This is a genomic window from Myxococcus sp. CA033 (assembly GCF_013336625.1).
GTDB classification, from domain to species: Bacteria; Myxococcota; Myxococcia; order Myxococcales; family Myxococcaceae; genus Myxococcus; species Myxococcus llanfairpwllgwyngyllgogerychwyrndrobwllllantysiliogogogochensis.
The window spans coordinates 227,842-285,306 of the sequence record NZ_JABUMU010000010.1 but is presented as its reverse complement, the minus strand read 5'-3'; the positions used below and the strand labels follow the sequence as shown (position 1 = coordinate 285,306).

Genomic DNA, 57,465 nt, shown 5'->3' with positions numbered 1-57,465 from the left:
ATTGTTGGCGCACCTGGACGGCCTGGTGGTCGGCGGAGAACCCGTGGCGCGGGAGCTGCTTCTGCCCGCGCTGGATTCAGAGGACCCACCGCGCATCTCCGCGGCGCTCTGGGTGCTGCTCGCCAAATCAGGGCGTATCGAGCTGGCAAACGTGGTGGAACGCCTGCAGACCGCTCCCGAAGGTACTCGTGCCGCCCTCCAGCAGGCGCTGGAGCTTTGCGAGCGGCCAGATGTAGCCGACACCCTGCTGTCGCTCGTGAAGCCCCAGGTGGCCTCCCGCCATTGCTGGGCATTGGAGGTGCTCGGCGCCAGGGGACAGCTTCCGCGTGATCTGGTGGTGGAGTTGCTTGGACACCCGGACGGCCGAGTCGTCGTGGCCGCGCTCCGAACTACGCCCTTCCTGTCCCGGGACGTGGCGTTGCGTGAACTTCCCCGATTGCTGGCGGACTCGCGGCCTGGAGTCAAAGACGCCGCGGTCATCGCGGGGATGATTGCTGGAGTGCCTGCCGCCTGGGAGACCGTTCGTAAGTCCGTGGCGGCCCGCACGAAGTCAGACCCGACGGCGCTCGTACTGCTGGCCCTCGGTGGCAACGGGCGTGACCTGACTCGGCTGCTGGAATGCACCGATGAGGAGTCCATGCGCGAAGACGCCCTCTGGGCGTTGGGTTTCAGTGGTTGGGCGAAGGCCGCCGAGACGTGCCTGGCCTTCATGGAATCGACGGCCCTGGCGTCACTCGCGGGCGAGGCCTTCAGCGCCATCACCGGGCTGAAGTTGGAAGGCGCCTATGTGAAGGCACCTGAGGAAGAAGATTCTCTACCGCCGCTTGAGGAGGACCTCTCGCGAGACTTGGAGCTCCGGCCGGAGCATGCACTACCGAGACCCGCGGGGCAGGCAGTGTCCACGTGGTGGAAGACGGCTCGGACGGGGTTCGCCGCCGACACCCGCTACCTGCGTGGTCGCGAGTTCAGCGTAGACGCACTGCTGGATGAGCTGGAATGGGGTCCCATGCGGCGTCGGCACATGCTCGCGCTGGAGTTCTCCGTCCGAAGTCGGGGTGCCTGGCAGTTCCAGACACGGGCCTTCACGCGGCGGCAGCATGCCGGGCTGGCGCAAGCGCGGGAGTTGAAGGGCCGGCTCCCAGCGATTCCGTTCCCCCGCATGTTGGCGTGGTGAGCTGCGGCACAGGGGCCTGGGGGACAGCCAGCCGACCACACTCGGCACGAGTCGACACTCCGCGCCCCACCTCACGTCCCGGATGCTAGGCTGTGCGTCGCATGGCCAATCAGGATTGGGTGTCGCGCCTGCTCTCCGGGCGCGCGTCGGTGGACAAGGGGCTCAACGTCCACCTCTCCGAGCGTGACGGCGGCAGCCTCCACGACAAGATGCGGCAGGCGTACTGGTGGATCACCAACAACGCCGTCATCTGCCCCTACTACGACATCGAGTTCGGCCACGCCGCCTCGCTCAAGAGCGCCACCGGCGACGAACTCCATCTCCCCGAGGACATGAGCTACAGCTCCTTCGTCCTCATCCCCCTGCTCACCCTCTTCACCTGCCGCCGAGCCCTCCTCATCGGCGGCCCCGGCCGCGGAAAAACCACCTCCGCCATCCTCATGGCCCTGCTGTCCGGCATGTCCCGCGAGGACATCCACCGCTCCATCCAGCGCGGCCACCCCCAGCTCTCCATCGCCGACCTGCTCGGCGCGCCCCTCCCCTCCGACATGCTCAAGGCGGAGGACCTCTCCGCCGTCAAGGTCAGCTGGCGCAAGTGGATCACCCAACGCGTCAAAATCATCGACGAGTACAACCGCATCCCCACCAAGACGCAGTCCGCCCTCCTCTCCCTCCTCGCCGAGGGCTACGCGGAGATGATGGACCAGTACGTCTACACCGGCCGCTCGTCCTGGTTCCTCACCGCCAATGACGACCAGGGCGGCGGCACCTTCCAGGTCATCGACGCCCTCAAGGACCGCATCGACGTCGTCGTCCGCGCCGTCCCCTTCAACTCGAACTTCATCGACACGCTCCTCCAGCGCATCGAAGCCGACAAGTCCCCCGAGGAGATGCTCCCCAAGGACATCGTCTTCACCCCCGGCGAGCTGGAGCGCGCCTACGCCTCCATCCTCGAAGTGGAAGTGCCGCGAAACGTCCTCGAACGCATCGCCTTCTTCCTGGGCCAGCTCGACTTCTGCCGCATGGCCTCGCCCCGCTTCGAGTTCAAACACAAGGACACCCTCAAGCTCGCGGGACAGACGGTCGCCGCCGTGTGCAACGAGCAGTGCCCGCTCGACAAGAAGGTGCACCTCTGCACGCAGACGGAGAACGGCGTCAGCGTGCGCGCCTACCAGACCATCCTCCACTACGCGAAGGCCCTCGCCTTCTTCCGAGGCCACGGCACCGTGGAGCTGGAGGACTTCCGTCAAATCGCCCCGTGGGTGCTGCACGAGAAGCTCGTCCCCAACACCCGCAGCGCCTTCTTCGAGGTGCGCGGCAACAAGATGCTCCTCCAGGACCGCGTCGCCTGGATTCGGAACATGTTCGACATGGCCATGGGCCACTACGACAAGCACGAGCCCATCCGCCGCAAGGTCGGCGTGCTGCGCACCGAGCTGGACAAGGGCCTGTCCGGCATCGACCTGCGCACCACCGAGAAGCGCCTCACCACCGTCACCGCGTTGATGAACGAACTGCTCACCAAGCAGGAGCTGTCCGGCCCCGTCTACGAGGACCTCATCCACCTCAAGTCCATGTACAGCCGCTACCGGAACTACGCGACGTGGCTGAAGGAAAACCCGGGCGGCCAGCCATGAGCGGCTTCGCGGACGAACTGGAAGCCAGCGCCCGTGGCCGCTACGTGCGGTGGGACTCCGAGCTGTGGCGCGCCCTGCTCGAAGGACCCGCACGGAAGCTCGGAGAGTCCCTGTCCCAGACAGGCGCCTCCCCCGCCGACGCAGAGGAACTGCTGCGCGCATATCTGCGCCTGGGCGCCGAGGCCATCGGCCTGGGCTACCTGTACCCGGCGACCGCGGGCCGACAGAACCTCTTCACCCTCGCGTGGACGGACCTGGTCCCCCGCCTGCTCTCGGGTGTCCCCGAGGCCCAACGCGCCGGCGTGCTCGCGCAGCTGTGGAACGTGGGCGAAAACCTGGAGTCCGCTCCACCGTGGGTGCAGCGCATCTTCTATCGCGTGAGCCAGCGGCTCGGCTCGCTCACGGGCATCGAGGAGCGCCTGCGTGAAACCGCCGCGCTCGCCATGGAGCCTCCCGCGATGAAGCTCGGCGACAAGGCCCAGCCCTTCCTCGTGGACCTGTCCCGAGAGGACAGCCGCTTCCTGCCCGGTCCCCTGCACTTCCTGGCGCCCACGGTGCTGTGCGTACACGACCGCCACCGCCACGCCATCGCCGGACGTGAGGCCGCGACACAGGGCCTGCTCCTGTCGGACACACCGATTCCCCTCGGCGCCATGGGTTGTCGCGAGACCCCCGAGGTGACGCTCCAGCAGAGCCCGCACCTGTCCACCGTGGCGTGGAGGGATGCGCGCGTGGACTCCTGGTTCGCCACCGTGACGAATGACTGGCGCGCCGCCGGCACGCTGGACACCTCGCAGCACGTCGTGGTGCTCGTGCCCGTATGAGCACGTCGCGCTTCACGCCAGAGCACATCGCGGGATGCTGGCGGGACGCGCTGGCGCTGTGGGACGTGCAGGTGCGGCTCAGCCCTCCGGAGCCTCACGTCCCCTTCCGTCCGGACGCGGACCACGCGAACGAGCCGCTCGCGTACATCGACCTCACGAAGCGTCAGGTCTTCGTCCACTTCGAGCTGCTGGAGTCCATGGGCGCGGCGGACAGCTTGATGGCGGTGCTCGCGCACGAAATCGGCCACCACGCGCGCTTCCCGCACACGCTGGGCTGGGACGCGGAGCTGCGCGTCATGGAGCAGCGGCTGCTCCCCGGCCTGAAGCAGTCCCTCACCAACCTCTTCTACGACCTCCAGGTGAACGAGTTCGTGGGCCGCACGCACCCGGAGGACCTGTGCCGGGTGTATCGCGGGTTCCAGCGCACGCAGGGCGGCGGCGAAGTCTCGCCGATGTTCTTCTTCTACCTGGCCATCTACGAGGAGCTGTGGGGACGCGAGCCTGGAGACCTGGTGCCTCGCGCTGCGATGGCGCCGATGGAAGAGCAGTTCCCTGGCCTGCGCGCGGAGGCTCGGATGTTCGCGCAGACCTTCTATGCGCTGCCGCACCCGCGCCTCCAGTTCCTCTACTTCTGCGCCACCTTCATCCGCTACCTCGGCAAGCTCGACGAGACGACGTACACCCTGCCGCTGGGTGACGACGTGTCGCTGCCGGACGTGGATGACTGGGACTCCGCGCTCCAGAGTGGTGGCAGGTGGGAAGACGCGCTGGAGGAAGCTCGCGCGAAGGGCTGGCTCGACGAGGCCCACGACACGAAGGCGCCCGACGCGCTGGACCACATCAACCGCGTCACCCAACACCTGCCCGGAACGGGCAGGGGAAAGCTGCGCCGCGCGCTGGTGGCCCGGCACTACCGACGGCTCGTCGACCAGCACCTGCTGAAGCTCCCCTCCGCGCCCTCGAAGCCGGAGCCGTACCTGCGCACCACGCCCGAGGCGTGGGAGTACGGCGATGACCCCTCCGCCATCGACTGGACCTTGACGGTGCTCACCCAGGGGCACCTCGCCGCGGTGTCGCCGCTGCGTCGCGAGCTGGAGGCCGACGTGCCTCCCGCGTCCGAACTCGGTGTGCCCTCCGTGGAGCTGTACCTGGACACCAGCGGCTCCATGCCGAACCCGGATGCACAGCTCAACACGATGACGCTGGCCGCGCAGGTGCTGTCCGCCTCCGCGCTGCGCAAGCAGGCGAAGGTGCGCGGCATCATCTACTCGCACACCGACCCCAAGCTCTCCCCGTGGATGTACGACGAGGAGACGGCGCGCGAGTTCCTGCTGCACTACATCGGTGGGGGGACGATGTTCCCCTTCGACGTGCTGGGCACGCTGTCCAAGGAGCGGCCGGACGCGCTGCGCGTCATCATCTCCGACAGCGACTTCCTGTCGAACGTGGCGACGGACGAGCACATGAAGATGTTGGTGGAGGCGACGCGGCGCTCTCGCCTGCTCGTCGCGCTCCTCGCGCTGCCGGACGAGCACCGGGCGAGGCAGGCGCTGGCGCCCGCGCTGAAGGAGCGCAACTTCCGCCTGGTGGTGGTGAAATGGCTGTCGGACTTCGGCCCCGCCGCCGCGGCCTTGTCCCAGGCTTTGCTGGAGAAGTGATGGCCTTTGACGTCAAGAACATCCAGAAGCAGCTCACCGACGTGCCTCTCGTTTCGCCGTATCCGCACGAGCTCGCGGTGGCCATCATCTGCGACACCTTCCGCCTCGCGGGCGTGCGTCCTCCGTCGCGCGCGGACTGGGAGGACATGGAGCGCAGAGCGAAGACGCCAGCGCTCTGGCGGGAGCAGGTGGTGATGCTCGCGTACGTGCTGACGTCGTCCTCGCTGGGTGCGGACACGGCGGCGATGCTGAGGAAGAACGCGGATGCCGCCACCGTGATGCGGGGGTTCTTCGTGTGGGTGGAGCCCCTGACGGCGGAGATGGTGCGCTCCAACGCCTTCCGTCAGGAGGAGTTCCTGCGCAAGTGGGTGCACGCGGTGGACGGGCAGGTGAAGGACGAGTCATCCCGTGACACCTCCGCGCGGCTGAAGCAGCTCGACTACCGCGCCGCGCTGCAGGAGATGGAGCGGGCGGAGCAGGCCCGCCGCCAGGAAGCGGACAAGCGCGCCAAGGACCTCGCGGATGCGGCCCAGCGCGCCGCCGACGCTCGAGGATGGCGCGAGTGACGTTGGGGCTCCCCTCGGATGCACGCGTGGCTCCCCGCGCGAACATCCGCCGGGACACCGCCACCCAGCGTCCCCATGTCCCGTGGGCGGAGTCCATCGCCCGGGACCTGTCGCGCTTCGCCGTCCTCCCCGACGAGGCAGCGGCCCGCGCGGAGCTGGAGTCGCGACTGGAAGGGCTGCGCGCTGGCCTGCTGGCTTCTCCCTATTACACGCGGCGACTGCGGGACGCGGGGCTTCACCCTGGAGACCTCCGAACGCTCGCGGACCTGAGGCACTTCCCCACGCTGGAACGAGGCACGCTGGCGCGACACTGGGACCAGGTGCCCACACCGCTGTCCCATGAGGACGAGAGCGTGGTGGTGCGAAGCTCCGGCTCCACGGGCGAGCCGGTGAAGGTGGTGAGAGACAGGCGCGACTGCCTGCACATGTGGGCGGTGCTGCGGTTCTGGCTGGAGCGCGCGCGGGCCGTGCCGCCGCCGCGTCCCCGTGTGGTGCTGCTGGATGCCCTGCCGGGTGGACTCGAGTACTCGGTGCGGCTGCCCATCCTCCAGGACGGCGCGCTGCACCGCATCTCCGTGCTGCGAGACAATGCACGCGAGCGTCTGTGCCGCGTGCGTCCCGCCGTCATCTTCTCGGACCCGGAGGGACTGCGTTGGCTCTCCGAGCAGCGCGACCTCCCGGCGCCCACGCTGCTGCTCACCTCCGCGCAGTACCTGCCCCAGGACACCCGGGACGCCCTGGCGCGCTTGGTGCCCGCGCCGCTGCTGAACTACTACGCAACGACGGAGACAGGGCCGCTCGCCTGGGAGTGCCTGGAAGGGCCGGGGCGCTTCCATGTCCTCGCGCCCGACGTGTGGCTGGAGCCAGGACTCGACGAGGTGGTGGTGACGCGGCTGCGTCCCAGCGTGCTGCCGCTCCTGCGCTATCTGCCGGGTGACTCGGGGACGGTGGACAGGGACGCGTGCGCGTGCGGCTTCCACGGCTGGACGCTGGAGCACTTCGGCGGTCGCGGCGCGTGCCACTTCACGACGCCTACGGGCCGGACGGTGGATGCGTGGGCGCTCGCCTGGGTGTTCAAGCACCACGCCCTGCGCGCCTTCCGGCTGACGCAGATGACACCCTCTTCCTTCGAGCTGGAGCTGGCCGGCGCGGACGCCTCCGAGGTAACGCCACTGTGTGAGCGACTCGTCGCCGCCCTGCGCAACCTCGGGTGGAGCGGGTCACCGCGACTGGACGTGCGGCACGTGAGCGCGGAGGACCTGGCCACCGGCACCAAGCCCCTGCCGTTCCGAAGCCGCGTCCGCGTTCCGTAGGGCCGGCTTCACTCGCGCGGCGCGGGCCCTGCCCCCAATGACAGACACCGCGCGACGGCCTGAATCGCGCAGCCGCACCACAGGTCATCCCTCCGGGGCAGACCCGCACGCGTCGTCTCGCACGACTCAGTCATCGCGTAACAGCCACCTCGGCGTGTCGGCACGAGGCCGCTTGGAATTGCGACAACCTGGCCGTCACCACATTCTCCAGGCATGCCCTCCTCGCTCGTTCGTCCCCTCGCCCGTCTCCTCCTCCCGAGCCTGCTGGGTCTGCTGGGCCTGCTCTCCGCGTGCACCAGGGTGTGTTCCCTGCCCGAGCCTGAACCCGTGCGCCACGGCCCGGACATCGATGCCACCGCCGTGCGCCTCATGACCGAGGCGAAGCTGCCCGGGCTCGCGCTGGCCATCATCGAGGAAGGCCAGGTCGTCGCCGTGAAGGCCTACGGCCTGCGCGACGTCGAGCAGGCCGCGCCCCTTCAGACCGACACCGTCATGTACGGCGCATCACTGACCAAGCTCGTCTTCGGCTACCTCGTCATGCAGCTCGTCGACGAGGGCGTGCTGGACCTGGACACGCCCATCGAGCGCTACCTCAAGAAGCCCCTGCCCGAGTTCAAGAAGTACGAGGACCTCGCGGCGGACCCGCGCTGGAAGCAGCTCACGCCGCGCATGCTGCTGAGCCACTCGCCCGGCTTCCCCAACTTCCGTTTCCTCAACCCGGACGGGAAGCTCGACTTCAAGTTCGACCCGGGCGCGCGCTACGCCTACTCCGGCGAGGGCATCAACCTGCTCCAGTTCGTCCTCGAGGACGCGGGCCTCGGACTCGACGCCGGCCAGGAGTTCCAGCGGCGCGTCTTCGACCGCTTCGGCATGCGCCGCACCAGCATGGTCTGGCGCGACGACTTCGCCCCCAACGTCACCACCGGCTACGACGAGCACGGCGTGGCCAAGGCCCACCACCAGCGCGGCAGCGTCCGCGCCGCCGGCTCCATGGACACCACCATCGAGGACTACGCGAAGTTCCTCGCCGGCCTCATGCGCGGAGAAGGCCTCTCCTCCAAGGCGCGCGCGGAGCTGCTCTCCCCGCAGCTCGCCATCCCCTGGGCCCACCAGTTCCCCACCCTCACCGAGGAGAAGGACCCGCGCAACCAAGCCATCGCCCTGTCCGCCGGACTGGGCATGGTGCTCTTCGATGACCGCTCCAGCCCCGCCTTCTTCAAGGGTGGCCACGACGAGCACACCGACAACTTCGTCCTCTGCCTGGAGCGCGGCGCGCGCTGCGTCGTCCTGCTCGCCAACAGCGTGAAGGGCCCCCACGTCTTCCCTCCACTCATCGAAGCCATCCTGGGCCCCACGGACATGCCCTGGCGCTGGGACTACAACCCGTATCCGCCGCCCACCGTGAAGTGACGCACCGGGCCGCGCTCACGCCAGCGCGGCCCCTGTCGAGGCGATGTAACCGTGTGCGCGTGTGCGCCGTAATGAAGCCACACCGCCCACTTGGAGGTACACGCCATGACCCCAAAGCTCTCTTCCGCCAGGCACACGCTTCACCTGCGGCAGGTCCAGAAGCAGCCGGCCACGCAGGAGCCCATCACCCTCCAGGGCGCCACGGGCAACGGTGGCTCCGCACCTCCGGGGAGCTTCATCGGCAATCCCATGCTGATGCGGGACCGCTTCGACATGGGCCCGAGCAACATGGGCGGCCCGAGCATGGGCATCGATGGTCACTGCTGCCCCACCCGAAAGTACAACAAGGGCATGTCCCAGGGCCCCGGCCTCCTGTCCCAGTCGGACTCGTTCAGCATGGGGAGGCCTCAGGACCGAGACTCGATGCGCATGCGTGACATGCTCGAAGCTCCAATGATTTGACGCCAACCCTCACACGGCGCCATTCACAAACAACACACCTGAAAGACTTCATCGTCAGCGTCAGGGAACACCGGGTCGGTGGTGCCCCGTCCCTCTCGGGGGAGCTGTCCACTCAACAAGTCGGAGCAAGAAGTCGCGCGTTGAACCGCCGAGCGTGCTCCTTCAATCACTTGCATCCGAGAAGAAGGCAGACGAGCGCCAAGTAGGACCATCATGCGCGGACCCCGCCTCGCGCCGGGAGCGTTTCGATTCCGGACGCTCGCGGTGCTCCCTCGCCGTGAGGAGGCCCCTCGCCTTGCCCACGCCCGTCTCGCATCTGGAAACCACCCGTCCGTCGGGGAGCACGCGCTCCCTGTCGGCTCCGCTCGAGCAGCGCCTCACGCCGGACCCCCGAAAGGCCTGGAGCTGGCTTCAGAAGTCCCGACTGGGCCGCTATGGCGTCGCCCTGCTCTTCTTCCTCTGCGCGCTGCTGCTCCAGATGGAGCTCGCGTCGCTGATGTCCACCAGCCCCTTCCTTTTCTTCTATGGCGCCGTCATGGTGGCCGGCTGGTGGGGAGGCTGGGGGCCCGCGCTCCTGGTGACGGCGCTGTCGCTGGTGGCCGTGGACCACGAGTTCCTCCCGCCGCGGCTGACACTTCAGATGAGGTCCGCGGATGTGCTGTCCCTGGGCATCTTCGCCCTGCTCGCCATCTTCATCACCAAGCTGAACGTGTCGCTCAGCCGGGCCATGGAGGAGCGTGCGGGGCTGCTGGAGAGCGAGCGCCAGGCCCGCGCCGCGTCCGAGGCCGCGAGGACTCGCCTGCACACCATCTTCATGCAGGCCCCCGCGCAGATTTTCTTCCTGCGCGGCGCCACGCACGACTTCGACTTCTCCAACGCGCGCAACAGCTCGCTCTTGAAGAGCCGGGACACCCTGGGCATGCCCTTCCAGGAGGGCGTGGTGAAGGTGGCGGAGCAGGACGCGCGCGACGTGCTGGACCGCGTCTTCGCCACGGGCGAGCCCTTCGTGGGCAACGCCGTGCCGCTGCGCTTCCTCCAGACGGACGGGATGGAGAAGGAGACCTTTCACAACCTCGTCTACCAGCCCACCCGTGACTCCCAGGGACAGGTGGACGGCATCGCGGGCTTCGGCTTCGACGTGACGGACCTGGTGCATGCACGCCAGCGCGCGGAGGCCCTGGCCATTGAGTTGCGCCAGGCCGAGTTCCGCACCCGCGTCCTCGCCGAGGTGAGCACGGTGCTCGCGTCCTCGCTCGACTACGAGGCGACGATGCGCAACCTGGCCAAGCTCGTGGTGCCCGCGCTCGCGGACTGGTGCTTCGTGGACCTGGCGCAACCCGATGGCAACTTCCGCCGGCTGGAGGTCGCCCACGCACGCCCCGAGGACGCCGCCACCGCCGCGGAGGTCCTCAACTTCCAGCTCATGCCGGAGGGCAACCCGCGCCACCCGCCCACCGCGGCGCTCCTGCGCGGCGAGGCCATCCTCCTGGAGGAGATGACGCCCGCGCACATCAAGCGCAGCGCCCACAACGAGAACCACGCCCGGGTGATGCTGGCCACCGGCCTGCGCTCCTTCATCGCCGTGCCGCTGGTGGTGCGCGGCCACACGCTGGGAGTCTTCAGCTTCTTCACCTCGTTCTCCAACCGCCGCTACACCCAGGCGGACCTCGCCTTCGGGCTGGAGCTGGCGTACCGCGCCGCGCTCTCCATGGAGAACGCGCGCCTGTACCGCGAGGCCCAGGAGGCCATCCGCCTGCGCGACGAGTTCCTCTCCATCGCCAGCCACGAGCTGAAGACGCCCCTCACCCCGCTGAGCCTCAAGCTCCAGGCGCTCGCGCGCGAGCTGGAGCGCCACCCCGACGCCATCCCCTACTCCGTGGTGAAGGGCTACGTGGACACGGGCGCCCGGCAGGTGAAGAAGCTGGCGGAGCTCGTGGGAGATTTGCTCGACGTGTCGCGCATCGCCGCGGGCAGGCTGGCCCTGGAGCTGGAGGACGTGGACCTGGGCGCGCTCATCCGCGAGGTGGTGGTGCGCTACGAGCCGCACGCGACCCGGGCCGGCTCCACGCTGGAGGTGGAGGGAGGTGAGTCGGGCCTCATCGGTCGATGGGACCGGCTCCGACTGGAGCAGGTCGTCACCAACCTCATCGACAACGCGGTGAAGTACGGCTCGGGCAAGCCCATCCAGCTGAGCCTGGAGCAGGGCCCCACCCGTGCGCGCTTGCGGGTGAGGGACCAGGGAATCGGGATTGCGCCCGAGCACCTGCCGCGCCTCTTCGGCCGCTTCGAGCGCGCCGTGTCGGAGCGGCACTATGGCGGCCTGGGCCTGGGCCTCTACATCACCCGGACGCTGGTGGAGGCCATGGGAGGGCGGGTGCGCGTGGAGAGCGAGCAGGGCCGCGGCTCCACCTTCACCGTCGATTTGCCTCGGGAGCGAACGCTTCCAGTTGACGTGTCGGTGGCCCAGCCACAGTAAAGGCTCCGCGCGAAAACGGACGCCATGTCGGCGGCCGGCGAAGGGGCTGTCGACATGGAGACACGGACTCTCGGAAAGCAGGGCCTGAAGGTGTCCGCCTTGGGCCTGGGCTGCATGGGGATGTCGGATTTCTACGCGGGGCGGGATGACGCCGAGTCGGAAGCCACGCTGCTGCACGCGCTGGACAAGGGCATCACCTTCTTCGACACGGCGGACATGTACGGCTCCGGAAGCAACGAGGAGTTGGTGGGCCGGGTGCTCAAGCCCCACCGCGCGAAGGTCGTCCTGGCCACCAAGTTCGGCATCGTCCGGGACCCGAACAACCCGCAGGCGCGCGGCATCAACGGCAGCCCCGAGTACGTGAAGCGCGCGTGCGAGGCCAGCCTGCGCCGGCTGGGCGTGGACGTCATCGACCTGTACTACCTGCACCGGCTGGACGCGTCGACGCCCATCGAGGACACGGTGGGGGCCATGGCGGACCTGGTGCGCGCGGGCAAGGTGCGGCACCTGGGGTTGTCGGAGGTGGACGCGGACACGCTGCGCCGGGCCTCCAAGGTGCACCCCATCGCCGCGCTCCAGAGTGAGTACTCGCTGTGGAGCCGCGAGCCGGAGGACGGGGTGCTCCAGGCCTGCCACGAGCTGGGCATCGGCTTCGTGCCGTACAGCCCGCTGGGGCGCGGCTTCCTGACGGGGCAAATCAAGCGCTACGAGGACCTGGCCGCGGACGACTACCGCCGCCACTCGCCGCGCTTCCAGGGGGAGAACTTCACGCGCAACCTGGAGCTGGTGGTGAAGGTGGAGCGGCTGGCGAAGGACAAGGGCTGCACGCCCGCGCAGCTCGCGCTCGCGTGGGTGATGGCGCGCGGCCAGGACGTGGTCCCCATCCCGGGAACCAAGCGGCGCAAGTACCTGGATGAGAACCTGGGCGCGCTCGACGTGAAGCTCACGGAGAAGGACCTGAAGGACATCGACCTCGTGGCGCCTCCGGGCGTCGCGGTGGGAGACCGCTACCCGGCGTCGATGCAGCGCGCGCTGTCGAAGTCCCGAGAGTAGCCTCGGGGGTCAGCCGTGGGCCCGTGGGAGCTGCGCGTGCGGCTGCCACGGGCCACTGGCGCCCAGGCAGTAGCGACAGGTGGCCAGCGGCGTGTCCCGCTCCAGGTGGCCAAGCATCCGCTCCAGCAGCTCCGGAGCGTCGAGGCGCACACCATCCACCTCGGCCAGCGCGGGCATCTCCGGGTGCGAGGGGCCCAGCACCGTGGCCACGTGAGGCGGACGGGTGCAGGTGTAGAAGTGGCCTCGGTGGACCAGGTGGCAGCGGACCTTGAGCCAGCAGCGCGCGTGGACGTCGCGGACCTCCGCGTCGGTGGCCAGGGGCGCGTCCGGGGTGAGCTGCTGGAAGGCGTCGATGTGCTTCACCGTGAGGAGGACATCGTGTCGCGCGCAGCGCTCGGTGATGCGGGCCAGGGACTTCTCTGGCAGCGGCGCGGAGGAGTAGACGGACAGGGTCATCCGGTCCAGGCGCTCGTAGACGGCGTCGGGCGCGCTCTGGGCGAGGAACCCGTTGGTGGTGACGGAGAGCTGCTCGGAGATGCCTGACGCGCGGACGGCGTCGAGCACGGCGGGGAGGTCCGGGTGGAGGAAGGGCTCGCCGCCGGTGAGCTTGAAGATGTTGGGCTTGAGCACGCGGGCGAGCCGGGTGAGGTCGGCGCCGAGCACGGCGGGCTCCACGGCCCAGGCGGGCAGGTGGGGCGACATGGGGCAACACTGCACGCAGCGCAGGTTGCAGTGGGTGACGACGTGCGTCTCCAGGGACCAGGTGAGGATTCGGCCGTCGTGCAGCTCGTAACGCACGGAGGGACTATAGCGGGGTTGCCGGGTGCCCCCGGGCCTTGCGACAGTCCCCGCGTGTCCGACGCTCCCGGCGACCCGAGCGGCCCGCTCGCCGCCCTGCCCTCCTACCAGCCGACAGCCGGACCCCGGACGGACGCTCCCGTGGAGTCGGTGTGGCGCCTGCTCCCGCTCCTGAGCGGTGAAGTCGTGGGCCTGGAGCCTGCATCCGTCACGGCGTTCCTGCGACACAGCCTGCCGTCGACCTGGAGCCTCTTTCGAGGGGTGAGCCGCGTGGCGCCGCTCCCGCCGCGAATCCGCCGCCAATCCTCACCGCGCTCCCCGGAAGAAGATGACGAGCCACGAGCACGGGCGCTCCTGGCCGCGTGCTCCGACGCTGTCGGTACCCGGGTGGCCTCGGGCGCGCTGGACGTGAGCCTGAGCGGCGGCGTGGACAGCGCCGTGCTGTGCACGCTGGCGGCGCGGCATGCACCGGGCCGGGTTCGCGCGTGGAGCATGGATGTCCACTTCGCCGACGCGGTCGAGCGACACAACGCGAGGACGGTGGCCCGGCTCGCGGGAGTGGAGCAGGTCGACGTTCCGATTCCGGATGCCCTCCTGCCGGACCTGTTCGAGCCCGCCGTCATCGCCAACGAGGGCGCCATCCTCAATGCACGGGCGGTGGCGAGCTTCGCGTTCTACGCGGAGGCGAAGCGGCTCGGAGCCTCGGTGATGCTGAGCGGAGCCGGCGCCGATGAGGTGTTGAGGGGCAATCCCCTGGCGCTCGCTTCGGCGCTCGCGCGCATCGAGGAAGACCGACGACTCGCACGGACGGTCCTACGCGCCGCTGTGGACAACTTGGGGAGGAGTCCAGACGAGGCCCGTGGCGAGCCCTGGTCCCAGGAGGACCGCCCGGAGCTCTCCGACGAGGCCCGTGGCGGGCCCTGGTCTCTCCAAGACACGGAGGCCTCCGCCGCGGTCCGTGGCGGGCCCTTGTCCCAGGAGGACGGCCCGGAGCTCTCCGACGCGGCCCGTGGCGGGCCCTGGTCTCTCCAAGACACGGAGGCCTCCGAGGAGGTCCTCTACGCGGAATGGGTGCTGCGCGAGCTGGTGCTTCCTCCCGAGCTGAGGGGCGCGCGGGCCCACGGACTCACGGTGCACACGCCGTATCTCGACTCCCGGTTCGCGGACGTTGCGCTCTCGCTGCCCGAGTCCTCGCTCGTCCGCGAGGGAGTCGGCAAGTGGCTCTTCCGCCACGCGGTGCGAGGACTGGTCCCCGACGAGGTCCGGCTCGCGCGCAAGACGCCGCGCTATGGGCACACGGCACTCTCAAGCCCCGTGCGTGCCCGGTGGCTGGAGCTGTACCGCGCCTGGCTGTCGGCCTCGCGACTGGAGCCGCTGGAGGTCATCGACCCGAAGGCCGTGCTCACGCTCCTGGAGCGCTACACGCGAATGGAGCCCGAGGAGCCGGAGGCGGATGGCGTGGATCGCCTGTTGATGCGGCTGTGCTCCCTCGCCATGCTCCACGCGCACGCAGCGCACGGCTCCCCATGTCCCGAATCCTGATTGCGACCTCGCCCGAGAAGGGCCACATCAACCCGATGATGGGCGTCGCGCAGTGGCTGCGCCGCCTGGGCCACACCGTGGGCTGGCTCTGCATCCCCGAGCCCGCGTCGCAGCTCGCGAAGCTCGGCGTGGAGGTGCTGCACCTGCCCCACTCGGCGAGGGATGCCCCCACCATCGAAACGGGCGGCGAGGCGCTGGCCCGACTGGTGCGTGACGAGGTGGCCCTGGGGAAGTGGATTCGCGGCCTGTTGCTGGATGCGGTGCCCGCGCTCATCGAGCCCGTGCGCGAGGTGGTGCGTCGCTTCCGTCCGGACGTCATGGCGCTGGATGGGATGCAGTATGCGGCGGTGCTGGCCGCGCATCAGGAGCGGATACCGTGGGCCGGAGTGTCCTCCGCGCTCTCGCTGCTGGAGCCCATGGAGGACTACGGGCTGCGCCGCAACGTGCGAGCCCTGGCGAAGGAGCGCGCGGAGCTGTTCGCACGACATGGCTTCGTGGCGAGCTTCCGCAACTGCGAGGCCCTCTCGCCCCACCTCAACATCCTCTTCGCCACGGAGGCGTTCCTCGGACCGGAGGTGGACCTTCCTCCCGCCGGGCGGCTGGTGGGCCCGTCGATTCCACCCGAGCCTCGGGGAGACGAAGTGGATTTCCCGTGGGAGCGATTGGGTTCGAAGCCCGTGGTGTACGTGTCCTTCGGCAGTCAGATTTCATGGCAGCCCACGCTGTTCCACACCATCGCGGAAGCCGCCGCGTCGCTGGGTGTCACGGTGGTGTTGAGCGCGGGTGAGCTGGCGGACACGGACTTCTCGCGCTCGTTGCCAGGGGACGTGGTGGCGGTGCCCTATACGCCGCAGCGGCAGCTCCTTCCGCGGGCGTCTGTCTTTGTCTCGCATGGAGGCGCCAACTCCGTGATGGAAGCACTGACGGCGGGCGTGCCGCTGCTGCTGTTGCCTGTTTGCAATGACCAGCCCATCCAGGCGCACTTCCTCCGAGCCTCGGGGGCGGGGCTCACGCGGGAACTGGACACGTTGACAGTTGAGGACTGTCGCGCCGCGCTTCGCCATCTCCTGGAGCCGGGAACGCCGTTGCGCGCGAAGGTGGCGGCCATCTCGGAGTCGTATCAATCCCGAGACGGCGCGAAGGATGCGGCGGAGCGAATCGCCGGGCTCGTCGCGTGAGTTCCGCGCCGCGAAGGTGGACGGCCCGTCGTTACCACGCGGAGAGAGTGACACCGCTGGAGGTGTGGAACCTCCCGGTGTTCGGACGCGAGTTGTGGGAGCTGATTGGCGCGCCTCGAGTGGAGGCGGACCGACGCGCGGGGGTGCCCGAGGACCAACTCGCGGAGCAACTGTTTCCAGCGCTCACGAGCGCCCTCGAACAATTGGTGAATCGGCATGCCGTGGACGCGGTGTGGTTGAGCGGAGGACTGGCCTGCCTGGAGGGCTTCGAGGTGGGGGTGGCGAAGGCCACTGCCGCGCTCGGGTGTCCAGTGTATGTCTCGGAGTCGCCGCGCTTCGCGCCCGCGTATGCGGGCTTCGCGCTTGTGGCGGCGCGAACGCCGCTCGTGCTCGACGTGGGCCAGACGAGCATCAAGTGCGCGCGCCCTGGAGTCCAACGTGTCTTCGAGCGGGACCTCCACACGCTGCCCCGCCTCTTCATCGGGATGCCTCGCCCCACGGATGGGCACCACATCGTCGCGGCGGTGCACTTCATCGCCAACGCGCTGCGGGCCTGTACACGAAACCTCGGTCACCTGGCGGTGGAGGGCGTGTGTCTCGCGCTTCCCTGTCCCCTGGATGAGGCTCTCGTTCCGGGAGGCTGCACGTATGGTTGGGAAGGGCATGCATCGCTGGTGACCGACATCCTGGAGGAAGCAGCCCTTCCGGGCGGCGGAGAGGTGCTCGTGCTCAACGACGCGGAGCTCGCGGCCGAGGCGGCGCGAGTGGAGCTCAGACGGCACAGGCATCGTCGCATCCTCTGTCTGACGCTGGGCTTCGGCCCTGGAGGGGCTCTGCTCACGCATTCCATATAACCCAAAGGGTAGGGAGCGCGTCCGGTGACCAAGACATGCTAGCTTTCGCGTCCAATGCGAATCCCTCACGCACTCTGGCTTTCGCTGTTCGCCGTGTCCTGGCTGGGTTGCTCCACTGTCAGCAAGCCGCCCAGTCAACAGGCCTGGGCAGGGGCGGAGCAGGAATGCGACGACCCTGGGGAAGACCAGTGCGTCACCCTCTTCTGCGTGGAAGACCTCTGCGGTTTCTACCCCTGCGAGGACACACCGGCAGAGGTCGAGCTGGCGCGCTTCCCTCCTTCGCGTCCTCCTGCGGCAGCAGCAGCGCCGGGCAGCGGCCCTCGGAGGAATTGGGGTGGCGCGCAGAAATTGCCGCCGGGCTCCGTCATGACGTTCCCCAACTGGAACGGCGCTCCGACTGCAGTCATCCCTCCGTCCCGGCAACTCACGCCGGGGCGATGGGAAAAGCACCACATCTTCCCCCAGTCAAAGGATTTGGCGGAGTGGTTCGCGCGCCAGGAAGTGAAAATCCACGACTACACCATGCTCATTCCGCTTTCCGTTCATCGAAGGATTCATGACGGTTCCCCGCGTGGAGGGGCATGGAACGATGCGTGGCGGGACTACATGATGGCCAAGCCGTTCGCCTCTCCGGCAGAGATTTTCAGGCATGCAGGAGAGCTGATTCATCGCTTCGAGCTCATGGGTGGCCCGATCCAGCCCTACTATTCCCGGCCAGGAGCGTAGGCACGAATGAGTCGTTTCTATTGGGTCAACGAGGACAGGGCCGCCAGAACGAAGCACGGTGGCTACCTCGACGCGGCACACACGTGGGGCCTTCCCGGCATACGGTGTCACGCATGCGGAGCCACCTGGAGTGCCGTGGCACACGACTTTCCCTCGATTGACCTCTCGCTGCTTCCGGAGAGCCATGAGTTCCTCAAACCGAGAGCCGAACCCTTCCCCGAGTTCGTGCGCCTGCGCGAGTTGGTCCAGCCCCTCATGCCGCCCCACGTCGAGCTGCCGCCTGGAACGAGCTTCGGTCCATTGAAGGGAAGCGCCGTTGGGGAGTTCGGGGCCATGGCATGGCTGGGACCCAGACTTCTTCTGCGCCGTGACGCACTGGAGAGTCTGCAAGCAGAAGGAGTGCGCGGCCTGCTGGGCTGTCGCACGGAGCTGCGGTTCCGGAAGAAGAACGCGCCGGAGCTGCTGGAGCTCCAGATTGAGCCGCGAGGGCGCTTTCATCCGGACTGCATTCCCTCGGACACACCTCCGCCGTGCACGACCTGTGGCCGACACGGCTTCGGGCGCCCCGACGAACCCATCCTCGACGCCGCTTCGCTCCCTCAGGAACTCGACCTCTTCCGCGTGGGGAACTTCGCCACGATGCTCATCGGCACCGAGCAGTTCATGGACGCCGTGCATCGACTCGGGCTCGTCGGCATGACCTTCCGCGAGCTGCCGACACGCTGACCCATTCCAGTCCGAACCGCGGCAACGAGGGGCAGTGGCTGAACACGCCGGGCTCCCCCAAGACTGGCGTGTGCACTGCGAGGCCGGACGGGCGGCGCGCGTGAAATTGCGCAAGAAAAGGCCCTCGGGTGTCTCCTCGCCATGAACGGGGAAGGGAAGCATCCGGATGCGCCCTGAGCTGCTGGGCGGAGGACTGTGTCTGCTGGGGGCGCTCCTGGCCTGTGGGCCTGGCGTCGATGAACGGGACTCGCCCGACGGAGACACCTACGAGGAGGAGGGGGTGCTTCGGAAACCCCTGCGAGTCGACGTCGAGGTCCTGGACCCCGAGAGCGCGGATCTCCACTTCCGGGTCTGGGGCATCGACTTCACCCCCTCCATGAATGTGCATGTCATCGGGGTGGGACTGACGACCGAGTTCGTGAGCAAGACGCAGCTTCACGCCCGATTGAACCCCCTCCTGGTGAAGGACATGCCGGAGTTCCCGGTCGAGGTGCGCGTGGAGCCGGGCGACTATGTCTACATGTCGGGCGCCAGGTCCCCCTCCGTCACCGCCTCCATGCCAGTCCCGGAGCTGCACTCGCTCACGCCCGACGTGCTCGAGGCCAACCCCACGGCCCCCATTCGCATCGCCGTGCTCGGAAAGAACCTGGTCCATGGCACCCAGGCGGTCTTCCGGGGCATCTGGTATCCCGTCACCTTGTCGAGCACGCGCCTGGGCGAGCTGTGGTTACCTCCCGAGGCCCTGACCCCCACGTCGGGCAAGCAGTCGCTGTACCTGGAAGTCCCCCGCCCTCGCCTCCTCGACACGCCCGCCCTGTCGTTGACCGTGACGGCTTCGCCCCCTGTGGCATCCCCCTGACCTCGAGAGGAATCATCCGGATGCGACCAGACGTGACACGAGGGTGGTTGTGTCTGCTGTGGGTCCTCTGCTGTGCCTGTGGGCCAGGCCTCCAGAGCCACCCGGCACCTGTCGAGGAACCTGACGCGGGCTCCCCTCCCGCGGAGGTGGAGCTGCCCTTCGTCACCCTGGGAGAGGTGGAGGTGGAGGCGGCGAACGTGGAGGGCTCCGAGTTGAGCATGCAGGTGCTCGGCGTCGACTTCGCCCGGTTCAGTGCCGTGTTCCTGAACGACCAGCGCCTGACGACCCAGTTCGTGAGCAGCACGGAGCTGCGAGCCGTGGTTCCGACCTGGCAGCTCGTGGCCGCGACGGACCTCTTCTTCGACGTGCGGGTTTCCCGAGGCGACCCCGAGTACAGGGGCGGCGCCCGGTCCGCTCGCATCCCGTTCACCGTGCCCGCGCCCGAGCTGACCTCCGTGACTCCAGACTCCCTGCCCTCCGAGCCCGAGGACGCTGTTCAAGTCACCGTGACGGGGAAGAACCTCGTGCGTGGCAGCCAGGCCATCTTCCGCGACACGTCCTATCCGTTGACGCTGACCAGCTCCCGTGAAGGGAGCTTCCTGCTTCCACCGTCGGCCCTGAAGCCCCTGGCGACACAAGACCAGCTCGTCATCCAGGTCTCGCGCCCGCGCACAGCCACCACGCAGCCCCTACCCTTGACGGTGACCAGCCCCACTCCGGAAATCATGGGCGTGTGGCCTTCCTCGCTGAACGCCACCGACCTGCACCATGGCAACGCGGGCAGCGCCACCTTCGAGCGCATCATCGTCAGCGGGCGGCAGGTGCGCTCCACCACGGTGGTGAAGTGGGATGGCATTCCGCTGCCCACCGAGACGTATGACGGCAAGAACCGGGTCTGGGCGCAAATCCCTCTCATGGGTCGGGTCCAAGCCGGCACCGTCCAGGTGACGCTGGAGACACCCGGCGTCCATGGAGGAAGCGAGTCCTCCAACCATCCTCTTCGAGTGAAGTCGGAGCCCGTGCTGCATGACGTGTCCCCGGCCTGGGTGCTCGCGGGCTCGGAGGAGGTCAGGTTCAAGCTCAAAGGCGAAGGACTGGGGCTCTACGCGCAGCAGGTCGTCCACTGGGGCGGCCACCGCCTGGAGCACTCCTTCGGTCCGGACTTCGAGGGGGTCTGGACGTTCATCGTCCCCGCCGCCCTGCTGACCCAGGCCGGAACCCTCCCCGTGACGGTGACACGCACCTTCGATGGGGCCGTGTCCTCGCCCCTCTTCGTCCAGGTGTTCGCCCAGGCCCCCGCGCCCATTGCCCACTCGCTGCTGCCCTCCGTGCTGTCCGTCGGCGATGCGCCAGGACTCCTCTACGTCCACGGTGCTGGCTTCACGTCCCAGTCCGTCATCCTGCTGGACGGACAGGAGCGCACCACCCGTCTTCACGACCCGTCGAAGGTGTCCACCGAACTCCAGGCCGCGGACCTGTCCACGAAGGGGGTGCGCACCGTCACCGTGAGCACGCCCGCGCCCGGAGGCGGCACCACCCTGCCCCTGCTGCTCGCGGTGCATGCGGAGCGGCCCATGCCCATCATCAACCGGGTCTCGGGCAACGACGGGGCTTCCCATGCCCTCGCCGGCGGGGGCGTCCTGCGTCTGCTCGTCGAGGGACAGGGCTTCGGCCCCTCCTCGGTCGTCCGGTGGAATGGCCAACCGCTGCCAGCCCAGTGGACATGCTGGACCTCGGGCGGCTGCACGGCGGGCCCTGGTGAGCTGACGCGCCTGTGGGTGGATGTTCCCGCCGACCAGGTGGCGCAACCCGGCGTCAGCCGCGTGACGGTGTTCAACCCAGGCCCCGGAGGTGGCGAGAGCCCGGAGCAGTTCTTCGTCCTCACCGCGGCGGGACAGCCCACTGTCTCCCTGAGCCCTTCGGTGGTGGATGTGGGCACGCGCGACGAATTCTATCGCGAGGTCACCGTCTGGACGCGTGTCACGGGGACGCTCACCCAGGCCTCGGCCCTCTTCGTGAATGACGTGGAGCGTGAGTTCGACGGCCCTTCGGGCCTGCTCTTGAGCGAGGCGGAGGTCGCGACCCCGCGGGTCCACGAGATACGGACCTTCACCGTGGGCTCCGGATTGAGTGCTCCCGCCTATCTGAGAGTCCAGGGCGCCCTCCCACCGCAGCTTCGCGGGATGGCACCGGGGGTCGTCTCCCAGGGAGAGTGGGCCGCCTCGGAGGAACGACACTTCTCCCTGACGGGAGAGAACTTCTTCTGGCCCCGCGGCGACTTGCAGCGCGTCTCCGGCACCACCCTGGACTGGGATGACCAGCCACGGCCTTTCGGCAGGATTCCGCAGCTGGGGCTGGAGGGCACGAAGTTGGCGCACGTGGGAGTCCGCACACTGAAGGTGTCTCGTGTCGCGGAAGGCGGTGGAGTGTCACTGCCCGCGCTGCTCAACGTGGTCTCCGAACGACCCGTGCCGATGTTGACCGCCGTGGAGCCCATGAGCGCCCTCAAGGGTGCGCCCGCGTTGACGCTCCGAATCAAGGGGAAGGGCATCCACTCCGCCACGGTGCTGCGCTGGAAGGAGTTCCGTTCGAGCCTCAAGGCCGTGTACGTCTTGGACAACGAGCCGACGCACTACGAGGCGACCCTCCCCGCTGAAGCCCTGGCGACAGCTGGAGGGGTGGACGTCACGCTGGAGACGCCCGAGCCCGGTGGCGGTGTCTCGCTCCCGCTCCACGTCGTCGTCGAGAAGTAGCCCGGGAGCTCCCCGAAAGGAGGGGCCACCTGCCTGAACGGGCAGGTGCACACCCTGCCTGGTTCGCCGATGTGGCGCGCCTTCGAGGCTTTTACCTTCCGCCTCGAAAGGAACACGCCATGTCCACCGACTTTCTTCCCGCCCTCTCCCAGTCTCTCGCCTCCCTCGTCGAGCGGGCCTCGCCGAGCGTCGTCCGCGTGGACGCTCGACGACGGCGCGGCGCCACCGGTGTCGTCTGGAGCGCCGAGGGCCACATCGTCACCACCAGCCACGCCGTCGAGCACGAGGGCCCCGTGCAAGTAGGCCTGTCCGACGGCGGCACCGTGGCCGCCGAGCTCATCGGCCGCGATGCCAGCACGGACGTGGCGCTGCTCAAAATCGACGCGGCGAAGCTCTCCCCGCTCGCGCTCGCGCCCTTGGACGCCGTGAAGGTGGGCAACCTCGTCGTCACGGTGGCGCGGCCGGGACGCACGGCGCGCGCCACGCTCGGCATGGTGAGCACACATGGAGAGGGCTGGCGCACCCACGCGGGCGGGCGCGTGGACCGTTATCTCGAGACGGACGCGGACCTGCCGCCGGGCTTCTCTGGAGGCGCGCTGGTGGACGTGGAGGGGCGCTTCGTCGGGCTGCTCACCGCGGCGTTCTCACGCACCGCGGCCGTCGTCATTCCGCATGACACGCTGACGCGGGTGACGGCGTCGCTGCGCGAGCACGGAGGCATCCGGCGCGGCTACCTGGGCGTGGGGGCGTATCCCGTGAAGCTGCCCCAGCACCAGTGGGCGGCGGCGGGCGCGGAGGCGGGGCTCATCTTCCTCTCCGTGGACCCGGACGGGCCCGCGCACCGGGCCGGACTGTTGCTCGGGGACGTGCTGGTGAGCCTGGGAGGCCAGGCGCTGCACGGCGTGGAGGACCTGCTCGGCTACCTGGGCGACGAGAAGGTGGGCACCTCCGTGCCGGCGCGCGTGCTGCGAGCCGGCGAGGTGCGTGAAGTGCCCATCACCATCGGCAAGCGTTCGTGAGGAGAGGGGTGACGCGATGAAGTTGCTGCAACAGTTCTCGGACGACCTGGAGACGCTCGTGTCGCGCGCCTCGCCCGCGGTGGTGGGCGTGGAGCACGCCAGGGGCCACGGCACCGGTCTCTTCCTCACGCCGGACGGCTATGTCCTCACCAACCGCCACGTCGTCATGCGGGGCTCTCGCAAGCTGACGGTGCAGCTGTCCAACGGCGAGGAGCTGCGCGGCTCGCTGGTGGGCGGGGACGCGCCCACGGACCTCGCGGTGGTGCGAGCGGAGGGCGGCGACTTCCCCACGCTGCCCCTGGCCGCGCCGGAGACGGTGCGCGTGGGGCAGTTGGTGATGGCGATTGGCAATCCCTTCCGGCTGGAGCAGTCGGTGGCGCTCGGGGTCGTGAGCGCCGTCAATCGCAGCGTCACGCTGCCTGACGGCGTCATCCTGGAGGGCATGCTCCAGACAGACGCGGCCATCAACCCGGGCAACTCCGGCGGGCCGCTCATCAACACGCGAGGCGAGGTGGTGGGGCTCAACACGCTGGTGCTGCCGTACGCGCAGGGCATCGGCTTCGCGGTGAGCGCCACCACGGCGGCGTGGGTGGCCAGCCTGCTCATCCAGCGGGGGAAGGTGGAGCGGCGCTTCCTCGGCATCGCGGCGGTGGCGGTGGACCTGACGCCGGAGCATGCCCGCGACACGGGGCAGCCCCGCGCGGTGCGAATCCTCCGGGTGCAGGACGGGACGCCCGCGGACGACGCGGGGCTCCAGCCGGAGGACCTGCTCTTGGCCATCAACCGTCGCGCCGTGGGCAGCGTGGATGACCTCCAGCGGCTGATGGCCCTGGCCACCGATGAAGAGGTGTCGCTGGACGTGTTGCGCAAGGGACGGCGCAAGCAGGTCTCCGCGCGCACGCGCCCCCGCATCGAGCCCGTGGCGGCGTGAGCGGGACGTGGCTCCGGGTGCATGCGGCCCGGAGCCACGGACGCGCTGTCATTTCGACCCGGGCCCACAAGAGCCCGTGACGGAGTGACAGTCGCCCGTGAGACGCGCGGCGAGACTCCACTCCGGAGACCAGGCAGGCACGCGGCTTGAAGAGTCACGAGCCGCCATGAATGAAACGCTTCCACGCCGCACGCTGCGCCACTCGCTCCGACAGGTCCTTCCCCTCCTGCTGCTTTTCTTGGCGGGGGTGGCGGCCTTCGTGCTGCCACTCTTCTTCTGGATAGTGCTCTCCGAATGTTGGGGCGAGTCGAGACACAGTCGGGCCGAGCTCGACTTGAAGAACATCAAGAGCGCCGTGCGCCTCTACCAGCGCAAGACGGGCCAGTTGCCCACGCATGCCGAAGGGCTCCAACTCCTCGTGGACCATGGGGTACTCGATGAACTGCCCCTCGACCCTTGGGTCAACCCCTACCAGTACACGCTTCGCGGTGCGTGGGTGGAGTTGCGCAGCCTGGGCTCCGACGGCGTGGGTGGTGGCGAGGGCAACGACCAGGATATCGAGCTCACGTTTCCCGTGAGCCCGCCCCCGGAGGACTCGCCCCGTCCCTAGACGCGAGCCGAGCCACCTTGCTCCGGTCTGTCGTCCAGCAGGAGCCGATCCTCGAAGCACCACACCCACGTCTCACCCGGCTCGAACGACTGGATGACGGGGTGCTTCGTCTGATGGAAGTGCTTCGTCGCGTGCTTGTGCTGCGACGAGTCGCAGCACCCGACGTGACCGCACTCCAGGCAGCGCCGGAGGTGGACCCACTGGGCCCCCATCTTCAGACACTCCTCGCAGCCGTCGGTCCTCGCCTCGGGGTTCCCCGCCTGCTTGATGTGCTTGCACTCGGTCGCCATCGTTCGCCTCCCTGATAACCCGTCGCCCGCGGACAGGGTGTGCACGAAGGCCCCGCGCATCCACATGCCGGGCGGCCATGCGGTCAGGCTCTCGCCACCAGGGTGGCCGACACTCGTGGACCGCGAGGAGTGGCGCGACGGAGGCGCACGTCCCACGGTTGAGCCGTATGCCTTCCGACACTTCTTCCGGCGGCGCGTCCGTTTCCTATGCCAGTGCGCGGGGACGCGGCGTGCTGCTCGCGAGCGTGCTCGGCAGTGGCATGGCCTTCCTCGACTCCACCGCCGTCAACGTGGCGCTGCCCGCGCTGGGCCGAGAGCTCAACACGGGGCTGACGGGCCTCCAGTGGGCCGTGGACGCCTACCTGCTCACCCTCGGTTCGCTGGTGCTCACCGGCGGCGCGCTCGGTGATGCCTGGGGACAGCGCCGCGTCTTCTTGCTGGGCGTGGTGGGCTTCACCGCCATGTCCGTGCTGTGCGGCCTGGCGCCGAACGCCTGGACGCTCGCCCTCTTCCGCGCCGCGCAGGGCATGGGCGCGGCGCTGCTGGTGCCCGCGAGCCTGGCGCTCTTGCGGACCTCGTTCCCCGAAGCGGACCGACAGCGCGCGGTGGCCGCATGGGCGGGCCTGTCCGGCGTCACCACCGCGCTGGGGCCGCTGCTGGGAGGCTGGCTGGTGGACGTGGCCTCCTGGCGGCTGGTGTTCTTCCTGAATCTTCCCCTGGCGGCGCTCACCGCCTGGGCCACGCTGCGCCACGTTCCGGACGACCGGCCCACGGGGGATGCGCGCAAGCTGGACCTCGCCGGTTCGGTGACGGCCGCGCTGGGGCTCGGCGGCGTCATCTACGCGCTCATCGAAGGGCCCGCGCATGGCTGGTCCGTGGCCCCCGTGCTCGCCGCGGTGTTCGGCGCGGCGATGCTGGCCGCCTTCCTCGTCATCGAGTCACGCGCGCGAAACCCGATGTTGCCGTTGGGGCTGTTCCGTTCGCGGACCTTCTCTGGCGCCAACCTCACGACGCTGACGGTGTACTTCGCGCTGGGCGGCGTGGGCTTCCTGCTCATCCTCGCGCTGCAACAACAGCTCGGGTACTCGGCGCTCGCGGCGGGAGCGTCGCTGCTGCCCATCACCGTGATGCTGCTGTTGTTCTCACCGGTGGTGGGGAGGCTCGCGGGACGCATCGGCGCACGGCCCTTGATGACGGCGGGGCCGCTGCTGGCGGGCGTGGGCATGGCGCTGCTCACGCTCATCCACCGGGATGGAAGCTACGTGGGCACGGTGCTGCCGGGGGTGCTCGTGCTGGGCCTGGGGTTGAGTCTCACGGTGGGGCCGCTGACGGCGGTGGTGCTCGGCGCGGTGGAGGACCGGCACGCGGGCATCGCCTCGGGGGTGAACAACGCCGTGGCGCGAATCGCCGGACTCCTGGCGGTGGCACTGCTGCCGCTCCTGGGAGGACTCGCGAACAAGACGGGGGACGCGTTCCTCGCGGGGACACGTGAAGCGCTGTGGGTGTCCGCGGGCCTGTGCGTGCTGGGCGCGCTGTGCTCGTTCCTGCTGTTGCCCCGGGATGTCGGCCGGGTGAAGCGCGAGCCCTCGAGACCGAGCCCGCGCTCCACCGCGCCTCCAGGCTCACGCCCGGGTCTTCAGTTCCGGAGTCAGCGGAAGTAGGGCGAGCGGGCCACTTCGATGCGGCCCAGCAGCTCCATCGTCCCCAGTCGCTCCTCGCCGCTGAGCGTGGGCAGTCGCGCCGTCAGCTCCGTGTGCACCTCCTGCAACACGCCATAGGCCGCGAGCGTCTGGTGCGCCTTCAGGAGATTCACCATGACCCGGCGCACGGGGAAGGTGCGCACGCCGTCCACGTTCAGCAGGATGCCGCGCACGTCCGCGAGCAGGGCCTGCGTATACGCAGGGGTGGCCGGCGGCGGCTTCACCGCATGGGGCTGCCCGACGCGTGTGTCCAGATAGAGGAAGCTGAGGATGCGGCGGGCCAGGTCATTGGCACGGACCGCGTACGCCGCACCTTCGCCCGAGGGAATCTGGAGGGGTGGCCGCACCTGCTCCATGAGGACGTCGTAGGCCTGGGCCTGTCCGCTCGCGTCCCCGCCCCTGACGAAGGAGTCCAGCGCCTGGAGGCTCGCGCGGAAATCGACGCCGACGGGCGCGCCACGCAGCACCTGCTCCGCCAGGGTCCGCATGTTGGGCATATGAAAACGCGTCAACGGGTCGTCATAGCGGTCGTAGTGGACACAAGCAGGCTCCGCCCAGGCCAGGACGTCACTGTCCGTACAGAACAGGTCCGTGGGCAGCGCCGTGGACAGTCCATAGAGGTAGCGCACCGCCGCCACGTCGTACGTGCCGGGCGCCTGCACGTGAATGGTGTCGGGCATGGCGGAGTAGTCCATGACGGTGCTCGAGCGCGGCGTTTGGGGCGTGCCGTCGTACACCCGCGACCCATTGAAGTTGTGTCGCAGGCCCAGCGTGTGACCGACCTCGTGCAGCATGATGTAGGTGAGGTAGCGCTCCACCTTCTGCTTCACGGTGAGGGCGGGTCCTTCGGAGCGGTCCTCCTCGGACGACAGTCGGGCGGAGAAGCCAGATGGGAGGGACGCCGCGTCCAGCTCACAGGAGGGCTCGCGGGTGAGCCCGACCCAGTACAACCTGGGCCTCGGGCTCTCGTCACGCGCGCTGGCCGAGGAGAAAGCCGTCAGCTCTCCCGCGAAGAAGGCCTCGGCATCGTGAATCATGGCGGCGCTGATCATGACGGTGGCCCTTCGGACCTCGCCCGTATTGGGATTCGAGCTGAAGTCAGCGATGGCCAGATGGGCGTGGACCTTCGGGTCGAGGACAGCGAAGTTCTTGTCGTCCTCTCCGATGTCCATGCTGCTGTCACCCAGCACGGCCTCGAAGACCTTGAAGCCGAACGCCGCGTTCCAACCCTCGATGCCTCGCTTCACGGCGCCCACCACGTCCGCACCCCGGTAGCGGGGGTCCTCGTTCAGTTCCAGGAAGTTGGGGGTGATGTAGAAGCGGATGGGTTTCATCCCCGGCCGGATGTTCCACTTGATGGCATTCAACGCCAGCTCGCCCGTGTTGGGGATGAAGCGGCCCTCGCTGCGGAAGTAGTGCCGCGGCTCCGGTGCTGGCATCTCCGTGAAGCCCTCACCTTCCTTGTACTTGCGCAGCGCCATGGCCAGCGTGCCCGAGGCGCGAAAGCCGTTGCGCTCCAGGGAGTCGCTCCGGTCGTCGAAGACGTCCGTGAAGCCCGTGAAGACCTGTTCGTACTGGACGCCGTCCGAGAGACGCCGAAAGCGCTGGGAGAAGAGCAGCTCCATCCGGAAGTCGATGGCCCCGGGCGCATACCAGTGGTCTCCGAGGATGCCGACACGGTTGAGCCCCGCCGCCGGGTCGATGAGCACGTACTGGTCCGAGCCTGGCAAGCGGTTGAACGGGGCGTGGTCCGTGACGATGGGATACGCCTCCACCAACGAGTCCGGCTTGAAGATGTCGTTGCGAGTCAACCCGTCGCGGGCGTCGAAGGCGTAGAGCTTGCCGTTCTGCTCCTGGAAGCGAATCACGCGGGGAATGAGATTCGCGGGGAGGCCGTAGTACTCCGGGTCGAAGTTGAGCTGTCGAAGCGTGGCGGACAGGAACCAGCGCTGCTTCAGCTCGCTCTTTCGGATGGCGAGGTAGAACGTCCGCCCCGTCGCGTCCACCACGCCGTCGAGCTTCTGCGTCACCTGCGTGTGCTGCTCGGACGTGAGCTCGCGAGGGACTTCGACGAAGTCTTCGCCCAGGACAATGGCGGCTCCGGGGGCCTCGGGCGCGTCGCTCGTGTTCTGGGGTTCACTGCATCCGACACCCAACATCGCGACCAGGGCCAGCGCCCCCATCCAGGAACGCCGAGTCGAGAAGTGTTGTTTCCGCATCACGATGTCTCTCCACACCGGGAGAAGGAGTCGAGACACGTCAGGCCACAGGACACGGCGCGACGCCCCTGCTCCGTCCCCCGGCGGTCCCGGGCAAGGTCGCACCTTCATTGCCACGGTCATCGAGTTGCAATCCATGCGAGAGACCTCCTCGCCGGACATGCTTGCTCCCCGGCCCGTGGACTTTGCGGTCCTTCCACCGTGCTGCTACCCGCGCGCGGGCGCGCGACTCCAGAAGCACGAAGGGCCCCCTTCCCAGTAGGAAGAGAGCCCTTGTCACCGCATGGATGCGTTCGTCGTGCGCGCTAGCTCTTGTACTTCACCGAGCAGCCATACGGCGTGGTGGTGGCGGCGGGAACGGGCTTGCCGTTGAGCACCGCGTCCACGGTCGTCTGCACGTGGTTGACCTTCTTGTCGCTCTTGCCGCGCGGGTCATCGTCGATGGCGCCCGCGTAGCGGACCACGCCCTCCGCGTCGATGATGTACATGTGCGGCGTCGTCTTGGCGCCGTACGTCTTGCCCGTCGCGCCGCTGGCGTCCTGGAGCACGGGGTACGTGAAGCCCTCTGTCTTCTTCCACGTGGCGGACTTCTCCGGCGTGTTGTGCGCCGTCGAGTCCACCGCCAGCCACACCACCTTCTTGGCGTCGAAGCCCTTCAGGGTGTTGGCCATCGTGTCCGCCTCATAGTGGCGCTTCACGAAGGGGCACTCGGGGTTGGTCCACTCCAGCACCACCACCTTGCCCTTGTACTGCGACAGCGAATGCTCCTTGCCCGCCTCGTCCTTCAGCGTGAAGGCCGGGGCCGGCTTGCCGACCTCCGCGTCCGCGAAAGCGGGGACACCCACGAGTACCGAACCGAGCGCGAGAGCGGTGAAGACCTGCTTCATGGCATTCCTCCTGATTGGGCACTGCTTGACTGCGGATGACTGCGTTTCAAGGCCGAGGGAATCCAGCGGCGCAGAGGACCTTCGAGCCGTCCTGCCGGCGCAGCGGCGAGCACTCCGACGCACGCTTCACCGAGTCCACCACCGCATCCACCGTCAACAACTCCTGCAGCACCTCCGGCTTGTCCGGCGCGCCGGGGCTCAGCACCAGGTACATGGGCACGCCCGCGCGGCCATGGTCCGCCAGCCGCGCGGTGATGCGCGCGTCGCGGCGCGTCCAGTCCGCCACGAAGAACGCCACGTGGTGCTCCGTGAAGGCCGCGCGCACCTCCTCGCGAGCCAGCACGGTGCGCTCGTTGAACTTGCAGGTGAGGCACCAGTCCGCGGTGAAGTCGATGAACACCGGCTGCCCCGCCGCCAGCGCGGAGGCCACCGCCTCGTCGCTCCAAGGCTGCGCCTGCCCCACCGTGGTTGACGCGCGCGCCGCCGGAGCAGCCTCCTCGAAGCGCAGCGCCGCCACGCCCGAGCCCACCAGCACCAGCGCCGCCACCGCCAGCGTGCCCCACCGGCGCCCGCCCTCCTGGAGCTGCGACTGGCCATACACCCACGTGCCCAGTCCCACCGCGACGAGGAAGGCCAACAGCCGCGCCATGCCGTCCACGCCGGCAAGCCCCCCCATCACCCAGACGAGCCACACCGTGGTGCCCAGCAGCGCGAAGCCCAGCACCTGCTTGAAGCGCTCCATCCACGCGCCCGGCTTCGGCAGCTTCTGCGCGAGCCCCGGCACCAGCACCAACAGACAGAAGGGCAGCGCCAGGCCCAGGCCCAGCGCGGTGAAGACGGCGAGCACCGTGAGCGGGCCCGCCGCGAAGGCGAAGCCCACCGCCGTGCCGAGCAGCGGCGCCGAGCACGGAGTCGCCAGCACCACCGCGAGCACGCCCTCACCCGCGCTGTGCATCAGGCCGTGGCTCTGGTCCACCTTGCCCGCGAGCGCGGTGCCATCCAGGCCCACGTTGAAGACACCAAAAAGGTTGAGGGCGAACGCCACCAACACCGCGCTCACCGCCGCGACGAAGAGCGGCTCCTGGAACTGGAAGCCCCAGCCCACACCCGCGCCGCCCGCGCGCACCGCCAGCACCGCGCCCGCGAGCGCCAGCATACTGGCGACGATTCCGCCCGCGTACGCCGCCGCGTGCGCGCCCACCCGGCCCTGCTCCTGGCGCACCATGCGCGTGAAGCCGTACGCCTTGAGCGCCAGCACGGGGAACACGCACGGCATCAGGTTGAGCAGCGCACCGCCCAGGAACGCGAACAAGAGCGCCATGCCCAGCCCCATCGACGACTCCGGGGGCGCGGCCGTCGCGGCGCTCGCCACCGGCTTCACGGCCGCGAGCGAGTCCTTGATGGAGGGCGCCTTCGCCACGACAGGCGTCGGCGCCGCACCCACGGCGGCCACGAAGGGCGCCATTGGCACGTCGACTTCCAGCGCCTGATAACCCGTGGCCTCGGTCCCCAGGCGCAACACGCCCTTGAGTCGAGGCTCCGCCTTCGGTGCATCCGGCTCCGCCTTGCCCTTCAGCGCGAAGCGCCCCGGGGCCGTCTGCGTGAGCGTCACCTTGTCCAGGCCGGGGATGCGCTCGGGAACGAAGGCGTCCTTCTCCGCCGTGGGCACCGCGCCACCGCCGGACTTCGCCACCGTGACGGTGCCGGTGAACTCCTGGCCCGCGGTGAGCTGCTTCACATCCAGCGCGAGCGCGGCGGTGTGGCCGGTGTCCGCCACCGGGCGAGGAACGCGCGCCTTCGCCGCGTCGAACGTCGGCGTGGTCTCCGCGTCCGCGAGCGTCGTCGGCCCCACGGGGATGGAGCGCGTGAGCATCAGGTCCGCGGGGATGCAGTGCACCTCGCACACCAACGCGTTCACCGCGGCCGACAGGTTGAGCGTGCCGACAGCCTGCTCGGAAGCGCGCGCCTCCGCGAAGAGGAGCACCTCGCCGTCATAGCCGTGGGTGACGATGAAGCCGTCGGGCGTGCGGAAGGTGCTCGGGAAGGGCCACTGGAGCGCGCCCACCGTGGAGCCGGGTGTGTCCCACGCGACGTCCGTCTCCAGGCCGGAGTCACCCGGGTTCTTCCAGTAGATGTGCCAACCCGGGTCCAACCGGAAGCGCACGCCCACGCGATAGGTGTCGCCCGGCTTCACCTGGGTGGCATCCACCAGCAGCGCGGCCTCCAAGCGCGGATCGCCCTCGTCGGGCGCGCCCGTGGCCACCGCGGACGGAGGCAGCGCCGCCTGCGCCACCGCCGCCACCAGCCACATGCCGATACCGCCCACCAGGGCGAGCCTCTTGGACACCGAGTGCTTCATGCGTCTCCCGTTAACCCACCCGAAGCCAGGTCGCCAGCATCCGACGGGCCCCGCTTCCGAGGGAGAACCTTCCAGGCGGGGGGACATTCCCCGCGCCCGCCCGCATCCGGGGCGTGCGACGGGGCAGGAAACATCCCGGGTGACGCGGCGTGGACAGAAGGACCCGCTCCGTCGGGGCGGGCGACCGGGCAGCCAGGCCAGGAGCAGCTCAGTCCTCCGACTTCCAGGGGGCCAGGGCGGGCAGCGGGAGCGCCGGACCCACGCGGCTCAAGGTGACGCGGGAGACCTCGGAGTGGGCGCGGCGCATCACCAGCGCCTGGGGTTGCGCGGCGCGGCGCTCGACGATGCGGCGCAGGTCCGCCAGTCGCTCCATGTGGCGTTGCGGTGGGACTTCCAGCGAGCCCAGTCGCGCGAGCTTGTAGAGGGCGAGGTCGGCGGTCTCCAGCGCCTGCTCCGCGGCCCCCTGGTTGCGGCGGCCCAGGGCCTTCCAGGCGGAGGCCTCGGCGGCCACCAGCTCCAGCTCCGCCGACACCGCGCGCACGAAGCGGCCCTGGTCGCTGTCGGGCAGCACGCGCGCCACGGGGACGGGCATGCGCCGCGTGTCCGTGCCCTCCAGGTAGGAGGTCGTCACGCCCAGGTTCCACTCGGCCGCGTCCAGCCTGCCGGAGAAGAGGACCCGACGCGGGAAGGACTGCGACACCGCGCCGAGCGACGCACTCATCGCGTCGCCTTCGACACGGGAGGAGTAGCGGTGACGGCAGCGCAGCTCCGAGAAGCCCGAGGGCAGCACGTACACGCGCGCGTCCGAGCCCACCTCGCCGAACAGCTCCGCGGACATCGTGCCCACCGCCAGCGGAAGGCCCTCCGGGTCATCCACGTGGACGAAGCCGGTACCGGACGGTCCCGTGAGGGCTTCCAGGATGTCGGGCAGGTAGTGCCGGCCCAATCCCAGCGCGTGCAGGACGACGCCGGACTCCACGACACGCGCGCCCAGCGTCTTGAAGTCGGAGAGCTGGGAGGGGCCGACGGACGGCTCGCCATCCGTGAGCATCAGCACCTGGGGGCGCGCACCTGGGACGAGCACGCGGCGCACAGCCTCCGCGCCCCGCTCGATGGCCTCGTGCAGCGCGGTGCCCTCACCGGACTCCAGGCGCGACAGCGCCTTGAGGAACTGGGCCTTGGCGGAAGCATCCATCGCGCGCACGGGCAGCAGTTGCTCCGGCTCCGCGTCGAAAGTGAGGAGGCCCAGGTAGTCGCGAGGGCTGGCGCGCTCCACCAGGGATTGCGCGGCCTGCACCGCGGCGAGCAGCGGGACGCCGCGCATGGACGCGCTGCGGTCCAACACGAGGTTCGCCGTCACGGGAGCCCGGGGCGCGTCCGCGTCCGCTTCCAGCGTGACGAGCAGCAACACTTCCCGGCCGTGCTCCGCGTCGCGCTCCACTGCCAAGGCCGTCTGCTTCATCCGTGCTCCCGCGCGCTCTCACGAGACATTCTGCCGCGAACCGCCCCGTGAAAGACGACGTCCCTCACGACCGGAAGTCTCATGGGCCACAACACCAATGGCATGGATCCTCACGGAAAGGCTTCCACGTCGAGGATGTGGGCAGACACACCCCGGAATCAAGAGGGGGCCAGGCCGCCACACCCGGCGGCGGGGTAGGTCCTGACCGCGTCGGGAGCGATTACCGGGACACGCCGCACGCCGCGCAGTGCCGGGCCTCGGGCGTCCGCAGGGGCTTGCCGCAGTGCGCACAAGCCGGCCCATACTGACTCAGCCGGTGGTGCATCACCGCGTTGGCGTTCGTCTCGTGGAACCCGGTGAGCCGCTCGTACTCCTCACGCACGGGCCGGAACCGCTCCTCGATGGAGCGCCGCTCCCCGCTCCGCACTTCCGCCGGGCTCCGTGGAGAAAACGCCGCCCGGTACAGTCCGGCCACGCGCGCGAACTCCTCCTCGTCGAGCATCGGCACATCCAGCTTGCAGCGCCAGCACCACAGCACCTTCATCCGGGCCTCCCGCCCTCCTCGCGCGCACGCGGCAGCTTCGCGCACCACGCCAGGGCGCACGCAACGACGTCAGCAAGAAGGAGGAGATGACGGCCGCCCCGAACACCCAGGCGTCACCGAGAGACCACCGGCCCGGGAGCCACCCACTGAGGGAGCCACCGCACGAGCCGAACCACCGGTTACAAAGAAGCGCCCCCGCGCATCCACCGGCCGCGGGGGCCGCGAATCAGTCGGCCGCGCTCCAGCCGCCCCACGACTCATCCCCATAGCCCCACATCCGGCCGCCGGGAGCCCCATCCACGGGAGTCACGGACTCGCTCTCACCATCTTCCGCGAGGTCCACATACGGCAGCCCTTCATCGTCCATGTAGGTGGTGTCATCGTGAACCATGTCCGACTCCTTTGGGCGCTCCGCTTCAGGGAAGGTGGACGGCCTTTCGGCTCGCCTCCTTGTGGGCGCCCCCCTGTTCGGTCCGCGTGGGTCCGCACGATGCGGTGCCCGGCTTGCGACTCGTTGACCGATTTACCAACCATGGTGCTCATGTCGCTTCGCGTTGTAAAGCCCTTGGGGAGTCAAAGTTCCGACCCCTGCTTCGACCCCACGTCTACTCGCCTGCCCTCCAACCTTCGCCCCAATTATTTCAGCAGGTTGAGGAGGCGTTGACTGACAGACAGCGTGCGAGGCCGTCGTACAAGGTAGGTCGGCCTGGCGTCGGATGGAACCACACAGCAGTCAACACTTCGCCATTTTCAAGGCGGTAGGCTGCCAGTGCGGGTGTCAGTAAATCGGTGTAGCGGGCAAGCTTGCTCGCTCGTGGCGCCACTCCGTGCTTCAGTCCCGGACACCTCGCCCGCTCAGCGCTTGATTCGAGAATCACCCCTGTTAGGGTTGACGGGCACTCAAGTTTTGCCGCGTCGCGGCAACGGGCCTTCCGCCGCGTCCCCCCAGAGGTCCTCCGAGTCCCAATGAGTCCCATCATCACCGGCCTATTGCTTGCCATCGCCGTTCCCATCTTCGTGATGACCATGTCCGGTCGCGTGGGCGTGTTGCTCGCGATGAAGAAGGAGCGGCGGCTCGACAACATCCCGCTGCGCATCAAGCGGCTCGTGCTCTTCGGGCTCGGGCAGAAGCGCATGGTCGACCCGGAGGAGTTCACCCCGGGTTTGATGCACGTGCTCATCTACGCGGCGTTCATGGTGCTGCAGGTGCGCACCATCATGATGTTCGCGATGGGCTTCTCGTCCGGCGCGCTGGAGTTGTTCACCGACCTGAGCCACCCCTTCTGGCTGGACAACACGGTGCTGCTGGGCGCCTACCGTGGCTATCTGCTGATCAAGGACGTGGTGGCGGCCCTGGCCCTGGTGGGCTGCGGCTACTACGTGTGGACGCGCTGGAAGGTGAAGCCGGACCGCATGTCGCAGTCCTGGGAGGCGTACCTCATCCTGGGCTTCATCTCCGGGTTGATGGTCTCCGAGTTCCTGTTCGGCGGCAGCCACATGGTGGCGGCGCACGCGGCGGCGCAGCAGGTGCCGATGGGCGCCACGCAGGTGCCCGCGGCCCCGTCCGCGCTGGTGTGGTGGGAGCCGTTCACCAGCCTGGTCGGCATGGCGATGATGCCCCTGGGCTCCACGGCCGCGCACGTGCTGGGCATTGGAGGCTTCTGGACCCACCTCATCATCGTCCTGGCGTTCCTGAACTTCCTGCCCATCGGCAAGCACTTCCACATCATCACCGGCCTGCCCAACGTCTTCTTCCAGCGCACCCACTCCACCGGCAAGCTGCCCACGCCCAATCTGGAGAAGGAAGAGTTCGGCACCGCCACGGTGAGGGACCTCACGTGGAAGCAGGGCCTGGATTTGTACTCCTGCACGGAGTGCGGTCGCTGCCAGACGCACTGCCCCACGTACATCACCGGCAAGCCGCTCACGCACAAGGCCGTCAACCAGGACCTGAAGCATTGGATCTGGGACCACGAGCAGTGGGCGGAGGAGGGCTACAGCCCCAACCGCATCAAGGAGCCCCTGCCGGAAATCGTCGGCGGCGCGCTGAGCTCCGAGACGGTCTGGGCCTGTACCAGCTGCGGGTGGTGCGAGCAGGCGTGTCCGGTGTTCATCGAGAACGTGCCGCGCCTCATCGACATGCGCCGCTACCAGGTGCAGGTGAAGGCGGACTTCCCGCCCGAAATCCAGCGCGTGTTCGAAGGCATGGAGCGCCAGGGCAACCCCTGGGGCCTGGGCCAGGACCGTCGCGACGAGTGGGCCGAAGATTTGGCGCTGCCCACGTGGGGTGACGAAGGCGGCCCGTACGAGTACCTGTTCTTCGTGGGCTGCGCGGGCAGCTACGACGACAAGCAGAAGAAGGTCAGCCGCTCGCTGGTGAAAATCATGCGGGAGGCGGGCGTGAGCTTCGCCACGCTGTCCAAGCAGGAGATGTGCAACGGCGACTCCGCGCGCCGCATGGGCAACGAGTACCTGTACCAGACGATGGCGAAGACGAACGTCGAGTCGTGGAACTCGATGGGCGTCAAGGCGGTCATCACCCAGTGCCCGCACTGCTTCAACACCATCAAGAACGAGTACCCGGAGTTCGGCGGCGAGTACCGCGTCATCAATCACACGGAGCTCATCAACGAGCTGTTGCGCGACAAGCGCATCAAGCTGTCCGCGGTGATGAACACCAAGCTGACGTACCACGACCCCTGCTACCTGGGCCGGCACAACGGCGTGTATGACGCGCCTCGCGAAGTGCTCAAGGCCATCCCCGGGCTGGAAGTCGTGGAGATGCAGCGCAGCAAGCGCGAGGGCTTCTGCTGCGGCGCCGGTGGCGGCCGCATGTGGATGGAGGAGCACATCGGCACGCGCATCAACCACAACCGGTTGAACGAAGTCGCGCTGACGCTCAAGCACGCCGAGGACCCGACCACGCCGTTCCCCGACGCCGCGGACAGGAAGAAGCCGGGCCTGGTGGGCGACTACAAGGAGAAGGGCGGCACGGGCATCGTCGCCGTCGCGTGTCCCTTCTGCTCGACGATGCTCGGCGACGCGGTCAACGACACCGGCCGCGAGGGGAACATCAAGGTCAAGGACATCACCGAGTTGGTCGCCGACGCGATGGAGGTCCGCAGCGGCGCGGCCGGTGGCGTGGCTCCCGGCGCGACGTTGAGCGCCAAGCCGGAGTAGCGGCTCGGGAAGCAGACACTGGGCCCGGAGGCTTCCACCGTGAAGCCCCGGGCCTTCGTCGTTTCAGGCGCTCACTTCACCCACTCCAGCAGGTACGTGCAGGAGGAGCCCTCGCGCACGAGCACGGAGACTCGGGGCTCCTTCGCGCCCGAGAGGGTGAGCAGGAACTCCAGGACGCCGACGTAGTAGATGGGCCTGTCGTTGATGTCGCTGAGCCACAGCTCGGCGCGCCCCGGCGAGCTGGCCTTCACCAGCGTCTCCACATAGTTGTCCGTGCCGCGAAAGCCCCGGTTGAGCTGGAACAACATGAACTGGGGCCCCAGCGCGCGAGCGCCCACGCCCAGCATCCGGCCGAGCACCGTGGCCAACAGTCCCTCCATCACCGTGTGCCCCAACTGACGCCAGGCCTCATCGAGCGGAAGGTGCGGCCACAAGTCACCCAGCACGATGTGTTGCCAGCGCAGCCACGAGGCCAGGGGATACGTCGGCTGCAGCGGGACGGACAAATCCAACCCCGCCTCACGCAGCAGGCGCCACGCGTCCTCGGACAGACGGTCCTTCAGCGCAATCTGGAAGAGGCCCTGCACCGTCCCGCTGTGGACGATTTTTGGCTCGGACGTCGCCATGCGGTGGCTCCTCTCGGACGGGGGCGGACCATACGTGTGAAGCCTCCCATGCGGTGCGGGGCCGCCCGCGCGTGGAGGGTGGTGAACGCCGCGAGTGTCCGGACACGGACGCGTGCTCAGGGCTTGCGTTGCTTTTCCGAACGCAACACTCGCTCCAACCGCTTCGTGGCCCCGTCATCCCCGAGCTTGCCCGCGACGTACGCACCCGCGGACGCGAGCTTCCGGCGGAAGTCTTCCTTCGGCGGTGTCGCGGCCGGAGAGGCCGTGCCCGGGCCGGTGATGGCATCGGTGCGCAGCAACAGGGGCACCATGGAGCGCTCGTCCTCCGTCGCGCTCTCCCAGAGCGCCGACACGGAGTTCGAGTGGCCATGGGCGGCGGCGATGATGACCGCGGACTCTCCGATGCGGTTCGTAATCGTCGCGTCCGCGCCCGCCTTCAGCAAGAGCTCCACGAGACCTGCGTGTCCCTCCCGCGCCGCCACCATCAGCGGCGTGAGGCCCTCATCATCGAACGGATTGGGGTCCGCGCCCTCGTCGAGCTGGGACTTCAAGGACTCGCGGTCTCCCGCGAGCACGGCATCGAAGAGGGACATGGCAGCCTCCAGCGCGACAGCATCGCGCCTCGGGGGCGCGGATGCCAGGGACCTGGGAGCCTGGGGACAGGCCTACAGCGGGCCGTACGAAGGCTCGGCCGCGCTGGGCACCGCGAGCGTGACGGAGTTGGACGGCGCCGCGCTCACGGTGGAGCGGTAGATGCCCGGGTCCCCACCCGCCGAGTCGGCGAAGAGGAAGCCGACCTGGCTCGCGCCCGTCCACACCGGCCACGTCTCCTGGGCGCTCGCGCCGCCATAGCTGGTGACGCGTCGCAAAGCGCCCAGGCGACCTCCACTCAGGGCTCCCACATAGGTGCGCACGCTGCTCGAGGAGCCGCGCCCGTCCAGCACCACCTGCGAGCCGTCCGGCGACACCGCGACACGGTTGGCCACGGTCACGACGTCATTGCCCAGCGACGAGAAGACGATGGCGCCTCCGGAGACCGGCACGTACGCCACCTGGTTGAGCTGCTGGAGCCCGCTGCCCGTGGGCGCGACGACGGCGGTCCCATTGGGGACGAAGGACGGCGCCCCATAGCCGACGACGGAGTTCGGGGTGAGCTCCTGGAAGCCGCTGCCGTCCGTGTTCACCCGCCCCAGCGACGTGAGGGAGCTGTTGCCAGGGGAGAAGACGAAGACGACGACGCGGCCGTCCGGGCTGAAGGTGGGCGTGCGGAAATTGGTGCAGCCCCGCGCGCAGGCCGCGTCATTCTCGCTGAACAACGTGGCCACGGTGCCACCCGTGGTGGGCACCGTCAGCAGCGAGGTGCCAAGGCCACCGCGCTGGACGAAGACGATGCTGCGACCATCCTTCGACACCGAGGGCCAGTAGGCTCCGCCCGTGCTGGTCAGCCGCTGCGGACTGTTGGGGTCTCCCGCGTCGTCCACCACGAAGACGTTGCGGTCGTCCTCGCGCACGAAGGCAAAGCCCTTGCTGAACCGGACGCCTCCCACGCCGCCGCCGCCGCCATCATCCTCGAACGGCTCGCAGCCACCCAGCAGCCCCACCACCAACAGCCCACCGACGAAATACCGCGTGCCCGTCATCACAATCGCTCCACGTTGCCGGCCCGGTTCAGCGCCCCGCACTACAGGGCGCGCCGGGTCGGACGTCAACGCGTGCGAAGGCATTCACGGGCAAGCCCGCGCGAAGGGGCTCAGCGGTTGAGCTTGGCCAGCTCGTTGCGGCACTGGTTGCAGAGCGACAGCTGCTTGCGGTCGCAGTCCTGCGGGGACTGCGCGAAGAACATCACGCACCGGGGGTCCTCGCAGTAGGACAACCCGAGCAGGTGGCCCGCCTGGTGGGTGACCTCCACCTGGATGCGCCGCCGCAGGTGCTCGCCGTCAGCACCCTGGCGAAGCCTGAACACGCTCACCACCGCCGTGCGGGACTCGCGGTCCGCCTCGCCGAAGACAAAGGGCGAGTCCGGGACGAAGAGGTCCACGTCCGTCACGCCGAGCACCAGGTGCTGACCGGGCTCCATCATCGGCGTGAGCCGACGCATGATGGCGTTGCAGTGGTACTGGGCACGGTCCTTGTTGAAGGCATAGGCCGGCGTCGGGAGCGCCGTCTTCGCCACCACCGAAGCGGTGCCCATCTGTGTGGTCAGTGGGTCCTGGAGGTCTTTCAACAGGGTTGCCGTTGGGCTTCCCACGGAGACCAGCAGGAGCGTCTTCTGCGGCATCGGGCCACCGTCCTTCATGCACACGGACGGACGCGCTGGCTACCGCGTCCCCCCGGAGCGGAATGACTGGGGCGCAAGGATTCGAACCTTGATACTCAGAGTCAAAGTCTGATGTCCTGCCATTAGACGACGCCCCAGCAGGTTCGCACGTGAACTTCTGGCGGCCGATTCTACGGCATCTGGACGGGCTCGGGAACCCACTCTGACGTTGGGATGTGTCGTCTCCCCCTTCCACCCCTCTTCCACGAGGATCAACCCCGGAAAGAACGGGTCCGGACGCGCTGAATTCCACCAGGAGTGAATTGACCACTCCGTGTGTATCGGCGCGAGGGCCCGGAGACGAAGCCCCGGGCCCCCGCGAGGCGGGATTCAGCCCTTGAGGACGGCGATGGGTGTCAGGCGCCGGACGGGAGTGACGAGGTCCGCCTCGTCCTCGAGGACCTCGACGATGTCGCGGTAGGCGGCGGGCGCCTCCTCCACGAGCGCCGCGGCCCGGCGGGAGTCATGCACCACCCTGCGCAGGGCGTGCTCCAGGGCCGAGGGACGGATGCGGGCGCGGGCCTCGGTCCGGGTGAGGACCCGACCGGCTCCGTGGGAGCAGGAGCGGAACGCGCGGGGCTCGGCCCGGCCTTCCACCACATAGGAGGCAGTGCCCATCGAACCGGGAATGAGCCCTTGCCGCCCTGACTCCAGGCCCACCGCGCCCTTGCGGTGGACCCACAGCGCGCGGCCGAAGTGCGTCTCCCCGGCAACGTGGTTGTGGTGGAGGTCCACCGTGGACTCCGGCTCCGGTGAGATGCCCAGCGTCTGGGACAACACCTCCAGGGCCCTCGCGGCCAGCGCGTCGCGGTTCGCTCGGGCGAAGCGACAGGCGAGGTCCAGGTCCGCGAGGCAGGCGGCTCCCTCGGGCGTGTGCAGGCTCAGGCCAGGCAGGCTGCCTTCCCCGAGCGTCTTCGCGACACGCTGGTGATGCTCGCCGATGGCCGCGCCCACGCCGCGAGAGCCGGAGTGCAGGAGCAGCCAGAGGTCCCCTCCCGCGTCCCGGTCCAGTTCGAGGAAGTGGTTGCCACCGCCGAGCGTGCCCAGGTGTCGCGGCGCCAGCCGCTCCCAGGCATGGCGCAGCTTCTGGGTCGAGAGCGGCGGCGCCTCCAGCGCGGACGGAAGAGGAAGGCCGCGACCTCGATGCGTCGCGTCTCCCACCGGGATGACCTGGGACAAGCGGGTGAGCAGCAACTCCAGCGTGTCACGCCCCAGCGACGCGGCGGGATACGCGAAGCGGTAGGCACTCACGCCACAGCCCAGGTCTCCACCGAGGGCACCGGGGACAACGTGGTGCTCGGTGGCGAAGACGGAGCCCACCGCGACGCCGTGCGCGACGTGGACATCCGGCATCGCGGCCACGTGCTCGACGACGTAGGGCTGGGCGGCGAGGTGCCGGAGTTGTTTCTCCGCGCCGGGTGGAAGAGCGCGTGCCCAGACGAGGATGGGCACGGCGCCGGGGGCCGCCGGGAGGATGCGTGGATTCATCGCGCACCTCCTTCGTCATCGCCGTCCTCGTCGAAGGACCCGGGTACTTCGTCCTCGTCTTCGGGGACGGCGGCGTCTGGAGGCTCGGCGGACAACGCCTCCGTCGGGTGCTCGGCCACGCCGATGTAGATGAAGCGCAGTTGAGGCACCCGCTTGAGGTCCAGGTGCTGTGCGAGCTGCGAGCGCAGGTAGCCACTGGCTCGGGCCAGTGCCTCCTGGACTTCACGCGCGGCCGACGCCGCCGCCGGGGTGAGAGTGTAGCCAATGCGGATGAGCCGACCATCCGGTGTGAGTTCGAAGGACGCCGGTGAGACACCTTCGAGTCGAGGGTCGGACAGCTCGCTCCGGAAGAGGAGGGAGACCTCCTGGAACAGGGTGGACTGAACGCGCAGGTGACGCGCGGAGGGAGGTTCGGACGACGACAACGAGAACGACGATGCAGCAGCGCCCTCGCGCCGACGGGACGCGCGGGGACGACGATTCCTGGAAGAAGCCATGAGTGGACGAAGAGTTCCCAGCAGGCCGCGCGTGCGGCGCACACCTCGTGACTCAGCTCACGAGGACGCGTGCGGCACGACGGCCGGAGTGCACGGTGACAAAGGCTTGCGCGCGGTGCTGGTTCGACGAGGACACAACCCTCTCCGACCCACTCATCCTCGAGGGCGGGTGAGGGAGGAACTCAGCGCTCGTAAGACGAGCACGACGCGAAGCGACCCGAGACACCGTTCAATACAGTCCCCATGGCACACCTCCCGCCGCGCTCGGAGTCTCCGGCACGGGCACTCGTGGGTTTCCGACGGGGAGAACGGACGGCGCTCACCGCCTGTCCGCGCACACCGGCGGACGCTGACGAAAATGCCTGGGGACTCCTGACACGCGGGAACGGGGGGCCCTCCTCTCGAGACAAGGCAGGCGTCACCTGGAGGACAGCGCGCACCGTCGAGCCTCCTGGAGAGGGGGCGGATGTCCGGTGGTCGCCACCCCTTCTTTCCACCATCCGACGAGAAGCCTCGCGTGGGATTGGCCCCTTCGCACCTCCCTGCCTACGCAGCAGGGCGCGAGGGCGAACACATGGCGGATGTCTTCGATGTGGTGGTGATTGGTGGTGGGCCCACGGGAGAGAATGCGGGAGCGCGAGCCGCCGCGGCCGGGCTTTCCGTGGCGCTGGTCGAACACGAGCTGCTCGGCGGCGAGTGCTCCTACTGGGCCTGCGTTCCGAGCAAGGCGCTGTTGCGTCCAGCGGAGGCGCTCTGGTTGGCGAAGCACTCGCCGGGGGTGCGAGAGACCATCAAGGGGCCGCTGGTCGCCAGCGCGGTGTTGGAGCACCGCGATGCCATGGTCGGCTACTACAACGACGACTCCCAGGTGAAGTGGGCCGAGGGCGCGAAGCTGACGGTGGTGCGCGGCCACGGCAAGCTCACCGGCCCGCGCAAGGTGCGCGTCGAGGCCAAGGACGGCACCGTGCGCGAGCTGGAGGCGAAACGCGCGGTGGTGCTCGCGACGGGCAGCCGGCCGCGCATCCCGGACATCCAGGGGCTGAAGGAAGCCAGGCCGTGGGACAACCGCGAGGGCACGGGCGCGAAGCAGGTACCCAAGCGACTGCTGGTGCTAGGCGGCGGCGTGGTGGCGGTGGAGCTGGCGCAGGCGTGGCGCTCGCTGGGCTCGGAGGTGACGCTGGTGGAGCGCGGCAAGGCGCTGCTGTCCCGCTTCGAGCCCTTCGTGGGTGAGCAGGTGGCCCAGGCCCTGCGCGACGAAGGCGTGAAGGTGATGCTGAGCACATCCATCACCGGCGTGAGTCGCCCGGGAGGCCAGGGCGAGGTGACGGTGAAGCTCTCGACGGGCGAGGAGCTGAAGGGCGATGCGGTGTTGGTGGGCATGGGCCGCGTGCCGCGCACGGACTCCCTGGGCCTGGAGACGGTGGGGCTGAAGGCCGGCGAGACGGTGCAGGTGGATGACCAGCTCCGCGCGAAGGGCGTGGAGGGTGGCTGGCTCTACGCATGCGGCGATGTGAATGGCCGCAACCTGCTGACGCACATGGGCAAATACCAGGCGCGACTGGTGGGTGACGTCATCGCGGGCAAGAAGGCGAGCGCGTGGGCGGACACGAAGGCGACGCCGCAGGTCATCTTCACGCACCCACAGGTGGCGAGCGTGGGCCTCACGGAGGCGAAGGCCCGTGAAGCGGGGCTGCCCGTGCGCACGGTGCAGTACGACCTGGGCAAGGTGTCGGGTACGTCACTGTTCGGCGAGAAGCTCGGTGGCACGGCGAAGCTGGTGGTGGACGAGAAGCGCCGGGTCATCCTGGGCGCCACCTTCACCGGACCCGAGGTGGGCGAGATGCTTCACGCTGCCACCATCGCCGTCGCGGGTGAGGTGTCGCTCGACACGCTCTGGCATGCCGTGCCGTCGTTCCCCACGATGAGTGAGGTGTGGCTGCGCTTGCTGGAGACGTACGGCCTGTAGCGCGAGCACGTGGGTCGCTGGCGAGTGTGCGGCTCGCCAGCCCCGGCGCGCATGGCGGCATTTGTATGGGATTACCCAATCCCATACAGGCCCCGGGAAGCTTGCTGACCCGGGAGCCCGAGCGTCCCCTCACGATGTCTCCACGTCGGCACGACACGGCCACACCCGCATGTGCCGCCAGGTCAGTGAAACACCTTCCTCCGCGACGACACCACACATCCAGGCACACTCCAGGTGACGACCTCCGCGCCATGTCCGGGCAGGCAGGTAACCCGAGGGGGGAGATCCACCTCGCCACCTCCACACGGAGGCCGTTGCCGGGCAGGGCCCCGGCGTGAAATGGTGAACACCTCCCCCGCCCTCCCCGCCTCCTCGATGCCCGTCGACGCCCCGGGGCCGTGCCGACACCACGGCCTTCTCCGCCCTTCGCCCACACCCCGCGTGAATGGGCCCGTCCACTCCCCTGTCCTCGAACCCGGGAGCCTGGCCCCGTGACGACCTCGTCCCAATCCGCGAGTGCGCTGAGCGACGCTTCCAGCCCCGCGAAGTACACCTCCACGAAGTGGGCCCGCTGGCTCTGGTGGTTGGTGCTCGCGGTGCTGCTCGTCGCCGCCGTCGCCGTCGGTCAGCACCCTCGCCGTGGCGTGGACTTCCGCGTGTATCTCACCGCCGCCGAGCGCTTCATCGAGGGCACGGACCTCTATCGCGTCTCCGACGGCACCATGCCGTTCAAGTACGCGCCCGTCACCACGCCCCTCTTCATCCCCTTCAGCCTCCTTCCCCCGCGCATGGCCGTCGCGCTGTGGAACGTCGGCTCCATCCTCGCGCTCGTGGCCGTGGCCCGCCTCACCCGCCGCTCGCCGCACGGCCCTGGTGAGGCCGCGCCGTGGTCCTGGGCCCCCGCGCTCACCACCATCGCCCTGCTGCCCGCCTTCACCTTCGAGCTGTTCTACGGCCAGGTCGACGTCGTCATGCTGCTGCTCGTCGTCGTCTCCGCGCTCGGCGCCGAGCGCGGCCAGGTGTGGCGTCCGGGCGCGGCCTTCGCGGTGGCCTTCCTCCTCAAGCCCCCCGCCGCGCTCATCGGTCTGTTCTTCCTCTGGCGCCGCCACTGGCGCGTCATCGGCGCCACCGCCGTCTTCGGCGTCGTGCTCTCGCTGCCCACCCTGGCGCGCTATGGCTGGGACGGCACCCTCACCCAGTTCCAGATGTGGAGCGAGACGCTCGCCCGCACCACGCCCCCCTGGGTGCTCAGCACCAATGCGCAGGGCCTGCCCACACTGCTCATCACCCTGTTCCACCCGGGCTCCGTCGCCACGCCGCCCTCGTTCGCCATCACCCTGGCCCAGTTCGTCGCCATCGCCCTGTTCCTCGCGGGCGTGCTGTGGGCGCGGCCGGGCCCCGCGGACCTGCTGGCCCTGTGCTGCCTGGGCGTGACGCTCCTGTCACCGTTGGGCTGGCGCGCCAACTACGTGCTCGCCTGGCCGCTGGTGCGCGCCGCCACCGAGGGCCGCTTCCGCTCCAACCTCACCCTCGTCGGAGTCATTGCCGTCATCGGCACCATGTTCTCCGACAAGGGATTGGGGTTCGACTGGTCTCGCGACGTGCTGCTGATGCGCCCTTTCGCGCTCGTGTACTCCGCGTTGCTGATCGCCATGTTGTGGCAGATCCGCCAACAAGGTGCGCCTCGCGCGATGACGCTCGGTGACACTCTCGCCCGTTTGCCTCGCACCCTGCGTGGCATGCGGGCGCCGTGACGCATCCGTCATCTTCCTGGCCTGAAAGTGTCACGGGGTCCGGACACCCCTGAAACATGGCGTCGCTATATGCGCGTCAGCCATGTTCGAAACGTTCGACAGCGCCTCCGATGTTGCCTCGGCGCGAAGGTTCGCGCTCTCCACCACGGCGTCCGTCGCGGTCTTCGTGCTCATCGGAGTCGCCGTCGTCTCCTTCGCCGGCAAGGTGCGCGAGGTCATCCAGGAGAAGAAGGGCACGGACGTCGTCTTCCGTCCGCCCCCGCCTCCCGTCGTCGAGGTGAAGCCCCCGCCTCCGCCGCCGCCCGCGCCGCCCAAACCCAAGCTGCCTCCCAAGGCCGCGCCTCCCGCGCTCGCCAAGGCGCCGCCTCCCGCGGCCCCCCTCGTCGCGCCCGCGCCCATCGTCGCGCCGACGGTGGTGCCGCTCGACAAGCCTCCCGAGGCCGCCACGGAGACGGTGGCCGCCGCGCCCATCGCCGTGGGCGGCACTGGCGCGCTCGTGCCGGGCGGCCGGGTGGGTGGCACCGGTAGCGGCGAGGGCCTTTCCGCCGGGGGTGGTCGCGCGGCGCCCATCAACCTGCCGGAGTCGGCCACCGCGCCGGAGCCGCTCGAGTCCAACCTCATTCCCGAATACCCCTCCGAGGCCCGCTCCAAGGGTCAGGAGGGCATGGTCATCCTCAAGGGCGTCGTCGAGGTGGATGGCCGCGTCACCCAGCTCAAGGTCATGCGCGGTGAGGAGCCCTTCGCCAGCGCGGCGCTCTCCGCCGTGCGCACGTGGCGCTTCAAGCCCGCCATCGTCGACGGCCGCCCCGCAGCCGTCTTCCGCATCTTCAAGGTTCCGTTCCGTCTCAAGTCGTAGGCCGTCTGACTCACCCGCACCTGCCCCCCAGGAGCACATCGCCATGAACTTCAATCTTCGCGACATCTACAACCACATGGGCGTGTTCGCCCTGGGCATCGCCTGGACGCTGATGCTCTTCGCCGTCGCGTCCCTCGCCGTCTTCTTCGAGCGGCTGTTCGTCTTCTTCCGCTCCCGCGCCACCTCGCGTGCCTTCGCGGCTCGCGCCGGTCAGCTCCTCATGCAGCACCAGCACGAGGCGCTGGTGAAGGAGGCCGAGGGCACCAAGGGCAGCCACCTGGCCGTGCTGCTCGGCGGCGGAATGAAGGCGTTCCTCGCGAAGTCGAAGCAGCCCGCGGGCAAGCTTGGCCCGGTGGAGCTCACCCGCCGCGAGCTGGTGCGCATCAATGACCGTGTCAGCGCGGACGTGCGGCGCGGCATGTCGCTGCTCGCCACGGTGGGCTCGGTGGCGCCGTTCGTCGGACTGCTCGGCACCGTGGTCGGCATCATCGAGGCCTTCGCCGGCATCGCCAAGGAGGGCTCCGGCGGCCTGGGCGCGGTGTCCGCCGGCATCGCCGAGGCGCTCGTCGTCACCGCGCTGGGCCTGCTCGTCGCCATCCCCGCGGTGCTGATGTTCAACTTCCTCTCCACTCGCGCGGACGCGCTCCAGCTCTCGCTGGATGCCGCGCGCAGCGAGCTGATGGACCACCTGGAGGACATGCCGGCCGACAAGCGCGGCGGCGTGAACAACGGCGCGGTGGCCACCGGTCCGGAGACCGTGGCGCGCCGGGAGGGGCTCGATGTCCGCCCGGCGTAGCAGCATCACCCCGGAGATGAACGTCACGCCGCTGGTCGACGTGGTGCTCGTCCTCCTCATCATCTTCATGGTCGTCACGCCCCAAATCGAGTCGGGCGCGTCCGTGGAGCTGCCCGCCGCGACGAACCCGGACAAGGAGAACAAGGAGCTGGAGCCGACGACGGTGAGCCTGGCCGCCAACGGCGCCATCTTCATGGACCGCAAGGAGCTCAAGAAGGACGCGCTGCTCGTGGAGCTGAAGGCGCTGCGCGAGAAGAAGCCGGACTCGCCGGTGGTGCTGAAGGCGGACCGGGGCGTGCGCTACTCCGAGGTGCGTGGCGTCTTCAAGAGCATGCAGGACCTGGGCTTCCCGGGCATCAACCTGCAGGTCATCGACAGGAAGAAGTAGGAGCGCGCCATGGCATTCGACCTCGGAGGCGGCAAAGCGGGCGGCCTTCGCCCGACGATGAACGTGACGCCACTGGTGGACGTGGTGCTCGTGCTGCTCATCATCTTCATGGTCGTCACCCCGCTGCTGACCAAGCAGATGTGGATGACGGTGCCCGCGAAGAGCGACAAGCAGGACGAGCCACCTCCCCCTCCGCCCGACGCATTGCCACCGGTGGTGCTCACGGTGGACGGCTCAGGCGTGCTGCGCATCAACCGGGAAGAAGTCCCGCGCGAGCAGGTCGTCGCGCGACTGCAGCGCATGCTCAACGCGCGCCCGGACAAGATCGTGTTCTTCGACGCGGGCGACGACGTGCCTTACGGCGCCGCCATGGAAGTGCTGGACCTCGCCCGGGGAGGAAATCTCACCGTGGGCGTGCTGCCGGACAAGCTCGCGGACTGAAGTGTCCGCCTGGCGGCGGGTCGTGACCTCGAGTTTTCGATCCGCCGCCTGAATCGTCACAAGCCATCCATTCCAATGCCATGCGACTCGCGTTGTTTACAGCGCGACCGTTGGCAAGGAGAGCCGTGTTGTCTCGCGCAAGCCTTCAGCGCGCCCTCGTGGCAGCGCTCATACTCATCACCTCGCCCGGGCTCGCCCTCGGTCAAACCCCTTCCCTTCCTGGCCCGGAGAGCACTCCGTCGGGCACGGAGACGCAGGTCGTCCCGCCCGTAACGGACAACCAGGCGCCCCCGTCCGAGGAACTGCGCCCCGCCGCTCCCGGCATGGCCCCGGCCGCCGACGGAACGAAGCAATCACAGCCACCTCCTCCTGCCCCCACGCCGACCTCTCCACGGCAATCGGGCGTCACGCAGCCGAATGGCTCGCAGACGCCGGGCGCCGTGCAGGCTCCCGCCACCGAGCAGCCGAACGGCACGCAGACGCCGGGCGCCGTGCAGGCTCCCGCGACGGTGCAGACGCCTGGCGCCACGCAGGCTCCCGCCACCGCGCAGCCGAACGGTTCGCAGACGCCGGGCGCCGTGCAGGCTCCCGCCACCGAGCAGCCGAACGGCACGCAGACGCCGGGCGCCGAGCAGGCTCCCGCCACCGCACAGCCGGACGCGCAGCCTGTCGACGGGGCTCCCGCGACGGTGCAGTCGCCGGACGCGCAGCCTGTCGAAGGTGATCCCGCCACCGCGCAGCCCGCCGACGCCACGGCCACCGATGACGAGGCCATGCTGGCCGAGTCCTCCGCGCCGCCCCCGGGCTTCACTGGCATCCACGGCAAGGTCGTCGACGAGGCCAACCAGGAGGGCCTCATCGAGGCCACCGTGAAGGTCGTCACGGGCGCGCAGAAGCAGACGCTCACCGACCTGGACGGCAACTACCGACTCGCGCTGCCGCCCGGCAAGTACGACCTGCGCGTCTTCTACGACGTGTACCAGGGCCGCCGCATCACCGGCGTCATCGTCACGGAGGGCAAGGCCACCAAACTCGACGTCGCGCTCGGCGCGGACGTGGGCGCCGTGCAGGAGGTCGTCGTCGAGGCTCGCGCCGACCGTCGCGCCGAGGGCGCCCTCCTCCAGGAACGCAAGAAGGCCGCCGCCGTCTCAGACGCCATCAGCGCCCAGGAAATCGCCCGCACGCCCGACTCCAGCGCCTCCGATGCCGTCAAGCGCGTCGTCAGCGCCACCGTCGTCGACGGCCGCTACGTCTACCTGCGCGGCCTGGGCGGTCGCTACATCACCACCCTGCTCAATGGCGCGCTGCTGCCCAGCCCCGAGCCCGATGAGCCCAGCGTCCCGCTGGACCTCTTCCCCACCTCGCTGCTCGCCAACCTCAACGTGGTGAAGAGCTACACCGCCGACCTGCCCGGCTCCTTCGGCGGCGGCGCGCTCCTCATCGAGACCAACACCTATCCCAGCCAGTTCGAGTTCAAGCCGCGCCTCACCTTCGGCGGTGACACCGAAACCACGGGCCAGGCCCGCAACACCCAGACTGGCGGCGGGAGCCTGGAGTTCCTCGGCTTCCCCGGCGGCAGCCGCCGGCTGCCTTCCGCCATCCCCACGGACCACGCGCTCGGCAACGGCAACGAGTCGCTCGCCGAACAGGAGCAGCAGTGGGAGAGCTTCAACAACGTGTGGAACGCGCGCAGCAAGACGGCGCTGCCCAACATGGGCCTGAGCGCGTCGCTCGGCGACACACTGCGCTTCGACAACCAGCGCCTGGGCTACCTGGCCACCGTCAACTACGGCCACCGCGAGAACACCCAGTTCACGCAGTACAGCAAGGCCTCCTACGACCTGGAGGGCAACTTCGTCAGCTACGACGACGCCCAGACGCAACTGGGCACCGAAGTCGCCAACCTGAGCGGCCTCGCCAGCGTCGGCTACCAACTGGACCGCGACAACGAGCTGACCCTCTTCAGCCTCTTCACCCGAGGCACCGAGACGCGCACCACCACCAGCGTCGGCGTGGACACGCTCAAGGGTGACCGGTACGAGGGCAGCCGCCTCCAGTTCGTCGTCCGGCAGCTCTCCTTCAACCAGCTCCGCGGCTTCCACCGCATCGGCCTCTTCGGCGACTCGGAGGTGGACTGGCAGGCCAACCTGTCCCGCGTGGACCGCGACGAGCCGGACACGCGCGACTCGCTCTACAGCGACAACCTGGGCAACCCGTCCGGCGGCATGTCGTTCCCCAACCAGGCCAACAGCGGCGAGCGCTTCTTCGCCGACCTGGGCGAGACGTCCTTCGGCGGCAGCGTCAACATCACCGTGCCCCTCTCGGACGTGCGCCTGAAGGTGGGCGGCCTGACGCAGTTGTCCTTCCGCGACTTCCGCGCCCGCCGCTTCCGCTACGGCATCTCCCCCAACTCGGACGTGGACCGCTTCCTGCCTCCCGAGGCGCTCTTCAGCGCGGAGTACCTGGGCAACGGCATGCGCATCCAGGAGAGCACCCGTCCGGACTCGGACGCGTATGACGCGTCGCTCGGCGTCTTCTCCGGCTACGTCACCGCCGACGTCAAGGCCACGGAGGCGCTGCGCCTCGTCGGAGGCCTGCGACTGGAGAGCACCCAGCAGAAGCTGACGGCGCTCAATCAGTTCACCGGCGCGGAGGCCTCCCGGAACGACGCCGACTACCTGGACTGGCTGCCCACGCTCAACGCCATCTACGCGCTCACCCCCACGGTGAACCTGCGCGCGGGCTACAGCTACACGCTGGCGCGGCCCACCTTCCGCGAGCTGGCGCCCTTCACCTTCTACGACTTCGTGCGCCGCCGGAACGTCTCCGGCAACCCGGCCCTGGTGCAGACGCGCATCCACAACGCGGACGCCCGCGTCGAGTGGTTCACCGGGGACAACGAGGTGCTCGCCGCGAGCGTCTTCTACAAGCGCTTCCTGAATCCCATCGAGCGCGTCGTCAACTCCGCGGGCGCCGGCGACATGAACTTCGAGAACACGCCGGCGGCGAACACCTACGGCCTGGAGCTAGAGGCGCGCACCTCGCTGGGCCGCGTCACCCCGGCGCTCCAACCGTTCAAGGTGGGCGTCAACCTCACGCTCATCCAGTCGAACATCGACCTGGGCTCGCTGCAGGGCCTGCAGACCAACGCAGAGCGTCCGATGCAGGGCCAGTCGCCCTACGTCGTCAACGTCAACCTCGGCTACGAGCGGCCCCAGAGCGGCACGGAAGTGGCGCTGCTCTACAACGTCTACGGCCGCCGCATCAACGAAGTGGGCACCGACAACCTGCCCGACGTCTACGAGCAGCCGTTCCACCGCATGGACCTGGCCGTCACCCAGAAGCTCACCGAGGCCATGCAGCTCAAGCTGACCGCGTCCAACCTCCTCAACTCCCGCATCACCTTCCAGCAGGGCGACATCGCCCTGGTCCAGTACCGCCCGGGCCTCGCGTTCTCCGCGTCGCTCGGCCTCTGCCTGTAGTTTCCCTCCCGAAAGGAAGTCTCGCCATGAAGCGCTTGTTTGCCTCCCTCTTCATCCTGTCCAGCCTTGTCATTGGCACTGGCTGCGGCGACGACGACAAGAAGGACCCGATTGACCAGCCCCCCCCGCCGCCCGATGCCGAGACGGTGGAAGTGGCGCAGGACATCACCGCGGACACGACCTGGAAGACGGGCAACACCTACGTCCTCAAGAAGTACGTCTTCGTCAACAGCGGCACGCTGAACATCGAGGCGGGCGCCATCGTCAAGGGTGAGCAGGGCAGCGCGCTCATCATCACCCGTAACGCGCGCATCAACGCGGTGGGCACCGCGGAGAAGCCCATCGTCTTCACGTCCTCCAAGGCGGCCGGTCAGCGCGAGCCGGGCAACTGGGGCGGCGTGGTGCTGCTCGGTCGCGCGAAGCTGAACGTGTCCGGCGGCGAGACGACCATCGAGGGGTTCTTCTCCACCAGCGGCAATGACCAGACGAAGTACGGCGGCACGGACGACGCGCACAGCTGCGGCACGCTGAAGTACGCGCGCATCGAGTTCGCCGGCTTCGAGCTGGCGCCCAACAACGAGCTCAACGGCCTCACCGTGGGCGGCTGCGGCACGGGGACGGACATCGACTACGTGCAGGTCCACAAGGGCCTGGACGACGGCATCGAGATGTTCGGCGGCACCGCGCCGCTCAAGCACATCGTCATCACCCAGGCGGATGATGACGCGCTGGACTACGACCTGGGCTACACCGGCAAGGTCCAGTTCCTCGTCGTGCAGCAGAGCCCTCGCGTGGGCGACCGCGCCATCGAGGCCTCCAGCCACAAGACGACGGCCACGCAGGAGCCCATCTCCATCCCCGAAATCTGGAACGCCAGCTTCATCGGCTCCAACGCGGACCCGGGTGGCAACCCCTCGCAGGAGGGCCTGGTGTTCAACACCGGCGCGGGCATCCGGCTGCGCAACGCCGTCGTCGCCTACTTCAAGGACCAGGCCGTGGACGTGGACGGCACCGCCTCCGCGGCGCTCTTCACCGAGGAGTCGGCCGACCCTCGGCTGTCCATCCGCAACACCTTCTTCTTCGACAACGCCAACCTGAACGACACCATCCCCTTCGCGCCGAACCCGAAGGTGGAGGGTGGCGTGACGGTGGACGCGGACGTCAGCCGCTTCAACGAGGCGGAGCGAATCCTGGTCGCGGCCAACGGCGTGAAGACGCAGGACCCGCAGCTCACCGACGCGACGAACCTGACGGCGCCCAACTTCGCGCCGCGCACGGGCTCGCCCCTGCTGAACCCGGACAACGCGGCCGCGCCGGGCGCGGGCTTCGACACCAGCGCGCGCTTCGTCGGCGCGGTGGGCACCACCAACTGGCTGGCGGGCTGGACGGCGTTCCCGGAGAACTGAGTCACCTCGCTTGAAACCGGTCCGCTCCGTGGCTGCCCTCGGAGCGGACCGGCACCGTGGCCCGGCCGCGGGTCTCTACCGGAGGGGGGCTCCGGGGAGGCTTCGCGTCCGGGCCTCGGCTTTTTCAGGAGGCCCCTAAAGGCAAGCGCATCACGCCGTGGGCAGCACGCCGTTGCCTTCGTGCGCGACGGCCAGCGCTTCCGCCGTGGCGCCTTCCGCGAACAGGGACGCACCCGCGGACGGACGCACCTTGGGCGGACGACCCCGGCGCTTCGGCGCGTTCTCCTCGTTGCCGTGCTGCGCGGCCACCGGCTCCACCGCGACACCCTCCACCTTCGCGCCCTTGCGCACCGGACGCGGCAGGTGGATGGAGTCCAGCTTCGTGTTCAGCTCCGGGTTCTCCTCGGAGAACACCCGCGCGTACGCCAGCGCGCGCTGGCCCTTCTGGAGCAACGCGTCCTGGCTCTCGTGGAGCGACTGCCGCGCGGCCTCCAGCACCGCCTGCGCCTTCGCCACCGCTTCCGCCTTCACCCTCACCTGCGCCGCCGCGTCCTCCAGCACCTCCCCGCTCATGTCCGGGAAGCGCACCTCCGCCAGCTCCGTGGTGAACAGCTCCAGCAGCGCACGCAGCGCCGGGGAAATAGGGTCGTTGTCGTTCGAATCGAACATGGCGGGCCTCCTGGCTCCTCGCGATGGGGGAGACATCTGCTCACGTGTTCAGTGTCAGATCAAGAGGGTACGCTGCCGGGCCGGAAAGTCGGCCCCGTCCGCGTTTTCTCCCACACACCGCCGGCTGACGCTTCGTTCAGTGCCAGCGCTTCGGGCCTCAGTCCACGCGGACCAGGGACGCCTCGCGCAGCCCCTCGTTCGCGCCGATGTCCACCGCGAGATAGTGCCGCCCCACTCCGTCGAACGTCTCCGGAATCGCGCCGCCGCCCCCGGAGATGAACGCGGGGATGCCCGCGTTGGTGAAGGAGTAATACGAGTGGATGTGTCCGTAGAGCGTGAGGTCCACGCCCTCGCGCGCGAGCTTTCCCACCAGCCCCGCCGACTCGCCCCGGTTCGCGAAGCCGCCGCCCCGCAGGCCCACGGGGTCCTGCGGCGGCACGTGCATCGCCACCACGTGCGTGCCCTGTCGCGACGACGCCAGCCACCCGTCGAGCTGCTCCTCCACGATGGGGTCCAGCGTGCCGTTGCTCGAGTCCACCACCGTGAAGCGCACGCCCTGGAACACGAAGCTCTGGCTGCCGCGCCCCACGAGCGTCGTGTACTCCTCCGCGTCCTTCGAGAAGGTCTCGTGGTTGCCCAGCGTCGCGTACAGCGGAATGCGCGAGCCCGCCTCCAGGCGCTCCTGGAACTCCAGCAGTTGCTCGCGCGTGCCGTTCTCCGTCAGGTCTCCCGCGAACAGGATGAAGCGCAGCGAGTCATCCTTCACCAGCCGCGCGTAGACGTCTCCCACGCGAGGCAATGCCTCCTGCACGTCCGCCAGCGCCGCGAAGCGGAAGGGCGCCGTGGAGTCCCACCCCGGAGGCGCGACTCGAAGCCTGGCCACCGCGCCCGGACGCAGTCCCACGCGCCACGCCTTCACCGTGGGAAGCGCCTGCGGCACCGGCTCCACCGCCAGCACCTCGCCGTCCTCCAATTCCGCGAGCAGCTCCGCGTCTGGCATCGCGTTGCGCACCGTGAGGACCCAGTCCGACGTCGACTCCGCGTCCAGCGTCGCCCGCGCCGTGAAGACCGGGGCATTGCCCCACAGCGTCACCTCGCCCGAGCCGACACTCCGCACCGCCGCGAGCCCGTCCGCCACCTCCAGCGACAGTCCGCCACCCTCGGCGCGGCCCACCTTGGAGTCACGCACCGCGCGGTTCTCCGCGGGCCGCAGGCACCCCGTCATCAGCAGCGCCGACAGCACGCCCATGGCACCGATGCGACTCATGACTCACCTCCCAGCGCATAGATGAGGGACAGCCGCCCCACGAGCGCGCCACCCGCTTGAAACTCCGCGGCGACGCCCCACGTCTCGGTCAGGAGCGCGCGCCCCCGGAGCCCGAAGTTGCCCACCACGCCTCCGCCCAGCGTGCGCAGCCCGCCCGCGAAGCCGTCCTTGCGGTGGTCATAGAAGAGCATCGCCTCGCCCTTGAACGGCCCACCGCCGCGCCCCAGCCACACGCCATAGCCAAAGCTGAAGAGCAGCTGCGAGTGCAGGTTCCCGTCACTCACCGGGCCCGGATAGCTGTAGCCCTGGAGCGCCATGCCGATGCTCGCCTCCGCGAAGGAGCCGGCCAGGGACGGACTCACCCGCGACATGGCGTAGCGGCCTCGGAAACCCATGTCGCCACCGACGACGGTGAAGCCCTCCGTGGGGAAGCGATGGAACAGGCCGAACAGCTCCGCGTCCAGCGACGAGCCATCCGAGCCCGCCCGCCGACGCTCCGGCTCTCCGAGCAGTCGATACGCACCGCCCAGCCGCACCTGTGTGTTGCCTTCGTCCGGGGCCAGTCGAGCGATGGCCTCCAGCTTCACCTCCTCGAAGCGGGCCACCGCGCCCAGCGACACGAAGTGGTCGTAGTCGAACGAGGTGTCGCTCACGTACTGGTAGCCCATCTCGAACTCCAGCGGAGGCAACGAGGACGCGGGCACTCCCGGGTCGAACGCCGGTGACGCCACCGAGTAGAGATTGGCGAGCGCGGAGATGCCGAACACGCTGAAGCCCGCCAACGTCACCGCGTACAGCGGAGCGATGGTGCGCCGCGACGCCCCCGTGAGCGCGATGGGCACTCCGCCCAGCGCGATGAGCCCCAGCCCCGCGCCCTCCATCGCGAAGAGCCGCTTCGCCGTGTGCCCGTCTCCCGCCAGCGCCGGCGCGAGTCCGTGGAACAACAACCCCGGCACCACCGCCACCGCCGCGGGCACCACCTGGAACGAGCGGGACGCATCCAGCAGCGCCGTCGTCGACGCGGGCAGCGGGGACAGAGTGCTGTCGGGACGGCCTTGCGGCGTCAGCGGCGCGGGCAGTCCCATCGGCACCTCGGACACACCCGCCGCGGCTTCGACCGAGGCGGGCGCCAGGAGCTCCGACGAGGGGCTCGGCACGGATGACTCCACGCGCAGCAGCTCCGGCGCGGGAAGCGGCGACTGCCTCCCCAGGTCGGGCATGGGCACCATGGCGTCGGGCATCCGGGGTCGCCTCGGCGCGCCCACCGTCGCGCGACCCGGCAGGTCCCTCGGGATGTCCGTCCCACCCAGTTGGGGGCTCCGGGCAAGCAGATCAAACGCCGTCAGCGGCTCCGCCTCCGCGTCCTGGGCCAGGGCTCGGACGGGAAGGACGAGGAACGCACCCACCACCGCCACGGCAAGGGGCCACGAGCGGGGGGACAGCTCGGACACCATGGGCTTCGCCTCGTTTCTCTGGAGAGAGCCAGACCGCCCTCATCCAACGGCCTGGGCCGTGCCGGCCTACATAACCGCCCCCCGGCCTTCCGCAGCACGGACCTGCGTGAAGAAATGTGAAGTGAGCTGACAGTCGGAGCGTGAAGGCGCCTCCGTTGAATCACAACCCATTGGAATCACTGGGAGACTTCACGACATTCTCCCGGACCCCGGATTATCCATCCCCTCGACGAATCATTCTGAGAAGTGATGGCCCTCAGTCCGAGAGCGACGCGGCCTCTTTGAATGGGCGGGATTCGAGCCCTGGGGCGTGGATCACCCGGCAGATCCAACCATCCCACGGAAAACTTCGCGTGCGACGCGAGCCCGTTCCGGGACTTTCAGTAGAACAAGAGTATGCTCGATGTCTCACAACGTCCTGAACTGGCCTTGTAATCGTGGCGGAACCGACTCCCCAGCAATTCGGCAAATACGTCCTTCTTTCGAAGATTGCCGCGGGAGGCATGGCCGTGACCTACCGCGCCCGGATGACCGGAGCGGCGGGCGTCACGAAGCCCTGCGTCATCAAGCAGATCCTCCCCCACTTCGTGGACGACACGGACTTCGTCGAGATGTTCATCGGCGAGGCGCGGCTGGTGGCCAGCATGAGCCACAGCAACATCGCCCAGGTGTTCGACTTCGGCGAGGTGGACGGCCAGTACTTCATCGCCATGGAGCTGGTGCAGGGCCAGCCGCTCTCCAAGGTCCTGCGTCGAGCGGCGCGCGCGGGAATGACGTGCTTCCCCGAGGCCCTGGCGCTGCACGTGGGGAGCAAGCTGTGCGACGGCCTGGACTACGCGCACCGGCAC

At 69.0% G+C, this 57,465-nt stretch carries 48 protein-coding genes and 1 tRNA gene (2 of these 49 cut by a window edge); 31 read left to right on the top strand and 18 right to left on the bottom strand.

The annotated features are described in order from the left end of the window. The 10 genes from HUA78_RS24460 to HUA78_RS24415 all read left to right on the top strand — a co-directional run. A protein-coding gene (locus HUA78_RS24460; RefSeq protein ID WP_174460151.1) for a TIGR02270 family protein crosses the window boundary here: on the top strand, positions 1–1,174 show its 3' portion. It extends 128 nt beyond the left edge of the window; 1,174 of the gene's 1,302 nt are visible here — the last part of the coding sequence; the start codon falls outside the window, past its left edge; the stop codon is at positions 1,172–1,174. Between the two features lie 101 nt (positions 1,175–1,275). Further along, positions 1,276–2,811 (top strand): MoxR family ATPase, encoded by a 1,536-nt coding sequence (locus HUA78_RS24455; protein WP_174477274.1) that lies wholly within the window; start codon positions 1,276–1,278, stop codon positions 2,809–2,811. Continuing rightward, positions 2,808–3,635, top strand: a complete 828-nt coding sequence (locus tag HUA78_RS24450) for a hypothetical protein (RefSeq protein ID WP_174457099.1) — start codon at positions 2,808–2,810, stop codon at positions 3,633–3,635. The genes HUA78_RS24455 and HUA78_RS24450 overlap by 4 nt, the downstream gene beginning before the upstream one ends. After that, a complete protein-coding gene (locus HUA78_RS24445; protein ID WP_174457100.1) occupies positions 3,632–5,293 on the top strand; it encodes a M48 family metalloprotease in 1,662 nt (553 codons plus the stop codon). Before HUA78_RS24450 ends, HUA78_RS24445 begins: the two co-directional genes overlap by 4 nt. Further along, positions 5,293–5,859, top strand: a complete 567-nt coding sequence (locus HUA78_RS24440) for a hypothetical protein (protein WP_141641145.1) — start codon at positions 5,293–5,295, stop codon at positions 5,857–5,859. Before HUA78_RS24445 ends, HUA78_RS24440 begins: the two co-directional genes overlap by 1 nt. After that, on the top strand, positions 5,847–7,172 hold the full coding sequence (locus HUA78_RS24435; protein ID WP_174477273.1) for a coenzyme synthetase: 1,326 nt from the start codon (positions 5,847–5,849) through the stop codon (positions 7,170–7,172). The genes HUA78_RS24440 and HUA78_RS24435 overlap by 13 nt, the downstream gene beginning before the upstream one ends. 213 nt (positions 7,173–7,385) lie before the next feature. Then, positions 7,386–8,582 (top strand): serine hydrolase, encoded by a 1,197-nt coding sequence (locus tag HUA78_RS24430; protein ID WP_174460154.1) that lies wholly within the window; start codon positions 7,386–7,388, stop codon positions 8,580–8,582. Positions 8,583–8,687: 105 nt separating this feature from the next. Continuing rightward, a complete protein-coding gene (locus HUA78_RS24425) occupies positions 8,688–9,044 on the top strand; it encodes a hypothetical protein (RefSeq protein WP_174459067.1) in 357 nt (118 codons plus the stop codon). 295 nt (positions 9,045–9,339) lie between these two features. Continuing rightward, positions 9,340–11,520 carry an ATP-binding protein gene (locus HUA78_RS24420; RefSeq protein ID WP_217442575.1) on the top strand — a complete coding sequence of 727 codons (2,181 nt, stop codon included), beginning with the start codon at positions 9,340–9,342 and terminating at the stop codon, positions 11,518–11,520. A gap of 54 nt (positions 11,521–11,574) precedes the next feature. After that, entirely contained in the window at positions 11,575–12,573 is a 999-nt protein-coding gene (locus tag HUA78_RS24415) for an aldo/keto reductase (protein WP_141641140.1), read from the top strand. Between the two features lie 9 nt (positions 12,574–12,582). On the opposite strand, the gene HUA78_RS24410 is transcribed toward HUA78_RS24415, so the two are convergent. Further along, complete coding sequence (locus tag HUA78_RS24410) at positions 12,583–13,371, bottom strand: radical SAM protein (protein WP_141641139.1); 789 nt, start codon at positions 13,369–13,371, stop codon at positions 12,583–12,585. A gap of 54 nt (positions 13,372–13,425) precedes the next feature. Here HUA78_RS24410 and HUA78_RS24405 point away from each other — a divergent pair, with 54 nt between their 5' ends. The 10 genes from HUA78_RS24405 (at position 13,426) to HUA78_RS24360 (ending at position 24,569) form a co-directional block, all read left to right on the top strand. Beyond that, on the top strand, positions 13,426–14,913 hold the full coding sequence (locus HUA78_RS24405) for an asparagine synthase-related protein (RefSeq protein WP_371745652.1): 1,488 nt from the start codon (positions 13,426–13,428) through the stop codon (positions 14,911–14,913). Continuing rightward, on the top strand, positions 14,898–16,091 hold the full coding sequence (locus tag HUA78_RS24400; RefSeq protein WP_174477271.1) for a glycosyltransferase: 1,194 nt from the start codon (positions 14,898–14,900) through the stop codon (positions 16,089–16,091). Before HUA78_RS24405 ends, HUA78_RS24400 begins: the two co-directional genes overlap by 16 nt. 47 nt (positions 16,092–16,138) lie before the next feature. After that, positions 16,139–16,945, top strand: coding sequence for an ROK family protein (locus HUA78_RS24395; protein WP_371745651.1), 807 nt, complete (start codon positions 16,139–16,141; stop codon positions 16,943–16,945). Positions 16,946–16,999: 54 nt separating this feature from the next. After that, positions 17,000–17,671: a TIGR02269 family lipoprotein gene (locus tag HUA78_RS24390; RefSeq protein WP_174477270.1), complete on the top strand. Its 672-nt coding sequence runs from the start codon at positions 17,000–17,002 to the stop codon at positions 17,669–17,671. 6 nt (positions 17,672–17,677) lie between these two features. Next, on the top strand, positions 17,678–18,397 hold the full coding sequence (locus tag HUA78_RS24385; RefSeq protein ID WP_174477269.1) for a double-CXXCG motif protein: 720 nt from the start codon (positions 17,678–17,680) through the stop codon (positions 18,395–18,397). A 166-nt stretch (positions 18,398–18,563) separates the two neighbouring features. Next, the gene (locus HUA78_RS24380; protein WP_174460160.1) at positions 18,564–19,256 is read left to right on the top strand and encodes a hypothetical protein; all 693 of its coding nucleotides are present in this window, start codon (positions 18,564–18,566) and stop codon (positions 19,254–19,256) included. Positions 19,257–19,276: 20 nt separating this feature from the next. Further along, positions 19,277–22,009: a hypothetical protein gene (locus HUA78_RS24375; protein ID WP_174460161.1), complete on the top strand. Its 2,733-nt coding sequence runs from the start codon at positions 19,277–19,279 to the stop codon at positions 22,007–22,009. Between the two features lie 119 nt (positions 22,010–22,128). After that, positions 22,129–23,028 carry a S1C family serine protease gene (locus tag HUA78_RS24370; protein ID WP_174460162.1) on the top strand — a complete coding sequence of 300 codons (900 nt, stop codon included), beginning with the start codon at positions 22,129–22,131 and terminating at the stop codon, positions 23,026–23,028. 16 nt (positions 23,029–23,044) lie between these two features. Then, positions 23,045–23,959 (top strand): S1C family serine protease, encoded by a 915-nt coding sequence (locus HUA78_RS24365; protein WP_174460163.1) that lies wholly within the window; start codon positions 23,045–23,047, stop codon positions 23,957–23,959. Between the two features lie 166 nt (positions 23,960–24,125). Continuing rightward, positions 24,126–24,569 (top strand): type II secretion system protein GspG, encoded by a 444-nt coding sequence (locus tag HUA78_RS24360; protein WP_174460164.1) that lies wholly within the window; start codon positions 24,126–24,128, stop codon positions 24,567–24,569. Here HUA78_RS24360 and HUA78_RS24355 read toward each other — a convergent pair. Then, positions 24,566–24,859, bottom strand: coding sequence for a UBP-type zinc finger domain-containing protein (locus HUA78_RS24355; protein ID WP_174460165.1), 294 nt, complete (start codon positions 24,857–24,859; stop codon positions 24,566–24,568). The genes HUA78_RS24360 and HUA78_RS24355 overlap by 4 nt on opposite strands. Positions 24,860–25,026: 167 nt before the next feature. Here HUA78_RS24355 and HUA78_RS24350 point away from each other — a divergent pair, with 167 nt between their 5' ends. Beyond that, positions 25,027–26,520 carry an MFS transporter gene (locus tag HUA78_RS24350; RefSeq protein ID WP_174460166.1) on the top strand — a complete coding sequence of 498 codons (1,494 nt, stop codon included), beginning with the start codon at positions 25,027–25,029 and terminating at the stop codon, positions 26,518–26,520. Here HUA78_RS24350 and HUA78_RS24345 read toward each other — a convergent pair. The 6 genes from HUA78_RS24345 to HUA78_RS24320 all read right to left on the bottom strand — a co-directional run bounded on the left by HUA78_RS24345 (position 26,508) and on the right by HUA78_RS24320 (position 34,421). Then, entirely contained in the window at positions 26,508–28,778 is a 2,271-nt protein-coding gene (locus HUA78_RS24345; RefSeq protein WP_254623875.1) for a zinc-dependent metalloprotease, read from the bottom strand. The two genes, HUA78_RS24350 and HUA78_RS24345, sit on opposite strands and share 13 nt — an antisense overlap. A 305-nt stretch (positions 28,779–29,083) precedes the next feature. Then, positions 29,084–29,665: a thioredoxin family protein gene (locus HUA78_RS24340; RefSeq protein WP_174459055.1), complete on the bottom strand. Its 582-nt coding sequence runs from the start codon at positions 29,663–29,665 to the stop codon at positions 29,084–29,086. A gap of 46 nt (positions 29,666–29,711) precedes the next feature. Continuing rightward, positions 29,712–32,024, bottom strand: a complete 2,313-nt coding sequence (locus tag HUA78_RS24335; RefSeq protein WP_174477267.1) for a protein-disulfide reductase DsbD — start codon at positions 32,022–32,024, stop codon at positions 29,712–29,714. A 208-nt stretch (positions 32,025–32,232) separates the two neighbouring features. Further along, on the bottom strand, positions 32,233–33,486 hold the full coding sequence (locus HUA78_RS24330) for a VWA domain-containing protein (RefSeq protein WP_174459053.1): 1,254 nt from the start codon (positions 33,484–33,486) through the stop codon (positions 32,233–32,235). A gap of 220 nt (positions 33,487–33,706) precedes the next feature. Beyond that, positions 33,707–34,030 carry a hypothetical protein gene (locus HUA78_RS24325; RefSeq protein WP_174459052.1) on the bottom strand — a complete coding sequence of 108 codons (324 nt, stop codon included), beginning with the start codon at positions 34,028–34,030 and terminating at the stop codon, positions 33,707–33,709. A gap of 226 nt (positions 34,031–34,256) precedes the next feature. Further along, entirely contained in the window at positions 34,257–34,421 is a 165-nt protein-coding gene (locus tag HUA78_RS24320; protein ID WP_174477266.1) for a hypothetical protein, read from the bottom strand. Between the two features lie 575 nt (positions 34,422–34,996). Here HUA78_RS24320 and HUA78_RS24315 point away from each other — a divergent pair. Beyond that, positions 34,997–37,210: a (Fe-S)-binding protein gene (locus HUA78_RS24315; protein ID WP_141641122.1), complete on the top strand. Its 2,214-nt coding sequence runs from the start codon at positions 34,997–34,999 to the stop codon at positions 37,208–37,210. Between the two features lie 71 nt (positions 37,211–37,281). On the opposite strand, the gene HUA78_RS24310 is transcribed toward HUA78_RS24315, so the two are convergent. The 7 genes from HUA78_RS24310 to HUA78_RS24280 form a co-directional block, all read right to left on the bottom strand. Beyond that, a complete protein-coding gene (locus HUA78_RS24310) occupies positions 37,282–37,836 on the bottom strand; it encodes a DUF2378 family protein (RefSeq protein ID WP_174460172.1) in 555 nt (184 codons plus the stop codon). A gap of 116 nt (positions 37,837–37,952) precedes the next feature. Next, positions 37,953–38,429, bottom strand: coding sequence for an ankyrin repeat domain-containing protein (locus HUA78_RS24305; RefSeq protein WP_174460173.1), 477 nt, complete (start codon positions 38,427–38,429; stop codon positions 37,953–37,955). 72 nt (positions 38,430–38,501) lie between these two features. Next, positions 38,502–39,476 (bottom strand): PD40 domain-containing protein, encoded by a 975-nt coding sequence (locus HUA78_RS24300; protein WP_174477265.1) that lies wholly within the window; start codon positions 39,474–39,476, stop codon positions 38,502–38,504. Positions 39,477–39,586: 110 nt separating this feature from the next. Continuing rightward, positions 39,587–40,114, bottom strand: a complete 528-nt coding sequence (locus tag HUA78_RS24295; RefSeq protein WP_141641118.1) for a non-proteolytic archaemetzincin-like protein — start codon at positions 40,112–40,114, stop codon at positions 39,587–39,589. A gap of 66 nt (positions 40,115–40,180) precedes the next feature. Next, positions 40,181–40,251 (bottom strand) — tRNA-Gln (locus HUA78_RS24290). A gap of 232 nt (positions 40,252–40,483) precedes the next feature. Next, positions 40,484–41,641 carry an RtcB family protein gene (locus HUA78_RS24285; protein ID WP_141641117.1) on the bottom strand — a complete coding sequence of 386 codons (1,158 nt, stop codon included), beginning with the start codon at positions 41,639–41,641 and terminating at the stop codon, positions 40,484–40,486. After that, positions 41,638–42,066, bottom strand: a complete 429-nt coding sequence (locus HUA78_RS24280; protein WP_254623865.1) for a ribosome-binding factor A — start codon at positions 42,064–42,066, stop codon at positions 41,638–41,640. Before HUA78_RS24280 ends, HUA78_RS24285 begins: the two co-directional genes overlap by 4 nt. 646 nt (positions 42,067–42,712) lie before the next feature. Between HUA78_RS24280 and HUA78_RS24275 the strand changes: the two genes are divergently transcribed. The 8 genes from HUA78_RS24275 (at position 42,713) to HUA78_RS24240 (ending at position 53,227) form a co-directional block, all read left to right on the top strand. Continuing rightward, a complete protein-coding gene (locus HUA78_RS24275) occupies positions 42,713–44,104 on the top strand; it encodes an NAD(P)/FAD-dependent oxidoreductase (RefSeq protein WP_174477263.1) in 1,392 nt (463 codons plus the stop codon). Between the two features lie 491 nt (positions 44,105–44,595). Then, on the top strand, positions 44,596–45,858 hold the full coding sequence (locus tag HUA78_RS24270) for a glycosyltransferase family 87 protein (protein ID WP_174460177.1): 1,263 nt from the start codon (positions 44,596–44,598) through the stop codon (positions 45,856–45,858). 82 nt (positions 45,859–45,940) lie between these two features. Next, positions 45,941–46,714: an energy transducer TonB gene (locus tag HUA78_RS24265; protein ID WP_174477262.1), complete on the top strand. Its 774-nt coding sequence runs from the start codon at positions 45,941–45,943 to the stop codon at positions 46,712–46,714. A 43-nt stretch (positions 46,715–46,757) separates the two neighbouring features. Beyond that, positions 46,758–47,510 (top strand): MotA/TolQ/ExbB proton channel family protein, encoded by a 753-nt coding sequence (locus HUA78_RS24260; protein WP_141642072.1) that lies wholly within the window; start codon positions 46,758–46,760, stop codon positions 47,508–47,510. Then, positions 47,494–47,898, top strand: a complete 405-nt coding sequence (locus HUA78_RS24255) for a biopolymer transporter ExbD (RefSeq protein ID WP_174459044.1) — start codon at positions 47,494–47,496, stop codon at positions 47,896–47,898. Before HUA78_RS24260 ends, HUA78_RS24255 begins: the two co-directional genes overlap by 17 nt. Before the next feature lie 9 nt (positions 47,899–47,907). Then, positions 47,908–48,339 (top strand): biopolymer transporter ExbD, encoded by a 432-nt coding sequence (locus tag HUA78_RS24250; protein WP_174460178.1) that lies wholly within the window; start codon positions 47,908–47,910, stop codon positions 48,337–48,339. A gap of 323 nt (positions 48,340–48,662) precedes the next feature. Further along, a complete protein-coding gene (locus HUA78_RS24245) occupies positions 48,663–51,821 on the top strand; it encodes a TonB-dependent receptor domain-containing protein (protein WP_371745653.1) in 3,159 nt (1,052 codons plus the stop codon). 26 nt (positions 51,822–51,847) lie between these two features. Next, complete coding sequence (locus tag HUA78_RS24240) at positions 51,848–53,227, top strand: hypothetical protein (protein WP_174477260.1); 1,380 nt, start codon at positions 51,848–51,850, stop codon at positions 53,225–53,227. A 150-nt stretch (positions 53,228–53,377) separates the two neighbouring features. Here the strand turns inward: HUA78_RS24240 and HUA78_RS24235 are convergent, their stop codons facing one another. The 3 genes from HUA78_RS24235 to HUA78_RS24225 all read right to left on the bottom strand — a co-directional run bounded on the left by HUA78_RS24235 (position 53,378) and on the right by HUA78_RS24225 (position 56,617). Continuing rightward, positions 53,378–53,896 carry a hypothetical protein gene (locus HUA78_RS24235; protein WP_174466067.1) on the bottom strand — a complete coding sequence of 173 codons (519 nt, stop codon included), beginning with the start codon at positions 53,894–53,896 and terminating at the stop codon, positions 53,378–53,380. 157 nt (positions 53,897–54,053) lie between these two features. Then, positions 54,054–55,163, bottom strand: a complete 1,110-nt coding sequence (locus HUA78_RS24230; protein ID WP_174459040.1) for a metallophosphoesterase — start codon at positions 55,161–55,163, stop codon at positions 54,054–54,056. Continuing rightward, entirely contained in the window at positions 55,160–56,617 is a 1,458-nt protein-coding gene (locus tag HUA78_RS24225; protein WP_174477259.1) for a hypothetical protein, read from the bottom strand. The genes HUA78_RS24230 and HUA78_RS24225 overlap by 4 nt, the downstream gene beginning before the upstream one ends. A gap of 437 nt (positions 56,618–57,054) precedes the next feature. Between HUA78_RS24225 and HUA78_RS24220 the strand changes: the two genes are divergently transcribed. After that, positions 57,055–57,465, top strand: the 5' end (the start) of a protein-coding gene (locus HUA78_RS24220; RefSeq protein WP_174477258.1) for a serine/threonine-protein kinase. It continues 2,475 nt past the right edge of the window; the window shows 411 of its 2,886 coding nt (coding positions 1–411); its start codon is at positions 57,055–57,057; its stop codon lies off the right edge, out of view.

Bases quoted from the DNA above. Each gene is read 5' to 3' on its own strand.
- HUA78_RS24455 (WP_174477274.1), top strand. From the start codon at position 1,276: ATGGCCAATCAGGATTGGGTGTCGCGCCTGCTCTCCGGGCGCGCGTCG.
- HUA78_RS24450 (WP_174457099.1), top strand. From the start codon at position 2,808: ATGAGCGGCTTCGCGGACGAACTGGAAGCCAGCGCCCGTGGCCGCTAC.
- HUA78_RS24445 (WP_174457100.1), top strand. From the start codon at position 3,632: ATGAGCACGTCGCGCTTCACGCCAGAGCACATCGCGGGATGCTGGCGG.
- HUA78_RS24440 (WP_141641145.1), top strand. From the start codon at position 5,293: ATGGCCTTTGACGTCAAGAACATCCAGAAGCAGCTCACCGACGTGCCT.
- HUA78_RS24435 (WP_174477273.1), top strand. From the start codon at position 5,847: ATGGCGCGAGTGACGTTGGGGCTCCCCTCGGATGCACGCGTGGCTCCC.
- HUA78_RS24430 (WP_174460154.1), top strand. From the start codon at position 7,386: ATGCCCTCCTCGCTCGTTCGTCCCCTCGCCCGTCTCCTCCTCCCGAGC.
- HUA78_RS24425 (WP_174459067.1), top strand. From the start codon at position 8,688: ATGACCCCAAAGCTCTCTTCCGCCAGGCACACGCTTCACCTGCGGCAG.
- HUA78_RS24415 (WP_141641140.1), top strand. From the start codon at position 11,575: ATGGAGACACGGACTCTCGGAAAGCAGGGCCTGAAGGTGTCCGCCTTG.
- HUA78_RS24400 (WP_174477271.1), top strand. From the start codon at position 14,898: ATGTCCCGAATCCTGATTGCGACCTCGCCCGAGAAGGGCCACATCAAC.
- HUA78_RS24390 (WP_174477270.1), top strand. From the start codon at position 17,000: ATGCGAATCCCTCACGCACTCTGGCTTTCGCTGTTCGCCGTGTCCTGG.
- HUA78_RS24385 (WP_174477269.1), top strand. From the start codon at position 17,678: ATGAGTCGTTTCTATTGGGTCAACGAGGACAGGGCCGCCAGAACGAAG.
- HUA78_RS24380 (WP_174460160.1), top strand. From the start codon at position 18,564: ATGCGCCCTGAGCTGCTGGGCGGAGGACTGTGTCTGCTGGGGGCGCTC.
- HUA78_RS24375 (WP_174460161.1), top strand. From the start codon at position 19,277: ATGCGACCAGACGTGACACGAGGGTGGTTGTGTCTGCTGTGGGTCCTC.
- HUA78_RS24370 (WP_174460162.1), top strand. From the start codon at position 22,129: ATGTCCACCGACTTTCTTCCCGCCCTCTCCCAGTCTCTCGCCTCCCTC.
- HUA78_RS24365 (WP_174460163.1), top strand. From the start codon at position 23,045: ATGAAGTTGCTGCAACAGTTCTCGGACGACCTGGAGACGCTCGTGTCG.
- HUA78_RS24360 (WP_174460164.1), top strand. From the start codon at position 24,126: ATGAATGAAACGCTTCCACGCCGCACGCTGCGCCACTCGCTCCGACAG.
- HUA78_RS24355 (WP_174460165.1), bottom strand. From the start codon at position 24,859: ATGGCGACCGAGTGCAAGCACATCAAGCAGGCGGGGAACCCCGAGGCG.
- HUA78_RS24350 (WP_174460166.1), top strand. From the start codon at position 25,027: ATGCCTTCCGACACTTCTTCCGGCGGCGCGTCCGTTTCCTATGCCAGT.
- HUA78_RS24345 (WP_254623875.1), bottom strand. From the start codon at position 28,778: ATGCGGAAACAACACTTCTCGACTCGGCGTTCCTGGATGGGGGCGCTG.
- HUA78_RS24340 (WP_174459055.1), bottom strand. From the start codon at position 29,665: ATGAAGCAGGTCTTCACCGCTCTCGCGCTCGGTTCGGTACTCGTGGGT.
- HUA78_RS24335 (WP_174477267.1), bottom strand. From the start codon at position 32,024: ATGAAGCACTCGGTGTCCAAGAGGCTCGCCCTGGTGGGCGGTATCGGC.
- HUA78_RS24330 (WP_174459053.1), bottom strand. From the start codon at position 33,486: ATGAAGCAGACGGCCTTGGCAGTGGAGCGCGACGCGGAGCACGGCCGG.
- HUA78_RS24325 (WP_174459052.1), bottom strand. From the start codon at position 34,030: ATGAAGGTGCTGTGGTGCTGGCGCTGCAAGCTGGATGTGCCGATGCTC.
- HUA78_RS24320 (WP_174477266.1), bottom strand. From the start codon at position 34,421: ATGGTTCACGATGACACCACCTACATGGACGATGAAGGGCTGCCGTAT.
- HUA78_RS24315 (WP_141641122.1), top strand. From the start codon at position 34,997: ATGAGTCCCATCATCACCGGCCTATTGCTTGCCATCGCCGTTCCCATC.
- HUA78_RS24310 (WP_174460172.1), bottom strand. From the start codon at position 37,836: ATGGCGACGTCCGAGCCAAAAATCGTCCACAGCGGGACGGTGCAGGGC.
- HUA78_RS24305 (WP_174460173.1), bottom strand. From the start codon at position 38,429: ATGTCCCTCTTCGATGCCGTGCTCGCGGGAGACCGCGAGTCCTTGAAG.
- HUA78_RS24300 (WP_174477265.1), bottom strand. From the start codon at position 39,476: ATGACGGGCACGCGGTATTTCGTCGGTGGGCTGTTGGTGGTGGGGCTG.
- HUA78_RS24295 (WP_141641118.1), bottom strand. From the start codon at position 40,114: ATGCCGCAGAAGACGCTCCTGCTGGTCTCCGTGGGAAGCCCAACGGCA.
- HUA78_RS24285 (WP_141641117.1), bottom strand. From the start codon at position 41,641: ATGAATCCACGCATCCTCCCGGCGGCCCCCGGCGCCGTGCCCATCCTC.
- HUA78_RS24275 (WP_174477263.1), top strand. From the start codon at position 42,713: ATGGCGGATGTCTTCGATGTGGTGGTGATTGGTGGTGGGCCCACGGGA.
- HUA78_RS24265 (WP_174477262.1), top strand. From the start codon at position 45,941: ATGTTCGAAACGTTCGACAGCGCCTCCGATGTTGCCTCGGCGCGAAGG.
- HUA78_RS24260 (WP_141642072.1), top strand. From the start codon at position 46,758: ATGAACTTCAATCTTCGCGACATCTACAACCACATGGGCGTGTTCGCC.
- HUA78_RS24255 (WP_174459044.1), top strand. From the start codon at position 47,494: ATGTCCGCCCGGCGTAGCAGCATCACCCCGGAGATGAACGTCACGCCG.
- HUA78_RS24250 (WP_174460178.1), top strand. From the start codon at position 47,908: ATGGCATTCGACCTCGGAGGCGGCAAAGCGGGCGGCCTTCGCCCGACG.
- HUA78_RS24245 (WP_371745653.1), top strand. From the start codon at position 48,663: ATGGCCCCGGCCGCCGACGGAACGAAGCAATCACAGCCACCTCCTCCT.
- HUA78_RS24240 (WP_174477260.1), top strand. From the start codon at position 51,848: ATGAAGCGCTTGTTTGCCTCCCTCTTCATCCTGTCCAGCCTTGTCATT.
- HUA78_RS24235 (WP_174466067.1), bottom strand. From the start codon at position 53,896: ATGTTCGATTCGAACGACAACGACCCTATTTCCCCGGCGCTGCGTGCG.
- HUA78_RS24230 (WP_174459040.1), bottom strand. From the start codon at position 55,163: ATGAGTCGCATCGGTGCCATGGGCGTGCTGTCGGCGCTGCTGATGACG.
- HUA78_RS24225 (WP_174477259.1), bottom strand. From the start codon at position 56,617: ATGGTGTCCGAGCTGTCCCCCCGCTCGTGGCCCCTTGCCGTGGCGGTG.